At 53.2% G+C, this 57,671-nt stretch carries 44 protein-coding genes (2 of these 44 only partly in view); 22 read left to right on the plus strand and 22 right to left on the minus strand.

Annotated elements, in window-relative coordinates; genetic code table 11:
* On the minus strand, positions 1 to 625 hold the 5' portion of the coding sequence (locus tag HG66A1_RS16620) for a prolyl oligopeptidase family serine peptidase (RefSeq protein ID WP_197996625.1). Its footprint begins 182 nt before the window's first position; only the first 625 of its 807 coding nucleotides appear in the window; the start codon lies at positions 623 to 625; its stop codon lies off the left edge, out of view.
* 495 nt (positions 626 to 1,120) lie between these two features.
* Between HG66A1_RS16620 and HG66A1_RS16625 the strand changes: the two genes are divergently transcribed.
* From HG66A1_RS16625 to HG66A1_RS16635, 3 genes are all read left to right on the plus strand, one after another.
* Complete coding sequence (locus HG66A1_RS16625; protein ID WP_197996626.1) at positions 1,121 to 3,793, plus strand: HEAT repeat domain-containing protein; 2,673 nt, start codon at positions 1,121 to 1,123, stop codon at positions 3,791 to 3,793.
* A 124-nt stretch (positions 3,794 to 3,917) separates the two neighbouring features.
* On the plus strand, positions 3,918 to 4,283 hold the full coding sequence (locus HG66A1_RS16630) for an STAS domain-containing protein (protein ID WP_145041575.1): 366 nt from the start codon (positions 3,918 to 3,920) through the stop codon (positions 4,281 to 4,283).
* A gap of 52 nt (positions 4,284 to 4,335) precedes the next feature.
* On the plus strand, positions 4,336 to 5,406 hold the full coding sequence (locus HG66A1_RS16635) for an LOG family protein (RefSeq protein WP_145186243.1): 1,071 nt from the start codon (positions 4,336 to 4,338) through the stop codon (positions 5,404 to 5,406).
* On the opposite strand, the gene HG66A1_RS16640 is transcribed toward HG66A1_RS16635, so the two are convergent.
* A complete protein-coding gene (locus HG66A1_RS16640) occupies positions 5,407 to 6,033 on the minus strand; it encodes an RNA polymerase sigma factor (protein WP_145186246.1) in 627 nt (208 codons plus the stop codon).
* A 196-nt stretch (positions 6,034 to 6,229) separates the two neighbouring features.
* On the opposite strand from HG66A1_RS16640, the gene HG66A1_RS16645 reads away from it, so the two are divergent.
* Positions 6,230 to 8,491, plus strand: a complete 2,262-nt coding sequence (locus tag HG66A1_RS16645; protein ID WP_145186249.1) for a serine/threonine-protein kinase — start codon at positions 6,230 to 6,232, stop codon at positions 8,489 to 8,491.
* Positions 8,492 to 8,500: 9 nt separating this feature from the next.
* Here HG66A1_RS16645 and eno read toward each other — a convergent pair whose 3' ends face one another.
* Together eno and HG66A1_RS16655 are read right to left on the minus strand one after the other, a co-directional pair.
* Positions 8,501 to 9,868, minus strand: coding sequence for a phosphopyruvate hydratase (gene eno / locus HG66A1_RS16650; protein ID WP_145186252.1), 1,368 nt, complete (start codon positions 9,866 to 9,868; stop codon positions 8,501 to 8,503).
* 112 nt (positions 9,869 to 9,980) lie between these two features.
* On the minus strand, positions 9,981 to 11,024 hold the full coding sequence (locus tag HG66A1_RS16655; RefSeq protein WP_145186255.1) for a phosphotransferase family protein: 1,044 nt from the start codon (positions 11,022 to 11,024) through the stop codon (positions 9,981 to 9,983).
* 387 nt (positions 11,025 to 11,411) lie between these two features.
* Between HG66A1_RS16655 and HG66A1_RS32040 the strand changes: the two genes are divergently transcribed.
* The 4 genes from HG66A1_RS32040 (at position 11,412) to HG66A1_RS16675 (ending at position 18,321) form a co-directional block, all read left to right on the plus strand.
* Positions 11,412 to 12,305, plus strand: a complete 894-nt coding sequence (locus HG66A1_RS32040; RefSeq protein ID WP_197996627.1) for a hypothetical protein — start codon at positions 11,412 to 11,414, stop codon at positions 12,303 to 12,305.
* A 136-nt stretch (positions 12,306 to 12,441) separates the two neighbouring features.
* Positions 12,442 to 13,380 carry a PIG-L deacetylase family protein gene (locus HG66A1_RS16665; protein WP_232106593.1) on the plus strand — a complete coding sequence of 313 codons (939 nt, stop codon included), beginning with the start codon at positions 12,442 to 12,444 and terminating at the stop codon, positions 13,378 to 13,380.
* Positions 13,381 to 13,666: 286 nt separating this feature from the next.
* Positions 13,667 to 16,777 (plus strand): PSD1 and planctomycete cytochrome C domain-containing protein, encoded by a 3,111-nt coding sequence (locus HG66A1_RS16670; RefSeq protein WP_145186259.1) that lies wholly within the window; start codon positions 13,667 to 13,669, stop codon positions 16,775 to 16,777.
* A 56-nt stretch (positions 16,778 to 16,833) separates the two neighbouring features.
* On the plus strand, positions 16,834 to 18,321 hold the full coding sequence (locus HG66A1_RS16675) for a DUF1501 domain-containing protein (RefSeq protein WP_145186262.1): 1,488 nt from the start codon (positions 16,834 to 16,836) through the stop codon (positions 18,319 to 18,321).
* A 38-nt stretch (positions 18,322 to 18,359) separates the two neighbouring features.
* Here the strand turns inward: HG66A1_RS16675 and HG66A1_RS16680 are convergent, their stop codons facing one another.
* The 3 genes from HG66A1_RS16680 to HG66A1_RS16690 form a co-directional block, all read right to left on the minus strand.
* Positions 18,360 to 19,721 (minus strand): BBP7 family outer membrane beta-barrel protein, encoded by a 1,362-nt coding sequence (locus HG66A1_RS16680; protein ID WP_197996628.1) that lies wholly within the window; start codon positions 19,719 to 19,721, stop codon positions 18,360 to 18,362.
* Between the two features lie 305 nt (positions 19,722 to 20,026).
* Positions 20,027 to 20,581: a TMEM43 family protein gene (locus HG66A1_RS16685; protein WP_145186269.1), complete on the minus strand. Its 555-nt coding sequence runs from the start codon at positions 20,579 to 20,581 to the stop codon at positions 20,027 to 20,029.
* A gap of 48 nt (positions 20,582 to 20,629) precedes the next feature.
* Entirely contained in the window at positions 20,630 to 21,655 is a 1,026-nt protein-coding gene (locus tag HG66A1_RS16690; protein WP_145186272.1) for a nucleoside hydrolase, read from the minus strand.
* Between the two features lie 222 nt (positions 21,656 to 21,877).
* Here HG66A1_RS16690 and rhaB point away from each other — a divergent pair, with 222 nt between their 5' ends.
* The 4 genes from rhaB to HG66A1_RS16710 all read left to right on the plus strand — a co-directional run bounded on the left by rhaB (position 21,878) and on the right by HG66A1_RS16710 (position 28,149).
* Entirely contained in the window at positions 21,878 to 23,371 is a 1,494-nt protein-coding gene (gene rhaB / locus HG66A1_RS16695; RefSeq protein ID WP_145186275.1) for a rhamnulokinase, read from the plus strand.
* Positions 23,372 to 23,489: 118 nt separating this feature from the next.
* Positions 23,490 to 24,428 (plus strand): signal recognition particle-docking protein FtsY, encoded by a 939-nt coding sequence (gene ftsY / locus HG66A1_RS16700; RefSeq protein ID WP_145186278.1) that lies wholly within the window; start codon positions 23,490 to 23,492, stop codon positions 24,426 to 24,428.
* A 421-nt stretch (positions 24,429 to 24,849) separates the two neighbouring features.
* Positions 24,850 to 26,304 carry a porin gene (locus HG66A1_RS16705; RefSeq protein ID WP_145186281.1) on the plus strand — a complete coding sequence of 485 codons (1,455 nt, stop codon included), beginning with the start codon at positions 24,850 to 24,852 and terminating at the stop codon, positions 26,302 to 26,304.
* Positions 26,305 to 26,553: 249 nt separating this feature from the next.
* The gene (locus tag HG66A1_RS16710) at positions 26,554 to 28,149 is read left to right on the plus strand and encodes an arylsulfatase (RefSeq protein ID WP_145186285.1); all 1,596 of its coding nucleotides are present in this window, start codon (positions 26,554 to 26,556) and stop codon (positions 28,147 to 28,149) included.
* An 82-nt stretch (positions 28,150 to 28,231) separates the two neighbouring features.
* Here HG66A1_RS16710 and purH read toward each other — a convergent pair whose 3' ends face one another.
* Complete coding sequence (purH, locus tag HG66A1_RS16715; protein ID WP_145186289.1) at positions 28,232 to 29,815, minus strand: bifunctional phosphoribosylaminoimidazolecarboxamide formyltransferase/IMP cyclohydrolase; 1,584 nt, start codon at positions 29,813 to 29,815, stop codon at positions 28,232 to 28,234.
* Between the two features lie 206 nt (positions 29,816 to 30,021).
* Positions 30,022 to 31,299: a PQQ-binding-like beta-propeller repeat protein gene (locus HG66A1_RS16720; RefSeq protein WP_145186292.1), complete on the minus strand. Its 1,278-nt coding sequence runs from the start codon at positions 31,297 to 31,299 to the stop codon at positions 30,022 to 30,024.
* Between the two features lie 509 nt (positions 31,300 to 31,808).
* Here HG66A1_RS16720 and HG66A1_RS16725 point away from each other — a divergent pair.
* Entirely contained in the window at positions 31,809 to 33,134 is a 1,326-nt protein-coding gene (locus HG66A1_RS16725; protein WP_145186295.1) for a HEAT repeat domain-containing protein, read from the plus strand.
* A 26-nt stretch (positions 33,135 to 33,160) separates the two neighbouring features.
* Here HG66A1_RS16725 and HG66A1_RS16730 read toward each other — a convergent pair whose 3' ends face one another.
* The 3 genes from HG66A1_RS16730 to HG66A1_RS16740 all read right to left on the minus strand — a co-directional run bounded on the left by HG66A1_RS16730 (position 33,161) and on the right by HG66A1_RS16740 (position 37,830).
* Complete coding sequence (locus HG66A1_RS16730; RefSeq protein WP_145186298.1) at positions 33,161 to 34,507, minus strand: sulfotransferase family protein; 1,347 nt, start codon at positions 34,505 to 34,507, stop codon at positions 33,161 to 33,163.
* 60 nt (positions 34,508 to 34,567) lie between these two features.
* Positions 34,568 to 36,793, minus strand: coding sequence for a biotin/lipoyl-binding protein (locus HG66A1_RS16735; RefSeq protein ID WP_145186301.1), 2,226 nt, complete (start codon positions 36,791 to 36,793; stop codon positions 34,568 to 34,570).
* A 62-nt stretch (positions 36,794 to 36,855) separates the two neighbouring features.
* Positions 36,856 to 37,830, minus strand: coding sequence for an efflux RND transporter periplasmic adaptor subunit (locus HG66A1_RS16740; RefSeq protein WP_197996629.1), 975 nt, complete (start codon positions 37,828 to 37,830; stop codon positions 36,856 to 36,858).
* 688 nt (positions 37,831 to 38,518) lie between these two features.
* On the opposite strand from HG66A1_RS16740, the gene HG66A1_RS16745 reads away from it, so the two are divergent.
* Complete coding sequence (locus HG66A1_RS16745; protein ID WP_145186307.1) at positions 38,519 to 40,540, plus strand: efflux RND transporter periplasmic adaptor subunit; 2,022 nt, start codon at positions 38,519 to 38,521, stop codon at positions 40,538 to 40,540.
* Between the two features lie 82 nt (positions 40,541 to 40,622).
* Here the strand turns inward: HG66A1_RS16745 and HG66A1_RS16750 are convergent, their stop codons facing one another.
* The 6 genes from HG66A1_RS16750 to HG66A1_RS16775 all read right to left on the minus strand — a co-directional run bounded on the left by HG66A1_RS16750 (position 40,623) and on the right by HG66A1_RS16775 (position 46,116).
* Complete coding sequence (locus HG66A1_RS16750; RefSeq protein WP_145186310.1) at positions 40,623 to 41,255, minus strand: hypothetical protein; 633 nt, start codon at positions 41,253 to 41,255, stop codon at positions 40,623 to 40,625.
* 133 nt (positions 41,256 to 41,388) lie between these two features.
* Entirely contained in the window at positions 41,389 to 42,777 is a 1,389-nt protein-coding gene (locus HG66A1_RS16755) for a POT family MFS transporter (RefSeq protein ID WP_145186313.1), read from the minus strand.
* A 38-nt stretch (positions 42,778 to 42,815) separates the two neighbouring features.
* Positions 42,816 to 43,505 carry a DNA repair protein gene (locus HG66A1_RS16760; RefSeq protein WP_232106594.1) on the minus strand — a complete coding sequence of 230 codons (690 nt, stop codon included), beginning with the start codon at positions 43,503 to 43,505 and terminating at the stop codon, positions 42,816 to 42,818.
* Between the two features lie 35 nt (positions 43,506 to 43,540).
* The gene (locus tag HG66A1_RS16765; protein ID WP_197993514.1) at positions 43,541 to 43,846 is read right to left on the minus strand and encodes a hypothetical protein; all 306 of its coding nucleotides are present in this window, start codon (positions 43,844 to 43,846) and stop codon (positions 43,541 to 43,543) included.
* The gene (locus HG66A1_RS16770) at positions 43,836 to 44,783 is read right to left on the minus strand and encodes a metallophosphoesterase (RefSeq protein ID WP_145186322.1); all 948 of its coding nucleotides are present in this window, start codon (positions 44,781 to 44,783) and stop codon (positions 43,836 to 43,838) included. The genes HG66A1_RS16765 and HG66A1_RS16770 overlap by 11 nt, the downstream gene beginning before the upstream one ends.
* The gene (locus tag HG66A1_RS16775; RefSeq protein WP_145186325.1) at positions 44,773 to 46,116 is read right to left on the minus strand and encodes an ATP-binding protein; all 1,344 of its coding nucleotides are present in this window, start codon (positions 46,114 to 46,116) and stop codon (positions 44,773 to 44,775) included. The genes HG66A1_RS16770 and HG66A1_RS16775 overlap by 11 nt, the downstream gene beginning before the upstream one ends.
* A gap of 183 nt (positions 46,117 to 46,299) precedes the next feature.
* Here HG66A1_RS16775 and HG66A1_RS16780 point away from each other — a divergent pair, with 183 nt between their 5' ends.
* The 3 genes from HG66A1_RS16780 (at position 46,300) to HG66A1_RS16790 (ending at position 48,883) form a co-directional block, all read left to right on the plus strand.
* Positions 46,300 to 47,481 carry a lactonase family protein gene (locus tag HG66A1_RS16780; protein WP_145186328.1) on the plus strand — a complete coding sequence of 394 codons (1,182 nt, stop codon included), beginning with the start codon at positions 46,300 to 46,302 and terminating at the stop codon, positions 47,479 to 47,481.
* A 99-nt stretch (positions 47,482 to 47,580) separates the two neighbouring features.
* Positions 47,581 to 48,240, plus strand: a complete 660-nt coding sequence (locus tag HG66A1_RS16785) for a phosphoribosylanthranilate isomerase (protein ID WP_145186331.1) — start codon at positions 47,581 to 47,583, stop codon at positions 48,238 to 48,240.
* Between the two features lie 208 nt (positions 48,241 to 48,448).
* On the plus strand, positions 48,449 to 48,883 hold the full coding sequence (locus tag HG66A1_RS16790; RefSeq protein ID WP_145186334.1) for a response regulator transcription factor: 435 nt from the start codon (positions 48,449 to 48,451) through the stop codon (positions 48,881 to 48,883).
* A gap of 15 nt (positions 48,884 to 48,898) precedes the next feature.
* Here the strand turns inward: HG66A1_RS16790 and HG66A1_RS16795 are convergent, their stop codons facing one another.
* Positions 48,899 to 49,393 carry a DUF420 domain-containing protein gene (locus HG66A1_RS16795; protein ID WP_145186337.1) on the minus strand — a complete coding sequence of 165 codons (495 nt, stop codon included), beginning with the start codon at positions 49,391 to 49,393 and terminating at the stop codon, positions 48,899 to 48,901.
* A 229-nt stretch (positions 49,394 to 49,622) separates the two neighbouring features.
* Here HG66A1_RS16795 and kdsB point away from each other — a divergent pair, with 229 nt between their 5' ends.
* From kdsB to HG66A1_RS16815, 4 genes are all read left to right on the plus strand, one after another.
* Entirely contained in the window at positions 49,623 to 50,378 is a 756-nt protein-coding gene (gene kdsB, locus HG66A1_RS16800; RefSeq protein ID WP_145186340.1) for a 3-deoxy-manno-octulosonate cytidylyltransferase, read from the plus strand.
* Positions 50,379 to 50,566: 188 nt separating this feature from the next.
* Positions 50,567 to 52,231 (plus strand): CTP synthase, encoded by a 1,665-nt coding sequence (locus tag HG66A1_RS16805; RefSeq protein WP_315851609.1) that lies wholly within the window; start codon positions 50,567 to 50,569, stop codon positions 52,229 to 52,231.
* A 52-nt stretch (positions 52,232 to 52,283) separates the two neighbouring features.
* On the plus strand, positions 52,284 to 53,213 hold the full coding sequence (gene truB, locus HG66A1_RS16810; protein ID WP_145186343.1) for a tRNA pseudouridine(55) synthase TruB: 930 nt from the start codon (positions 52,284 to 52,286) through the stop codon (positions 53,211 to 53,213).
* 48 nt (positions 53,214 to 53,261) lie between these two features.
* On the plus strand, positions 53,262 to 53,837 hold the full coding sequence (locus HG66A1_RS16815; protein WP_145186346.1) for a Maf family protein: 576 nt from the start codon (positions 53,262 to 53,264) through the stop codon (positions 53,835 to 53,837).
* A gap of 77 nt (positions 53,838 to 53,914) precedes the next feature.
* Here HG66A1_RS16815 and HG66A1_RS16820 read toward each other — a convergent pair whose 3' ends face one another.
* The 3 genes from HG66A1_RS16820 to HG66A1_RS16830 form a co-directional block, all read right to left on the minus strand.
* A complete protein-coding gene (locus tag HG66A1_RS16820; protein ID WP_145041608.1) occupies positions 53,915 to 54,466 on the minus strand; it encodes an RNA polymerase sigma factor in 552 nt (183 codons plus the stop codon).
* Positions 54,467 to 54,735: 269 nt separating this feature from the next.
* Positions 54,736 to 55,029 (minus strand): hypothetical protein, encoded by a 294-nt coding sequence (locus HG66A1_RS16825; protein ID WP_145041609.1) that lies wholly within the window; start codon positions 55,027 to 55,029, stop codon positions 54,736 to 54,738.
* Between the two features lie 380 nt (positions 55,030 to 55,409).
* Positions 55,410 to 57,134: a hypothetical protein gene (locus HG66A1_RS16830; RefSeq protein WP_145186349.1), complete on the minus strand. Its 1,725-nt coding sequence runs from the start codon at positions 57,132 to 57,134 to the stop codon at positions 55,410 to 55,412.
* A gap of 503 nt (positions 57,135 to 57,637) precedes the next feature.
* Between HG66A1_RS16830 and HG66A1_RS16835 the strand changes: the two genes are divergently transcribed.
* Positions 57,638 to 57,671, plus strand: the beginning of a protein-coding gene (locus HG66A1_RS16835) for a hypothetical protein (protein WP_145186352.1). The gene runs 1,403 nt beyond the window's last position; 34 of the gene's 1,437 nt are visible here — the first part of the coding sequence; it begins with the start codon at positions 57,638 to 57,640; its stop codon lies beyond the right edge, outside the window.

A 57,671-nucleotide genomic window follows, 5' to 3' on the forward strand; every position in this document is an offset into this window, starting at 1 on the left:
CATCGGCCTTTTCTTTCTTGAGCACGTCGACCAGCGTCTGCGAACGATCCAGTGGCACAGCGCCGTCTTTCGCTCCGTGGAAAACCCAGATGGGAACGTGTTTGATTTTCTTGACCCAGAACTTTTCGCCACCGCCGCAAATCGGCACCAGGGCGGCGAAGCGGTAAGGCGTATACGCGGCCAGGGACCAGGTACCGAAGCCTCCCATACTCAAGCCGGTTACATAAATCCGGTCTTTGTCGACCTTGTAGTTCTTTTCAATGTCATTCAACAGAGCCGTCAGTTCCACCGGCTGCCAGAGTTGCTCTTTGGGACACTGGGGAGAAACCACGATGAAGGGGAACTGCTTTCCGTTCTTGATCAGCTTGGGAGGACCGTGGACTGTCACCAGATCCAGATTATCTCCCCGCTCTCCGGCACCGTGCAGAAACAGCATTAAGGGCCACTTTTCTTTCTCGTCGTAATTCTCGGGCAGATAGATCAGGTAATCCATGTTGACTGGAATCGTGGTTTTGAGCTCTGCAGCACCCTGCTTGCCCGACTGTGCTTTCTCTTCCGCCTGGATGGAAGCCCCGCTCATCAGCATGAGCAGTGCCAGAGTACCTGGTAACATTTTTCGCAACATAGGTCTTTTCTCTCCATATCCTGATTTGTGGTTCTGTGAAGTTAAGCAAGATAGATCCTGAGCATGACATACCCGCAGTCTCTCCGCAAGCGAAGCATGGACGCGAAATAGAGACTCCCCCGTCGTCAACCCAGGGAATATACACAGCTTTCACAAACAGCCACTCATCCCATTTTAACAATCTGAGCTCCACGAACAGCGACCTACGCAGCCATCAATGTATGGAGACTGCTCTTCACCTAAATTCAGTCATCTGTTATTGTTCGGTCCACAACTCCCGCTTCTGTTCCAGAAGTGAATCGTACTCACATCCCAACCTACCGATCTGTTTCGCGCATGAAATCTGCTTCCCCCTGCGGAATCAATTTAGCCCGAGTGTCAGAGGTTCGTCGAAGTCATCAAAAATGGCTGTCGTGGACTCTCCCTCTTCTGGTCTGCGCTGCACTCTCTGGATGTCAGAAAAGTCTGTTACAAAACGTCAGCGAAACGCCGGTCGTGACTGCCTTCAAAGAAGTAGAAACCTTCAAACCAGAGATCCCCGCCGAGCTGGAAGGTTTAAACGTTTATCTCTCCCAGGATCTGTGGGTCAAAAACCATCACTGGTCTCCGTATGACGAATGGAAAACACTTCGCGATTTGAAAACAACGGAGCTCTCTGCCCCACAAAACCATCGCTGGCTGTTTGGTGTCAAACAAGACAGCTCTCCCCTGCAACAGGTCACGCAATCTGTCAAAACGACTGACAAGTCAGCACAAGCAGAACAGGTCGCAGACGATACCACACCAGAGAAATCAACTGGGACTGAGAAACCGACTGCTCCTGACAACAAGTCAGCTACAGAGAGTTGGTCATTCAATGCCCTGCATGACTTCTTCCACCGGGAAGAAGATAGCGAACCAACGCATAAGTCACAGAAAATTGCCGCCCTGCAACAACTGGCCGCACATGATACCCTGGCCGGCTGGAACGCAACCATCCTCTGGGCCACCTTGGCCCCCCGGACTGCAGCCGACACCATTCCGACGCTGGAGAAGCTGGTCTGTGAAGCGGATAAGCGTTCGGACTCCGAATCAAAATCTGACAAGAAACAGAAAGCCAGCATTTCGCCAGGCATACGACTGGCTGCACTCAATGGTCTCTCACTGGTACTGGCACATGCAGATGCGCTGCCTATTGAGACTAAGCAACGCCTGACCCAACTGCTTTCGCGTCCTGATATTTCCTTCAAGCTGCGAGGGGAACTCTACCGCAGCCTGTCACGTTTCATGCCGCCAGCTCAAATCACATCCATGAACCAGTCGATGGATATCACTGACAGCAGCGCGTTGCCACCGAAGGAACTTCGCCGGGCGGCCCTGGAAGGCTGTATCATGCATGGCCTCTGGTTTTATGCGGAACCGGATCAGTTTTCCCATCGCACTGCAGCCTCACAACAACCGCGTCCTTACCAGTCTTCTGCCTGGCCTGAGAATATCATGCAGGTTCGCTGGGATCCGGATGCCATCATCCGTTGGAACTTCGGCTACTGGGCGGCCGTGGTTCGTCATCCCGACGCCGAAGCCATCCTGATCGCACAACTCAAAGACGCTGATCTGCTGGTGCAGAACAATGCAATCAGAAACCTGGGACTGCTGGGCAGCGATACCGCACTCCGCATGTTGAAACAGCAATCCACCCGCCCCCAGGAAACAGTACGTGTCGCCGCTGCGACGGGCCTGAGTTCATGGGGTCCTGTCTACCTGGCTGGCCTGGGAGATGACAGCTCCTCTGCCGTACGCCTGGCGGTCGCCGAAGGCCTGGGACAGTCTCCCACGCCTGATGCCGCTTTGCAACTGAAGTCCCTGATCAACGACCGCAGCACCGAAGTGCAACTCACCGTGATTGAATCGATCCGACACTGGCCAGACGAACTGGCAATCCCCCTCCTGCTGGAAGGGATTAAGGAAGGCGTCTTCAAAACACGCCGCGCCAGTGTGCTGCAGCTGACCGAACGGACGGGTGTCGGCGGGATCATCTCCATCGAAGCCTCACGTGAAGAACGGACAGCCGCCATCCAGTCACTGGTACAGTCGGGACAACTTCCCGGCGGATTCTGGACGCAGTTGATGCAGCAGGGAATCCATCAGGAATCCCGCGTGAATCAGGGACGTGTCGCGGAACTGCAGGCTTACTTCCAACAGTTGCTCAACCAGAGCCCTGACGCTCCCGGCTGGCAACACGCTTTCCAGGAGTTGTCCCAGTTGACTCCCGAAGAAGTCAATCAGCTGGAGAAGATGATTCTGGAGACATCGGTTGCCATCCCGGATGAGGTATACAGCGACCTGCTTCCCAAACTCGATACAAATTACGCCGCACTCCAGCAGTTGAACAGTTCGCATGTCACCGACCGGCGTCAGGCGGCCCAGCAACTGTTTATGAGCTCACAGAAATCTTCGCTCAATCCGGTGATCGTCAAACGTCTGCGTACCATGATGTCCCGGGAACAGGACCGGCTCGTCTGGCGGATTGTGATGGAATCGATCTCCCGAGACAGCTATGAAGAGGCCGCTCAGCTTGCCCTGCTGGCAATCAATCACAACTGGCCTGACATTCGGGTGCTGGGCTGCGAGTATTTTGGTGCTCACGGAATTCCCCAGTATGCCCCCTGGGTCTTACCCCTGTTGAATGACAGCAACCACTCCGTGCAACTGGCGGCAATCCGTACCCTGGGACAATGCCATAATCCCATCGCCATTAACGGTGTCCAGACGGACGAACAAAATCCGTCGCGACCGGCATCGCTACGGAACCTGCTAACCCATTCGAATCAACGTGTCCGCTTTGAAACTGTGGTCGCTTTGAGTCACCTGGGCGACTTCCAGGGTATGCAGGAACTGGTGCGTCTCTCCAACGACACCCGCAGTGCGGTCAGACGGGACGCCGTACGGGAAATGGGAGAATCGGGCCAGACGCGGTTCGTAGAACCACTGATCCAGATGGCCTGGACCGAACGTAACTCGTCCACCCTGGAAGAGATTCTGAGCAGCCTGGGCAGACTGGTTCCCCCATCCGATCGACCAGCGGAATTGAAGACGGTTTCCAGCCCCAGCGAGCAGGCGAAAATCTGGATGAACTGGTGGCAAACTCAGCACTCAGGGTCCAGTTCTCGGCTGTTTACAGGGAGTTAAGTGTGAAATCTCGTTTTTGGGCCTCTAGTAGCCTGTTCTCGCCTCGGTGTTCACAGTATTATGGGCTGTAATTGCACTCATTTTCAGTATCCAGAGAATCACATCTTCACCGCGGAACGACTTCATGACGAACTACCACGACGATTTTCAATTGGAATGGCATGGAAACACGGTTGTAATCATTCCGGCGAGCAACGTGGAATCCATGAGCTGGGACCTGATCGAACAGGCCGCTGATATCGTCATGGCACCACTGCAGGAAGTTGAAATTCCCATGGTTGTTTTTGACCTGAGTGATGTGAGTTACTTTGGCTCGGTCTTCCTGGCCCTGCTGCTGCGATGCCACAAACATGTCCGCAGTCGTGGAGGCGAACTGGTACTGTGCGGTGCCAGTAAAATGGCCAGCGAATTACTCCGCATTACGGCGTTAGACACTCTCTGGGCCATATACGAAACCAGGGACGAAGCCCTCGATGCCCTGATGGGTTAACAACTGTTACCAGCCTTCATCTCGACCAGCTACATTAAAGGATTAATTGATCATGTCGAGGAAATATCGAAAAACCCGCCCCCGCGTTTCAGAGTCTGACGTACTGCCAACGGAACACTGTACCGAGCTGTATCCGCACGAATCGATTATCGCCAGTATCAAAGACACAGCCGACAAACTCAAGCAGGACCAGGCAACGCGCGGCGACCTCAAGATTCTCGACCGAGCTCTCAAAGAACTGCGCTACGCCTTCAAGGTTTTCACACCTTACCGCAAGCAGCGAAAAGTGACCGTCTTCGGTTCAGCTCGAACTCTGCCCGACGATCCCGCTTACCAGCAGGCCCTGCACTTCGGTCGCAGAATGGCGGAAGAAAAATGGATGACTGTTACCGGCGCCGGCCCGGGGATCATGGAAGCCGCCCACGTCGGTGCCGGGACCGATATGTCGATGGGCGTCAACATCATGCTTCCGTTCGAGCAGGAGCCCAATTACGTCATCCATAAAGACGAAAAACTGGTCAACCTGAATTACTTCTTCACTCGCAAGCTGCTGTTTGTGAAAGAGGTCCACGCGATTGTCTGTTGTGCGGGTGGGTTCGGCACCCAGGACGAAGCCTTCGAAACCCTGACGCTGGTTCAGACCGGCAAACGGGATCCGATGCCCATCGTCTTGCTGGAAGCGCCGGGAGGCACGTACTGGAGTGACTGGAAAACCTACATTGAAAACAATCTGCTGAAGCATGAACTGATCTCTCCGGAAGACTTGTCACTGTTTCATATCACCGATGACATCGAAGATGCCGTCGACGAGATCATCGGATTTTACAGCGTCTATAACAGTATGCGGTACGTCAACGGACGCCTGGTTCTGCGTCTGCACGTCGAGCCCAGCAATGAATTCGTGGAACAGCTCAACATTGAATTCAAAGACATTCTGGAATCAGGCATCATTACCAAGGTCGATGCCCACGATCTGGAAATGGACGACGAACACCTCGTCGACCTGCCTCGCATTTCGCTGCTGTTCAACCGCAAAAACCTGGGACGTTTACGGCAGATGATTGACCGCATCAACTCGGAACTGGCTCCCGCTCCTGGCGAAGAGGAGGAGGAAGAAGAATAGTCAGCCTCCCAGCAGACTTTTAAATTCATCTTCCTGTTTAAGCTGCTCCTGCAGCTTCGCCATCGCACGGCTGACGAGCACCCGCACAGCGACATCTGATTTACCCAGTTGGTCAGCAATTTCACTCGAATTGAGCCCTTCGACATATTTGAGTCGAATAGCCTCGCGACTTTCCTCGGGAAGTGACTCCAGTGCGGTCAGAAGTTTCATTTCCCGGGCACCGCGAGAGAACGCCTGGCTGGGGCTGGTCATACTGGCTACCAGCAGATCCATAAAACCCTGCCCTGCTCCATCACCGCCAGCCGGCTGACGAATCTCCCGTCCAGCAGCCCGCTTCTGCACCTGGAAGTATTTGCGATGATTATCAATAATCCGGCGTTCTGCAAGATGACAGAGCCAGTTGAAGGGCGTTTTCTTTTCAAAATCAAATTCAGAAAATGTTGAGACGGCATTCAGCGAGACTTCCTGCAGAATGTCGTTCGCTTCCACTTTGGATTTCAGCGCATCACTCATGTTCTTGTTAATGAACGCCAGCAAAGGGGCGCGATGAATTTCGAGAAATTCCAGCAGCGCGGGTTCGCTGCCTTGCTGAATCCGTTGGATCAATTCTTCAATATCTGCCGCCATGCCGCTTCTTACTTCCTGCCTGAGTTCAACCATTTACGCACAGCATTCTGCTTTCATCGCCGTGCAGGATTGATTACCATGTGGACTGTATTACCGAAGACATTGACATTTTATAGCACGTCCAGCGCCTGTCAGCCACATAAACCTGCTCGATTCCAGGTCTGAATCCGCCAAACCATTACCCGGGAGTTCACTGTTGTCCGAAGCTACGCCAGGTCTTGAATCAACAGAGAGCCAGCTTGCGCTTGATGCATTGACTGAAGCCATGGAACAGTTTGTTTCCGACTGGGAGTCTGCAGAAGAACCGCCCGAGTTACGTGCTTATCTTTCACAAACGCAGCCGGCTCCGGTTTTTCTGTTGAGCGAGTTGATCAAAATCGACCTCGAATATCGCTGGCAGCGTTTTAACTTCCCTAAACGCCTGCAGGAATACCTGGAGGAATTCCCCGAACTGCAGACCGCGAGCCTGCCCTTTGACCTGCTCTATGAAGAATATCATCTCCGGCGGCAGAACGGTTTTGATGTCGATCCCGACGAATACCTGGGCTACCTCCCCACGGGTAGTCCACAACTGCAGCAACTCTTCGATCTGGATCATGCCTACCAGACCACCAGTCTATTCCACAAGACCCGACCTCAGACATGGCATCAGTTTCAGCCCGGACAGACGGTAGATGATTTTGATCTGCTGACCCTGCTCGGTCAGGGTGCATTTGCCCGTGTCTTCCAGGCACGCCAGAATTCGATGCAGCGTCTGGTCGCTTTGAAAATCTCGGAGGATTCCAGCGACGAACCACAGACCCTGGCTCAGTTCGACCACGAAAATATCGTGCGAGTGTTTGACCAGCGCATCCTTCCCGATGAAAAACTGCGTCTGTTGTATATGCAATATCTGCCGGGAGGCACTCTGCAGTCGGTGATTGAACTGATTCGCAAAACCGCGCCCGCAGAACGTTCGGGCAGCCTGCTGGTTTCCGCCCTGAATCAGTCACTGGAATTACGGGGAGAAAGCCGACCGACCGAATCGGTCACCTACCAGACCCTGAATTCACTCACCTGGCCCGAGACGATCTGCTGGATCGGCATCCGGCTGGCCAAAGCGCTGGACTATGCCCATCAGAAAGGGGTCCTGCACCGCGACATCAAGCCTGCGAATGTGCTGCTGACTGCGGAGGGGGTTCCCAAACTGGCCGACTTTAATATCAGCTTCAGCTCGCATGTGACAGGGACGACGCCCGCCGCCTATTTCGGGGGCAGCCTGGCTTACATGTCGCCCGAACAGCTGGAAGCCTATGATCCCACGCATACACGTCTGCCCGAAAGCCTGGATGAGCGCAGCGATCTCTTTTCGCTGGGGCTGATGCTGGCCGAGTTGCTGACCGGAAAACGCCCCTTTGATAATCCTGCGATGACCGACAGCTGGTCCAGCCTACTCAGTCAGATGATCGAACAACGTAAAGCCGGTCAGAGTCTGCAGGCAGCTCCTCAGCACCTGCCCCCCGATTGCCCCGAGCATCTGATTACCGTGCTTCAGAAATGCCTGGCTCCCGATCCTGCAGAGCGGTGGAGCTCGGGCCAGGAACTGGCCAGCCAGCTCGAATTATGCCTGAATCCACGTGCCCAGCAGATCCTGTTTCCTTCATCGAAAAGCTGGTTTACCCGTTGCACCGGTTGTGAAGTGCTGATCGTGATTTTGATTGTCGCGATACCGAATATCCTGGCGGGACTGTTTAACTTTTTCCACAACCAGAAGCACATCATCGAGCAACTCAAAAATTCGCAGGATGCCTTCTGGAATATCCAGACCGCGATCAATTTGATCGCCTACCCGACCGGCCTCGGTCTAATGGGCTGGCTTACCTGGACACTGGTCAGAGAACGCCCCCCGAAAGGAGCTCCTGCGCAGCCCGCTGTGCCACCAGATACGATGTTGCAGAAACGTTGCCTGCGGCTCGGGCACTATGCGGCCCTGATCTGTACGACGCTCTGGATCATTGCAGGGATCGCCTACCCGGTGAGCATGCATTACGCCATCGGTTCGCTGCCGGTCTCTGCGTATCTGCATTTCCTGGGATCGCTGCTGCTCTGCGGTTTGATTGCCGCCAGTTATCCGTTTTTTGGCGTCACGTATTTCAGCCTGCATACGATTTATCCGCAGCTGATCGAACGGGCTGATTTCAGTCAGCAATCTCCTGAGCCGCTGGAGCGACTCAAGAAATTGAGCTGGGTCTATCTGATCCTGGCGTTCCTGGTGCCGATGCTCAGTATCGCCGCCCTGGCGATATTAAACCTGGATGACAAACTCGCCATCGTGCTGATTACGGTCGCAGGCACACTGGGAGCGGTCAGTATCTTTCGCGTCTTCCAGTCGCTTCAGGCTGACCTGGATGCGCTCATCACGCTTTACTCCCGAAACCAGCGCGGTCCACAGTCGGCTTCGCTCTCCGGAATCAACTGAAAGACCTGCTTACCGCTGCAGACTGGAGAAGATTCCGCCTCCATGGTAGGGAGCCCGATCCGCCAGCAGTTCTTCGAGTCGCAGCAGCTGGTTGTATTTGGCCAGGCGTTCGCTACGTCCCACGGAGCCCACCTTCAGCTGACCGGCACCGGTCGCCACGACCAGGTCGGCGATAGTGGTATCTTCGGTTTCTCCACTGCGTGCTGAGACGACGGGCCAGTAACCGTGATCGATGGCCATCCGCAGGGTTTCCAGCGTTTCGGTCAGAGTGCCGATCTGGTTAAGTTTGACCAGCACACTGTTCGCAGTCTGACTGGAGATACCCTGCTGCAGCCGCTGCCGATTGGTCACGAACAGATCGTCGCCAATCAACTGCACGCGATGCCCCAGGCGTTCGGTGAGTTTCTTCCAGCCTTCCCAGTCATCTTCGGCCAGGCCGTCTTCGATACTGACGATTGGATAGGTGTCGACCCAGCGTTCCAGCATGTTAATCACATCGTCGGCTGAGAGTGCTTCCTCACCCGTCGCATTCAGGTGATAGGTGTTACTCTCCGCGTCATAGAAGTGCGTACTCGCGACATCCAGACCGATGGCGACATCATCGCCCGGTGTCAGGCCGGCGGCTTCAATGGCCCCGACCACGTACTTGACCGCTTCACTGTTGCAGGAGAGTTTGGGACCGTAGCCCCCCTCATCGCCGATGAGGGTGCCTTCGTGTCCGGTCTTGTTGAGGATCTGTCCCAATCGACGGTAGATGGTCACGATCCATTCAAAGGCCTGACGATACGAGGTCGCTCCGACCGGCAGAATCAGAAAGTCCTGAAAATCGAGATTGCGACCTGCGTGCAGTCCTCCCGAGATCATGTTGACCATCGGAAGCGGCAGGGACATCGACTTTGCGAGAAGGGAAGTCCGCGCCCGCTGTATCGGTTCGACACCGGTCTGCGACTCAAGATACTCCGACCAGATTTCCGCAAACCGTTCTACAGGGCTCTGCTGTTGTGCCTCGGCAGAAGCGTAGGCCGCAGCCAGAGAGGCTCCCAGAATTGCGTTTGCCCCCAGTCGTGATTTGTTTTCTGTTCCGTCCAGTTCGAGAAGCCGATCATCGATGGCCCGCTGGTCAGCCGCATCCTGACCGATCAGTGCATCCGCTATTTCGCGGCGGACATTCTCGACAGCGCGGGTCACTCCCAGTCCGTCAAAGCGATCGGGATCTTCATCTCGCAGTTCGACGGCTTCAAACTTTCCGGTACTGGCGCCACTGGGAACGATGGCCCGTCCCGGACGACAATTGGCACAACAGATTTCGACCTCCACCGTGGGATTACCCCGACTGTCAAATACTTCGCGTGCTTGAACATACTCGATTTGTGTCATGACAGAATACTCTCCCGTCTGCCTTTGTAGTTCCGAATTATTGTCTGAAGCTCTCAGACAGTTCCTTATTTAAACATAACAGGATTCTCGGGCCGCGTCACCCGAGCGTCCCTCAGGAGGTCAGCATCTCCCGTAGTCTTTGAAACGCCTGCGGCAGGGAAGCCGGTGCGTCCAGAATCAGCGATAGTGCGAAAGATCGAACCTGATCCTGCTGTGCGCTGGAGAGGTAATCGACAGTACTCTTACCATCGACGCGGGCCAGCATGCAGGCTGCCAGATGTTTGATGGTCCGCTGTCCGATCTGCGGTTCTTCCATTTTAGCAGTCTCTGGTCCCGACTTCAGAGGCGCGACGACCTCAGTGCTGAGGTAGGACTCCCAGAATGTTTCTGACAACTCAATACAGTGAGTTCCCTCTGTCTGAAAATGAATGGCCTTGAGCAGGAGATGACTCAGAAAGAATCCCAGGTCAAAAGCCGGATCACCAAAATGGGCTGTTTCAAAATCGACCAGATGGATCTGCTCGTCGGTGATCAGGATATTCTTGGGACTGAAGTCTGCCAGCACCAGACAGAGCCGATGCGCGGACATTTCCTCGATCAGTTCTGCAACCCACTCTTTGATTTCCGGATGTGAGCGAACAATGAACCGGTAAAAAGGATCGATGCGCAGCTGGTCAAAGATCTCCCAGTCCCCCCACCGCTGCTGATAGCCTTCCTGAAGGAACGACTTTCTGTGGATGGCGCTCAGATATTTCCCCAGTTCGCGGGCCACCGTTTGATTAACCCGGCCATCCAGCAGTTCTGCCTTCCAGACCCTGTGATCGGCGGCGATCGCTTCCATGGCGAACAGGTAGTTGTCCCGATCCTCGAACAGCACCCGCGGGACCACCCCCGCGGGTAACAGTTGCTCCAGTTCCTGCATCACTTCCAGTTCGCGCCAGATCCGCTCCAGCTGACTGAACCACTCGGCCTGGGTCCGCAGCTGCTTGCGGGACTGCTTGATCACAAAATCGGCGTCGGCTGCCCGATCTATACGAATGACGATATTGGAGACCCCCCAGGCCAATGCCTCGGCGTCAGCCTGCTCATCAGGTTCCAGCTGTCCCTGTTCCCTGAGATACTCAATCACGTTCTCCGCAGTGATCTCCCGCTCCATGTTTTCTTCCCATAAGTTGATAACTGGTAAGCGTTAATCCTATTTTGACCGCTTCATCATAATCTGAGATTCCTTCTCTTAACAGGCTTAGAATGCGCTTCCCCGGAGGAAATCAGCAGGCGGTGTGCTCTAGGCGCTTTCCTCACCAGCCGCATAACCTGCATAATCCGCTGCTACGCAGGAATTACCTGACCGGTTTGACTTTAACAGCCGGCAGGTTGAGTTGTGAAAAACTTGGTTTACCAGCAACTTTTTGTTGCCAGAACCAATTTGTATGCTGTAAGATGATAATGTTGGGTTAGTTGTAATAAATAGCTGATTCAGCGACTTTTCGTCTTACACCACATGAAAGTGGTATTTTCTCCGTGAACCACAGGAACGTTTTCTATGTTGTCCACAAAAACCGTGTCCCGATTTTTGACAATTCTGACCGCTGGCTGCCTGGCTCTGTGCCTGAGCACAAACGTGGAGGCCGGCAAAAAATCGATCCGTCCGCAAAAATATGATCCCTCTGCAGAAAAGGTAGACGATCTGTTTGACGCCATGGAATCCGGTCTGGTCGATGTCGAAATCATCGCGAAGAGTTCCAAAGGTGGCAACGTTCTGATTACGAACAATAACGATAAACCGTTGAACGTAAAATTGCCGGAAACATTCCTGGCAGTTCAGGTTCTTAAGCAGGGTGCCCTTGGCGGTGGTCTGGGTGGCGGCGGTCTGGGCGGTGGCTTAGGCGGCGGACTCGGTGGCGGCCAGGGTGGTCAGGCACAGACAGCCGGCGGTGGTGCCGGTGGTGGTCTGGGCGGCGGGCTCGGTGGTGGATTAGGGGGAGCCGGTGGCGGTGGTGCCGGCGGTGGTTTCTTCTCTGTTCCTCCTGAAAAAACAGTTTACGTCCCTTACACTTCGGTCTGTCTCGAACACGGTAAAAAAGAGCCATCCTCACGGATGGAATACCGGATGGTCAAAACCGAAGACATGGTCAAAGATCCTGCTCTGCAGGAACTGCTGAAGCTGGTCGCAACCGGCCGGGTGAACCAGCAGGCAGGTCAGGCAGCAGCCTGGCACCTCGCCAACAAGATGAGCTGGCAGGAACTCGCTTCAAAATCAATCAAACACGTTGGTGGCCTGCCACCTTCGCCTTACTTCAATCCTGCTGAACTGCAGTTCGCCGTTCAACTGGTTGGCATTTCTCATGAACGTGCCCGCAACCGGAAAGACATCGACAAAACTGAAGAAGCCCCTGCCCGGGCTCAGACAGAAACTGTTCGCAGCTTTTCCAAGTAAAGCAATGCAAGACATCACAAGGCTCGCTTCGGCGAGCCTTTTTTTATGCGCCACACTACCATCTGGTCAAGCTGTCCGGTATTTTGGATACATGTCTCAACATTGATCTGAATCCCCCCAACCGGAGCTCTCGACCATGATGCTGCTACTGCGAAACGTCATCTCCCCCCTGTTACTCCTGGCCTGCCCCCTGCTGATTCTCCCCTCCGCGCTCTCTGCTGCAGACAACGAACCGCTGCGCATCATCTGCTTTGGAGCGCATCCGGATGATGCGGAATATAAAAACGGAGGCACCGCAGCCTTGTGGGCCGAACAGGGACATAAAGTCAAACTGGTATCAGTCACGAATGGTGACATCGGTCACTTTGAAATGGCCGGCGGCACGCTGGCACAGCGTCGTAGCGCAGAAGTCAAAGCCGCGGGTAAGATCCTGGGAGTGGAAACAGAAGTTCTGGATATCCACGATGGCGAACTGCTGCCGACTTTAGAGAACCGAAAAAAGATCGTCAAACTGATCCGGGAATGGAAAGCGGATCTGGTCATTTCGCATCGTCCGTGGGACTACCATCCCGACCATCGTTATGTGGGTGTGCTTGTCCAGGACGCCGCGTTCATGGTGACGGTTCCCTACTTCTGCCCCGATGTACCGCGGCTGAAAAAGAACCCCGTCTTCATGTACTCGAGTGACGGTTTTCAGAAACCCTATCCATTCCGTCCAGATGTCGTTGTCGCTTTAGACAATGTGTTTGAAAAGAAACTGAAAGCAGTTGCCCAACTGGTATCTCAGTCTCTGGAAGGGGGCGCTGGTGGCAGCCCGGAACGCGCCGCCAAAGTTCCTCCCGCGAATCCCCCGGAACTGCGGGTTGAACATCTCCGCCCTTCCTGGACACGACGTCAGTCGAACGAAGCCAACAAGTACCGTACAGAGCTGATTAACATTTACGGTGAAGACGTTGGTAAGCAGGTCAAATACGCCGAATCGTTCGAACTCTGCGAATACGGTTCACGCCCCAACAAGCAGGCGTTACTCAAACTGTTTCCGATTGAAGCATCGATCCCCAAGACAGATGAATAACCTGCGGCCAATCATCTGCGATTCCGTTGCCTGAACAGCGGATAATCACCAATCAGACCTTGAGAGATGAGATTTGCTCTTCTCTCAAGGTTTTTCGCGTTATGGTCTGGTCAGAGGCACACGCGGTGAGAATAATTGACAATAGTAGTCTGATCCGATTACTATTATCTGTAACAGCGATCATCAAGGGGACTCACCTGTTCTCCCATGTTGCGATGGCGTAGCATTGACCTTCCAGAGACGCACCCGGATCGTTGCATTGCCTGATAACAATGAGGGCAAGTCTATGAAATTCGGTCTACTCACATTTACCGGTTCCCTGTTTCTGCTCTCCTCATCGCTGCTTCCGCCTGCGATGCTCTCTGCGAATGAAAAATCAGAGAAGGCAGCGGCTGTCGATTTCCAGAAACAGATCCGCCCACTCTTCCAGGCCAAATGCTTTTCCTGCCATGGAAGTGAAGTTCAGGAGGGGGGATTCCGCCTCGATCTGAAAAGCCGCGCCCTGGAAGGGGGCGACAGCGGCATCGCTATTAAACCGGGACACAGTCACGAGAGCGAGCTCTATCATCGCCTCGCCGGCACTGGGGATGGGGATAAAATGCCCCCCGAAGGTGAAGGCACCCCGCTGACGAAAGAGGAACTGGCTCTGGTTGAAACCTGGATCAAACAGGGTGCCGTCTGGCCTGAAGTCGCGGGGCAGAACAAGACGCCAGGATCTGACCACTGGTCATTCCAGCCCATCAAAGACGTACAGCCTCCCCAGGTCAAGCAGTCAGACTGGGTCAAAAATGGTATCGATGCCTTTATCCTGCGAAAGCTGGAACAGGAAAATGTAACGCCTGCACCCGAGGCAGATCGCAGCACACTCATTCGCCGCGCGTATCTGGATCTCACCGGTCTCCCCCCTTCCGTGGAAGAGTGGAAACGCTGGAGTTCCGAACCGAGTCCACAGTGGTATGAAAACATGGTCGATCAACTGCTGGAATCGCCGCATTACGGAGAACGCTGGGCCCGGCACTGGCTGGACCTGGCTCGGTATGCAGACAGTGACGGCTATGAAAAAGACAGCAAGCGTCCGCATGCGTGGCGCTGGCGTACGTGGGTCATCAACGCACTCAATGATGACATGCCTTTCGATCAGTTCTCCATTGAGCAGATTGCCGGCGATCTGCTGCCGAATCCGGACACGCGGCAACTGGTGGCAACCGGCTTTCATCGTAACACGCTGATTAACCGTGAAGGGGGTACTGACCCGGAAGAGGATCGCGTCAAACGCACCGTGGACCGAACCAACACCCTGGGCTCTGTCTGGCTGGGCGTGACCGTGGAATGTGCGCAGTGTCACACGCATAAATACGATCCGCTCACTCAACGGGAATATTATCGGCTATATGCGTTTTTTAATTCGCTGACCGAGCCGGATATCGGCGCACCACTTCCCGAAGAACAGGCGGCGTTTGAGAAAGCCAACCAGGTCTACCTCAAAGCACACGCGCCGCTGGTCAAAGCAGTTCAGGAATACGAACAGCATAAACTGGTCGGCTCGATGGAAAAATGGGAACAACAGAAACCGGACCAGAGTCCGGTCTGGAACATCCTGCAACCTGAGTCTCTCCAGGCAAAACAGAACACCACCCTCAGCGTGCTGCCGGACCGTTCTATTCTGGCATCCGGAGAAAACCCAGGACGGGCAGAAATTTATACGCTGACCTTTAAAACCAACCTGCAGAACATCAATGGTATTCGACTGGAAGCCCTGCCCGATCCGAGTTTGCCTCGCCAGGGACCGGGACGCAGTCCGACCGGCGATTTTGAACTGACAATGCTGACACTCAAGGCAGCACCGTTGAATGCGCCCGATAAAGCGACAGAAATCGATCTGGAGAAAGCTCAAGCCAGCTTCGAGATGGCGGGCTTTAAGGTCGACCGCGTGATTAACAACAGCCCGCACACAGGCTGGTCAATCAGTCCTCAACAGGGGAAAAAACAGATCGCCACCTTTGAAACCAAAGAGAGCTTTGGCAATGAAAAAGGGATGTTGCTCACCGTCACGCTGCAGCAGTCGACTACCCGTAAGCTGTATCACAATCTGGGCCGGTTTCGCCTGTCGCTGACCACCGGCAAAAAGCCGCTCCCCCTGACCGGGATGACGGACCTGATCGCCGAGACGCTCAATACGCCCGTTGATCAGCGAACCGAGGTCCAGAAACAGGAACTTCGCGAATACTATCGCATGATCGATCCCGAACTGAAGAAGCTGAAAGACCAGGAACTGGCCCACAGGAAAAAGGCGCCCCAGGATCCATCTGAGACCACGAAAGCTCAGGTCGTCGATCATCTGAAGACGCCACGCAAGACACGCCTGCTGGTCCGGGGTGACTTCCTGAATCCTGCGGATGAAGTTCAACCGAATACCCCCGCAGTGCTGCCTCCGTTGGAGTCAGAACAACCATCGCGTCTGGATCTGGCCCGCTGGTTGTTCAATCCACAGCATCCGCTGACGGCCCGAGTAACAGTCAACCGGATCTGGAGTCGCTATTTCGGACGAGGTCTGGTTCCCACGATCAACGACTTCGGCACACAGGGGGAGCCCCCCTCGCATCCCGAGTTGCTGGACTGGCTGGCGACCCGGTTTCGCGAACAGAACTGGAGCATGAAACAGCTGCACCGGCTGATTGTGACCTCCGCCACTTATCGCCAGTCTTCCGAAAAACGTCCGGAACTGGCGGAACGCGACCCTTACAATGCCTGGTTGTCACATCAGAACCGTTTGCGGGTCGAGGCGGAAATCATCCGCGATGAGGCCCTCTCGGTCAGTGGTCTGCTCAAGCATAAGGTCGGCGGCCGGAGTGTGAACCCGCCACAACCTGAGGGGATCGCCAGTCTGGGATATGCGAATTCCGTCAAATGGCCGACCAGTAAAGGTGACGACCGTTATCGGCGGGGGCTTTACACATTCTTCCAGCGAACCGTGCCCTACCCGATGCTGATGACTTTCGATTCGCCTGATTCCAACCTGAGCTGCACCCGTCGCGAGCGTTCCAATACGCCGCTGCAGGCGTTGACGATCTGGAACGATCCGGTCTTTTTTGAGTGTTCCCAGGCTCTCGGCCCGCGGATTGTGAGTGAGACTCAGGGAAAAGACAGCAGCCTGGAGCAGCGGATTCAGCATGCGTTTGAACTCTGCCTGACCCGGGAACCTGCGGAGTCAGAAGTCGAAATCATCAAACAGCTCTACCAGGAACAGACCCGACTGTTAAAGTCCGATCCCAAACTGGTAAGCGAATTGACCAGCAAACAGACGATTCCCGCGGGAAGTACTCCCCAGGAAGTCGCGGCCTGGATCATCATCGGCCGGGTGCTGCTGAACCTCGATGAGTTCGTCACCCGCAGCTAGTTTTCTTCTGACAGCAAACATTATTTGAAATCATTTATTGAGTCTGGATCATTGCCATGTTGAATCCTCCCACTGAATCGTTGAATCTGGCCCGACGTCGGTTTCTGATGAATTCATCCTGCAGTGTTGCCGGTTATGCCCTGGCTACCATGATGCAGAAAGAAGGACTGCTGGCCGGGGAAGACTCAGTCAGCCTGGCGAATCCCCTGGCTCCGAAAGATGCCCATTTTCCCGGGACCGCGAAGAACTGCATATTCATTTTCCTCGCCGGCGGTCCGAGCCAGATCGATCTGTATGACCCGAAACCCAAGCTGCAGGAATTGAACGGTCAGCCGCTGCCCAAGGAGCTGACAGAGAAAGTCCGGTTTGCGTTCATTAATAAAGAATCAGCGACGCTGAGCGGCAGTTCGCGCAAGTTCAAGAAGTACGGGGAATGTGGGACCGAGTTCTCGGATGTCCTGCCCCACATTGGCTCCTGTGCAGATGATATCGCGCTGGTTCGCTCCATGTATACGGAACAGTTCAACCATCATCCGGCGCAGCTGATGATGAATACCGGAGTAGGCCGGTTCGGGAGACCCAGTGTCGGGTCGTGGTTGACCTACGGACTGGGAAGTCAGTCCAACAACCTGCCCGGTTATGTCGTCTTGACGGCGGGGCGTGGTGCCAGCGGCGGGGCTTCGCTCTGGTCGAGTGGCTCGCTGCCTTCGACGTATGCGGGCGTACTGTTTCGTAATCAGGGCGAACCGGTATTGAATCTGAATAACCCACCGGGAATCAATTCGGCGATTCAGAAATCGGGTCTGGAAGCCATCAAGCAGTTGAACCAGGAACAACTGCAGCGTACGGGTGACGATGAAATTGCGAGTCGGATTGCGAGCTACGAACTTGCGTTCCAGATGCAGTCCTCGGCCCCCGAACTGATTGATCTCTCCAGTGAAACAAAAGAGACGCAGGAAGCCTACGGGGTGAATCGCAAGGGGAATACCAAGGAAGGCAAACGGGGAGGTGGTTCGGATACAGAAGCCGCCTTCGGACGTAACTGCCTGCTGGCACGTCGACTGGTCGAGCGTGGTGTTCGCTTTGTGAATCTGTATCACGCTTCCTGGGATCATCACAGTGGTCTGGACGCAGGAATCGAGCGGAACGCCGGAATCGTGGATCAACCCGTGGCTGCTCTATTGAAAGACCTTAAACAACGCGGTCTCCTGGATTCCACACTGGTCGTGATGGCCGGGGAATTTGGTAGAACGCCTCTCGGTGAAAACCGAACGGGTTCTAAAGCGGTTACCGGACGCGACCACCATCCCAGTGCCTTCAGTCTCTGGATGGCCGGCGGAGGCGTAAAAGGGGGACAGGTTATCGGGAAGACCACCGAACTGGGCTGGTCGGTGGAAGAGGATCCCGTACACATCAACGATTTTCACGCGACCCTGCTGCACCTGTTCGGTTTAAACCACCTTAAACTGGCACAGAAATTCGGTGGTCTGGATATCCGACTGACCAATGTGGGTGGTAAAGTCGTAGATAAACTGATCGCTTAATCTACAGTGCTGAACCACAACGGACTCAGCAGCTTCGCTTACGGCCAACGGATTTCGCCACCCAGCACAAGACCGTGCAGCTTGTAACTGTCCAGGCTGTCCTGTGCCTGCAGGGAGACGTTGCTGACTGTGCTGCTGTTGTAATAGACAATCGTGCCGGGACGGGCAATCTGATTGGCCCACAGGAAGTTATACCCCACGTTGAAGGTGAACCACTGGTTCAAATGGAACCGGGCATTTACGCCGAATTCAAAGGTGGGAGAGAAACGTGTCTGTGAGATCTGCGTGAGATGTGTGGGATCGGTCGGTCCTAGGAACTGATCGGTCAGCACACTCCCTTTGTAATGGTTCACACCGAAACCGACTTTAGGTTCAGCAGAGATCGTGAACCAGGGATGCACAAACTCCATGCGAATACCAGCCTGTGGAACATACAGTTTGTTATTGGTGGACGATTCAATTGTCGTTGTGAACAGTGGAACTGCAGGGGTTGTATTGAGTTCTTCAAAGTCCCCGGTAATGTTCATGTCTTCGGCAATTTTCAGATAGCGGAAACCAAACAGAGGACGCATCTGAAATCCACCAGCACCGTAGATTGTTTTGAAAAACAGTCTGTCAGTATTGACGACATAATTACTTTCCGCCCCCCATGCCTGTGAGCGATAATTGACGGCAAATTTCTCATTGAAGTTTCTACCGGCAATTCCAATCTGCCCATCGAGCAGGGTATTAATCGTAATCAAGTCCGTCTGACCAAAGTTCGGCCCCAGCAGATCTGCCTGACCGTAGGAGACAGAACTGACATCGGATTGAGTTCCGAAGAAGATCGCTTCGACAGTACCGCTTTCGAAGTCGATACCAAACGTTCCACGCAGACCGTTGGTTCCCTGGGTACCGATGGAACTCAGATCCACTTCCTTGGTCGATAAAGTACCAAAGCCATCGAAGTCGGCGGTTGTATAGGGCAGACGCGGGTCATTTCCCGATGGAATTGGAGCACCAATCAGCTGATTACCCGGAGGGGATTTCACCAGCATATATTCGACGCGCAACCAGCTGTTTTCAGCCAGATTCTTAAAGAAGCCATCCCAGGGATGATCGTAGGCCCAGCCCCGGTCTTCCGGAAGCACCTGCATCACAGTCCCTGAGTTACTCGTGCCGTAATAATCGGGTGCGTAATACTCTGAAGCATACTGATCGGGAGATGCATAATATTCTGGCGCCGGTTCATAAACCATGCCACCTTTGTGACCACCACCGTAGGACGCAGTCGCGTACGGATTCCCCTGTGCGCCGGGTTGCCCCATGGCAGGAGAATATTGAGCCTGTGCAGTACGGAAGCCCACTCCCGACAGGAGAACAATCATCCCAATCATTAAACGATAGGCCGGATTAACCATGTTGTACTTCAATCTCATTATAAAGAAGTCGACAAGCCGGATACTCTACGAAACCGCCCTGAAACACGGGACAGTTCAGTAAATCCCCCCCCTCTCGCGCAGGATTTCCTGCGTGATGGGTATTAGATATATCAAAGGTATCGGTTATGAGGGTTATTCGACTTGTAGGAATCCTGCGTTCTTGGGCAGAAAGTTCGGAAGCCGAATGCGAGAACGCACCACATTAGGAAATATAGGAAGAGATGGTAGCGCGTAATACGATCCGGTAAATCCGAGAGATCGGGGAGATCACTGCAGGGGGAGGCTCAGGCGTTTTTCCAGGCCTGTTTGAGTCTCGCTTTTCTTCCGGAGCGATACAAGGTGAAGAGGGGGACGATTCCGGCCAGCAGCATGAGTGCTCCAAAGACGGGGCGCGCGACCATCCAGACGGCTGAAATCAGGATCAGCGTCAGGCTTAATGAGCTGAGCAAAGCGAAGACCGTGATACCGCGTCCGACGAAATTGGCGATCAAGGGGATCTTTTCAACGAGTACGACCAGTGGTTTAAAGAGTGTCGCCAGCCCCAGAAACAGAATCACACAGCCCCCGAGGCGTAAGGCCCAGCGAAAGGGAGTGGTGACCTGAGTATCCTGGGGAGCAGACTTTGTTTCTGCCCCTGATTCTGCATCGGCGCTGGCTTCAGAGAGAACTGCCTCTGCTTGTGTGATACTCTGTTCCCGTTCCAGAATTCTGCTTTCGTTATGCCAGAGCAGAAACAACCCCGCAATCAGGAACACAATTCCGATCCCCAGGTTTTTCAACGCCGTTTTAAAACGAGTGCCAAATGTCGGATCTGTAGATTGTTCAGTCTGCTCACTCATGAAATTCTGCTAACTATTGAAAGAGGGGACCTGAGTCCTGATTCGGTATCAGTTCGACGGGGGTTGACTGGACAGACTTTCCAGCACTTCCTGAGTGCGCACTACCTGTTCTGGCTTGACGGTCAGGAAATAATGTTTGCCTGATTTTTCTGTATGGTGTTCCAGTTTTCCAGATTCATTGATCTTCAGCTGTCCTGGTGCCGACTTGCCAAAGTAGCCGCGATCGGGACGTACTGCATACAGCACACTGGTCAGGTCATAGGTAGGCCGGTCGTAAGGCATTTTGTGCCAGTATTCATAACCCAGCTTGACTGGATGATATTTCACATAGTTATAGTCATTGAGAATGCTGGTTGACCGGTTCTGAATTGCTCTGCCAATTTCCCAGCCGCTGGCTACCACGGGAACATTTTCCGGCCACAGTTCAAACAGGGTACGAGCCGCGGGTACGTCTTCCCTGACATTATATTCGTGGAAGGAGGCTGGCTTGCCGGGTTCGAAGCGTCCAATCATCTGTGAAAGCAGTTTTACTTTCTGGCTGACCAGTTCTTTTCCAGTCAGCGGACTGATGTCATCTGCAGGTGACTTGAGCAGGCGGGCGATGTTCGTGGAAAAACCGACTACGACCAGGGCCACCGAATGATCGGGTTGAGCGGCCAGGGTCTTGCGGAGCAGGCTGACGGCTTCCGGCAGTTGATCCGCGGAGTCATACTGCCGCGGAAACACAGGCTTTCCCTCGGGGGCGTATTCGACAACCTTCCTTACATAGGATCCGTCTTTGGGAGTTTTCCCCTGCTCCACGCGTCCCAGTGGGATTTCAGGGCGACCGTAAAACGTATTTACGACATCGCAGTAAAGCGTCGAATACGGATTGTCCTTACTGCTCGTGACGGCCAGCAGTTCGCACTCTCCCCGGCTCTGTAGTGCATGGATGACAGCCAGTGCCAGGGCGTCATCGATGTCGTTTCCGATATCGGTGTCGAAGATCAGTTTGACCGGTTCAGCTGCGAAGGCGTTATTCTGAGTGAGACCGCAGGCGGCGATAATGAGAAAAAGTAGCGATAGCGCTTTCATAGTCGTTGTCTCTCAGTCGTATCAGTCAATGTGAGTCCAGCCCGGGATGTCCCGGCATTCAGAATGTTTTCAGTTGTCAGGCTTATGATCGAGAATTCTTTCAGCAGGGACAACCGGTAGCCAATGAAATTCCCGCGAACTTTTTGTAATATGCAGTTTCAATCACGAAGCATTAAATTCTAGTTTATCAACACCGCTTTTTAGAATCAAAAGGGCTGATCCATGCCATCACAGTGTTTTTTGGGAGTCGATCTGGGGGCAGAAAGTGGACGTGTGCTGGCAGGCATTCTGGAGAACCAGCAGATTCGCCTCGAAGAGATTTACCGGTTCAGCAATGGGCCGGTTACGGTTGCCGGTACGAAACGCTGGAACGTCATCGGGCTGTGGTCTTCGATCCTCAAGGGCCTGTCACTGGCTGCACAGAAATACGGAGATCAGATCATCTCCGTCGGAGTGGATACGTGGGGCGTTGACTATGCCCTGCTCTCAGAGAAACAGGAACTCCTGGGACAGCCTTATCATTATCGAGATCCGCGCACAGAAGGCATGTTGAACCTGGCCATCTCCCGGGTGCCCCAGCAGGAGATTTTCGATGCCACCGGCGTGCAGTTCATGGAAATCAACACACTTTACCAGTTGCTGGCGATGCAGCAGAGCGATCCGGAACTGCTGAACCAGGCAAACGTGTTACTGCTCATGCCGGACTTTTTCCACTGGCTGCTCTCGGGAAGCCAGGTCGTTGAGTTTACCAATGCGACCACAACCCAGTGCCTCAACCCTGTGACAGGCGACTGGTCGTATGAACTGTTGCGTCAACTGGAGATCCCCACCGCAATGCTTCCCAAGCTGGTTCAACCTGGAACAAAGCTGGGGACCTTACGGGAAGAAGTGATGCGGCAGACCGGTCTCTCTAAAATTGAGGTAGTTGCCCCCGCGACCCACGATACGGCTTCCGCGGTCGCTGCGATTCCCACTGCCAATACAGGCAACCCCGACTGGGCGTATATCAGTTCAGGAACCTGGTCCCTGATGGGGGTCGAAGTCAATCAGGCGGTTCTCGGCAAAAGGGCCTTCGAATTGAATTTCACGAATGAAGGGGGCATTGATGGAACGTATCGTCTGCTGAAAAACATCATGGGACTCTGGCTCGTGCAGGAATGCAAGCGGTGCTATGAGCGGGAGGGAACCGAACTCGATTACACAGCACTGACCACGGCTGCCACAGAGGCAGAGCCATTCCGGTCCCTGGTGGATCCCGATGATCCCCGGTTCCTGAGCCCGGTAGACATGCGTGAAGAAATCAAAGGCTACTGTCAGGAGACCAACCAGCCGGTCCCCGAAACTCCGGGACAGTTTGTGCGTTGTGCACTGGAGAGCCTGGCTCTGAAATATCACAAGGTGCTCGACTGGCTGGAAGAACTGACGGGAACCCCCATTACCGTTCTACATATAGTCGGCGGTGGAACCAAGAATGAGCTGCTCAACCAGTTTACCGCGAATTCCTGTCAGATCCCGGTCATCACGGGACCTGTGGAGGCGACCGGGCTGGGTAATGTGTTGGTCCAGGCTCGTGCGGCAGGCGCTGTCAGTTCGCTGGCTGAAATTCGTGAGATCGTAAGAAATTCGACGGAAACGACAACATATGAACCTCAGGATCAGGCTGTCTGGTCAGAGGCGATGCAGCGGTTCAATCAGCTGCTGGATGCCGCTGGTTAGCAACCATTCCCCCCTTTAAAAGTGAGTAACTTGCCGTCTGTTCCGCTACACTATATTATCCCAGTCGGTAAACACATTTGATTCATAGCTAAGTATCATCCAGTAAGAAAGTATAACAATGGGTCTGTTTGACCGCTTGAAACGTGGTTTAGAGAAAACCAAAGATGTCCTGCGCACCGATGTACGCGACCTGTTCAAGGCGGGGGAGATTCTGGATGATCAGAAAATTGAAGAATTTGAAGCACGACTGATTAAGACGGATATGGGCGTTGTCTCTTCGGCAGCCATCTGTGATGAAATCCGCAAGAAACATGGTGGTCGTACCGTGATCCTGGATGAAATTCAGGAAACCGTGAAGGAAAAGATCCGGACGCTGCTGGAAGGAGAAGGTGATACCCGCTGGGACCTGAATGATCCCCTGTCCCCGCTGAAACACAATCCGGATGGTGTGACAGTCATTCTGGTCGCCGGTGTCAACGGGGTCGGGAAGACAACTTCGATCGCCAAACTGGCAAACCTGATTCTTAAACAGAAGAAAACGGTCCTGCTGGCTGCCGGTGATACATTCCGTGCGGCCGCTGTGGAACAGCTGACCATGTGGGCCAGCCGCCTGGGTTGTGAAATTGTGACCCGTCCTGACGGCACCGACCCGGCCAGTGTTGCTTACTCCGGTTGTGAACGAGCCCTGGAAACCGGCGTTGACTATTTAATTATTGATACTGCGGGCCGTCTGCAGACACATACCAACCTTATGGAAGAGCTGGAAAAGATCAAACGTGTCGTAGATAAGAAGATCCCGGGTGCACCACACGAGAACCTGCTGGTTCTGGATGCAACGACTGGGCAAAATGGTCTGAGTCAGGCAGAACATTTCTCGAACGCAATCGAGTGTTCTGGAATAATTTTAGCAAAATTAGATGGTACAGCCCGGGGTGGAGTGACCGTTGCAATCCGCCAGAAGATGGGGATACCGGTCAAATATATAGGCGTTGGAGAGCAGATTGACGACCTTGAACTCTTTAATCCACAAGGTTTTGTCGACGCTTTATTCGCCTGATGCCTGTTAATTAGTCTGCATACAAACTCTTATATTCCCATTACTTTATATGAGTATTGCGGGTTACTGCGCGCTCGTTGCATAATATTCGCGCAAGTTTAACATTCTTCAGCAACTGTTAAACTATTCCGGCTCCGCAATCTGGCGACAAAAGCCAGACCCTCCCGATCAGTCAGAATATTCTTGACGTATCTCTTTTGATCAAAAGCACTACTGAGAATTCCGATATTCCGAGTTAGAGCCATCGTTAAGTTAGCGCTCAATTTGTGGACCGTAACTGGTTCTCTTAATCTAACGATGGGAAATTGATTTGAACCGTCAGTATGGCTTCTACCAAACTATATTACCGGAAAGCATGCGCGCTTCCCTTCTGACGGTATGGAGACCAAGCACCCAAGAAGGTGTACTCAGGAGTTAAAATATGCGAAAACTGAAGGAATTGAAACGAAAAGCCAGACTGACTGGGCTCCTGCTGAGCGGGCTGGGTCTCATGGCTGTTTCGCCAGCATTTGGTGGTGATGCCGGATGTGCTCCCTCGTGCGTCCCCGCATCAAACCCTTGCTGCACGAAAGTGTTCGAGGATGCTGGTGACAAGCTGGCTGTAGAACTTGAGCGGTTAACCGCTGAATGTTGTGCCCCTAAAACCTGTGCCCCTACCTGCACGACAGATGGCTGCACCGATCCCAACACATGTTGTGGTGAAGAAGCCGGTGATGATGGAGACTGCTGCAGCGGACGCCTGACTCGTCTGTTTGACGACTGCGACGGCTGTGGCAACATCCTGGAAGATAACGGCTGGAAACTGAGTGGCTGGCTGGAATTCGGGATTACATTCAACGGAAACCGTCCTGCTGACAATCTTAACACACCAGGTGTTGGATTCAACCAGGCTGACAGCCAGTTCATGTTGAACCAGTTGTACTTCGTTCTGGAAAAAGACGCTGCCGCCAACGAAGACTGCTTCGGCTGGGGTGGTCGTGTTGACCTGCTCGTCGGTTCAGACGCTGCTGATACTGCCGTATTCGGTGGTCCTAACAACACCCCCAACTTCGATGGAACATGGTCTAACAACGACATCGCAACTGCCAACCAGATTGGTCTGGCTATGCCGCAGATGTACGCCTCTGTTTATGCCCCCATCGGAAACGGTGTTACCATCAATGTCGGTCACTTCTACACCGTTATCGGTTACGAAGTTGTACCTGCAACCGGTAACTTCTTCTACTCACACGCTTATACCATGCAGTACGATGAGCCGTTTACCCACACCGGGGTTCTGGCCAGTACTGACCTGAGCGACAACATCTCACTGACCGGTGGTATCACCACAGGTTGGGACGATTTTGAAAATCAGAACAACGAGTGGAGCTTCCTGGGTTCTGTAGGCTGGACCAGCGACAGTGAAGACACCTCCGTCACATTCGCCATCAGCTCTGGTGGTGAAAACGACGCTTTTGGTGGTACTTCCAACCTGACCATCTTCAGCCTTGTTGCTCAGCAGAAACTGTCTGAAAACCTGAGCTACGTATTCCAGCACGACCACATGTTCTACCCGAACGGTGACGCTAATGCTGCTGGCGTAACAGCTGAAGCTTACGGTATCAACCAGTACCTGTTCTACGATATCTGCGATTCAACCCGTGCTGGTATGCGTGTTGAATGGTGGCGTGACCACAACGGTACCCAGTTGGGTGCTCCTGGCACGAACTACTACGAAATTACAGCTGGTATCAACCACAAGCTCAACTCCTGCATTCAGGTTCGTCCTGAAATCCGCTGGGACTGGGCTGACGGTTCAGATCCCTGGCAAACCTCTAATGGTGGAACCAAGGACAGCCAGTTCACCGTTGGTACTGACGTAATCCTCGTCTTCTAAGACCAACGATCACGATTGAATCACCCGTCATTCCCAATCCCGAATGATGTGGTAGAAATCAAAGAGAGCCTTCCTGATTCGGGAAGGCTCTCTTCTTTTGCGCAGTGTGGTATGCGATTTTGCTCTGATCCGTTTCTGTTTATTCTATCGAAAATTGACGTCTCTGAAATCAGTCTGGTAAGATGAGAAACAGCGTCTTGAATGTGTTCTATTCCTGTTCTCGCCGTATCTCAGCCTGATTGACTCGCCATGAACCGAATGTTGCTCCGCTCCTGCCTGTTGTTACCGCTGCTTTTCAGCTGTTCTGTTTTGTGGGGATCTGATAATTCTGATCAGCGTCCCAACATCATACTTGTAATGGCGGATGACCTGGGCTGGTCTGATATTGGCTGCTACGGAGGTGAAATCGATACGCCGCACATTGACAGCCTGTCTCGTGACGGCATACGTTTCACTCAGTTTTATAACAATGCCATCTGTGGCCCCACGCGGGCCTCTCTGTTGACAGGGCTTTATTGCCAGCAGACAGGTCATCGTGGAGATCGCTGGAACGAACCCAAGAATTTCGACGTCTGCGTGACATTTGGTGAAGTCCTGCAACAGGCCGGGTATCGGACAATGATGGTCGGAAAGTGGCAGGGGAGAGACTCTGCCCTCGATCGGGGATTTCATCGTTTTTACGGGCCGATGTGCCAGGGTAAAATCAGCTACTTTCATGAAGTCGCCCAGAATCCGTATTACCTGGATCGCAAACGAATTGAACTGCCTGACGATTTTTACCTGACTGATGCCCTCAATGATCACGCATTGCAGTTTCTTCAGGAAGGACTGACTGGCAAACAGCCGTTTCTGCTGTATGTCGCCCACATCGCCCCGCACTGGCCCCTGCATGCCCGGGAACAGGAAATCGCCCGCTACCGTGAACAATACCTGACACAAGGTTGGGATCAGGTTCGTTCCCGTCGTTTTGCACATCAACGGTCAACCGGACTGATTCCACAGGAATGGGAGTTAGCACCTCGGTCAGCCAGCATTCGCGACTGGTCCGGGGAACCAAATCAACGCTGGCAGGCAGAACGGATGGCCGTGTATGCAGCCCAGGTGAAATCGATTGACCGTGGTCTGGGACAATTACTGCGAGCTCTGAAAAAGGCGGACGCAGCAGAAGATACGCTGGTCATTTTTCTGTCTGACAATGGTGCCGCCCCCGATGGCGGGCTGGCTCCCTCACAGAGTGGCATGGGATTCAGTGAGAAACGTCCCAACAAAAACTGGCGACGCGACCAGGTGCCAATCAAACCGGGCAGTGGTCCTGATCACATGCCTGGCCCCCATGATACCTTTGCCGCCTACGGTCTGGCCTGGGCGACGACCAGCAATACGCCTTTCCGGGGGACAAAACTGGAAGGTTACGAAGGTGGGATCCGCACGCCACTCATCGTTCGCTGGCCCAAAGTCATCCAGCAGGGAGGTTCTGTCACCAGACAGGCGGGACATGTGATGGACTTGATGCCCACATTTCTGGATATTGCCCGGACCGAGTATCCCCAGGAGTTTCAAGGTCGTCACCCTCTACCAGTCGAAGGTCAGAGCCTGTTGCCCGTATTTGAGGGGAAACAACGCAAGCCGTATTCGGAACTCTGCTGGGACCTGCCCCGCCAGCAGTCCATCATCAGTGGTGACTGGAAAGCGATCAGACCACGCCAGCAGCCGACAAAGTGGGAACTCTACAATCTGAAAGACGATGGCACCGAGACCACTAACCTGGCAGCCCAACATCCGGAGAAAGTCGAGTCTTTATCCCGGCGGTATGCTGCCTGGCACAAACGTGTGAATGCGAAATAAAAAATGCCGTGTGACAGGTTCAGACCCATCACACGGCGATATTCGTATTAAGCTTCTTGCGTCAGCAGTCAATCTCAGTGGCTTAGTGTTTGAAATGACGGCGACCGGTAAAGATCATCGCGATGTTGTGCTCATTGCAGGCAGCGATGACTTCTTCATCCCGCACGGAACCGCCGGGCTGAATAATGGCGGTCACGCCTGCTTTAGCAGCTTCATCCACACCGTCGCGGAAGGGGAAGAACGCGTCTGATGCGACGATTGAACCCTGGCTCCGATCACCGGCTTTGTAAGCGGCGATATAAGATGAATCGAGACGACTCATCTGCCCTGCTCCGGCTCCGAGCAGCATTTCATCTTTGGCAATGACGATCGCATTCGATTTCACGTGGCGGCAGACAACCCAGCCAAAGCTTAAACTGTTGAGTTCTTCTGGCGTAGGCTCGCGTTCTGTGACGACTTTCCAGTCGCTCTTATCGTCACGCAGTTCGTCTTTTTCCTGCACCAGCAGACCGCCGGATACACGACGATAATCCAGGCTCGGTTCAGCCGGCTCCTGCATCATCGGGCACTTCATCAGACGAACATTCTTTTTCCATTTAGGCTTTGTGGTCAGCAGTTCGAAAGCCGCGGGTTCATAATCCGGGGCGATGATGGCTTCAATGAACCGATTGGGTTCGCAGAGTTTTTCTGCCGTCGCCTGATCGACAGGACGGTTGAAACTTAAAATCGAACCGAAGGCACTGACCGGGTCACCGGCGTAAGCTTTTTCGAACGCTTCAGCGAGCGTCTCTGCAGTGGCACAGCCACAGGGATTGGTGTGTTTGATGACCACAGCGGCTGGCTGATCGAAGTCACTGGCAATCTGCAGGGCGGCATCCAGGTCCAGGTAATTATTGTAGGACAGTTCTTTACCGTTTAACTGCTCTGCCTGGGCGACGCTGGCTGCCGGTGGATTCTGTTCGGCGTAGAAAGCGGCTCCCTGGTGCGGGTTCTCGCCGTAACGCAATTGATCGCGCTTCACCAGATTGATGCTGACCGATTCGGGGAAACGGCTTTGTGAATCTGCTTCCGCAGGCAAAACCGAAGCCATGAAATTAGCGACGGCCCGATCATAGCGTGCAGTCATTTCAAACGCAGCGGCAGAGAGTTCCAGTCGAAATTCGGGAGTCAGCGGACCAGTCTTGAGTGCATCGAGCACACGATTATATTGTGACTGATTGGTCACGATGCCGACATAGGCATGATTCTTAGCAGCGGAACGAACCATGCTGGGGCCGCCGATATCAATCTGTTCGATTGCCTCGGGCAGGGTCACATCCGGCTTGGCAATCGTGGCTTCAAAGGGATACAGATTACAGACCACCAGTTCGAACGGTACGATTTCAAACTCTTTGATCGAAGCCGCATCGCTGGGGAGATCGGGACGTCCCAGAATGGCGCCGTGGACCTTGGGATGCAGAGTCTTGACGCGTCCATCCATGATCTCAGGGAAGCCCGTGTAAGTAGAGATGTCAATGACATTGACTCCCTGCTCTTCGAGGTAACGGCGTGTGCCCCCCGTGGAGATAAACTCAAAACCCAGTTCAGCCAGACCTTTGACAAAATCATCCAGACCCGATTTGTCACTGACACTGACCAACGCCCGACGCGGATAAGAATCGCTCATTTGTTTCTAAATCAATTTCCGAAGAATACAGAAATACAGTATTTCTGAGAGAGAAAAAGCGTACCTGAGTGCGCGGCGAAAGGGGGCCTGCCTGACACAGACCACAGAATCATTCTCTCGGGCACTCAACCAGAGGTCAGTTTAGCCACTCTCTGGTCAGAAAACAAACGAGGCATACCCTGCTTCAGCAGAAGAGGCGAACCTGTTTACTGAACAGGGTTTTCAGTCGCCGGAGCTTCGGTATTCGCATTATCCGCAGCAGGTTCGGGAGCCACTTCGGGCAGAATCGGGTATTTATCCTGGTGCTTGAAGCGAATCGGGAACGGTAAATCTTTCTGTTTCAGACAGAGAATGACGCCTGATTCAGAAGCACAGAAAATACGGTCGTTCAATTCGTTCATGAGCTTGACCTGATACTTTCGCAGAGGAACCGCAGAGAGCAGTGCTCCATCCTTACGGGACAGCACGAGCAGATTCCCCAGTTCATCCGTGGCATAAACCCGGGTGGGTGACATGGAAATAAAGGTCGAACCCAGTGGCTGCCACCATTCTTCCATACCGGTTTCACTGGAGAGCTGGAACAGGCCGCTCTTGCGTGAAGAGAGATAGACTTCGTTCTCTAGAACCATGACCGGAATACGAATCGGAAATGAGGTACGGATTCTCCAGCGGACAATACCATTGAGAATATTCAGGCAATACAGGTTCTGATCCTCGGATGCGAGGTATACACTATTTTTATTTTCTGCCAGATCGGTGGCAATCGGTGCGTCGGTTTCAAACTGATACGTCAGCTTTCGATCGGACAAGGTGACGGAATACAGCGATCCGTCCTGACTGGCAAATACGAGAGCGCGGGGAGTCACAAGCGAAGGAGTCGTAATGGCATCGCCTGTCTGGAAGGTCCAGCGAATGGCAAGATCACGCCAGGCGGGTAACTTGGATTCGCCGCTCAACTCTTTCAGTTTTCGCAGATTCCAGGCATAAACTCGACCATCCAGTGTGCCAACGTAAAGTGCGTCTTCGTCAACGGTCGGGCTGGTAGAAGCTGATGTGGGAAGCTGCAGTTCCCAGTCGATCTCACCATTCATCCGGTCGATGGAATAGATCTTCGTTCCGACGGTGATGAACACGTATTTTGAATTGGAAACCGGCGGATAACTGGCGTTATTCCCCCGCCCCATCTGTGTCGCCCAGAGCTTCTTTCCTGTTTCATTATTGAAAGCAGTGATGATCCCGGAAGTGGAAATCGCGTAGATATTAACTTCATCCAGCGTCAGATGGACGATGCGGTCCCGGTGAGGGTCCACTGTGGCCTGGCCCCACCAGACCCGTTCCAGATTATGTTTGACCAGCGAACGCTGGGTTGGAACCGTCAGTCCCACGGATGATTCGTTTAAGCGTTGCGCCTGCAGATTTTCAGAGCACAGCCCCATAACCAGTAGCGCCAGAATCAAATACTTGGGCATCTTCCAACCAGACATATTCAATCTTTTCCAGAATGATTTAGGAGAACGGGTGATTCAAATTCGCGGAGAATGCTCTCAGACATCAGAAATGATGCGAGGCCTCCCTCTCTCAAGTCTACATGATGGATTCATCAGACACCGAAAGAGTCTGTAAAAACAGGTAATATTCTGGCCTGCTCCTGACTCCAGAAATATCACACTCACCCTATTCTACCTACACAACCAAGCTGGAATCCAGCATTGTTCCGCCGAGATTCGAAGAATTTTCACCATCAAAACTGAACAGATTTATCAAATTGGTTGATGCAAACAGTCCTCGCACGTTATTCAGTAGCAGGCAGTTCCCAGCCAACTATTGATGCTGACGGATTTACTGATTAAGCGGTTCCTGTCGGATGCTGCGGTAATCCTGCGTTCCTGCGAAACAGGAACTACTCAGTCCGTCCTGGATGTGTTAAAATAACTGCAGTTTTCCTGTCTGCAAATCAAGCTTTGATCCTCTCACAGCCTGAAAGGGAACTGGCATGAAACTCCCCTGCTCCGCTTCGATGTTTCCAGGCGTTTTCAGACTGGCGGTGGTCCTGTGTTTGACACTGGGACTGAGCCATTCAGCGCAAGAGGTTCGCGCCGATCTGATCAAGCTGAAACAAGGGGGAGAAATTCGCGGTAAGCTGCTGAAAGAGAGCGCTGGCGGTGAGACTACACGCACCATCGAAACACTGAGTGGAGGTCGCATCAGCGTTGATGCTCAGCAGATCGAGTTCGTGACGAACCGTCCCCTGGTGATTGAAGAATACGAATCCAGGGCGCACCAGATAGAGAACACTGTCGAAGCCCATCTTGAGCTTTCGGAATGGTGTCGCGAGAATTTCCTGACGACGCCTCGTCTGCAGGAACTGGAAAAAGTGATCGAGCTTGATCCCGATCATGAGCAAGCACGGGCCGCCCTGGGATACACCTTACGTGATGGCGAATGGATGACCCGCGACCAGATCATGCGGAAAAACGGCTATGTGAAGTACAAAGGCCGCTATGTTTCATCTGCAGAACTGGAACTGCTGGAAAAAAATCAGGCGGACCTGGAAGCTGAACGTGCCTGGAGCAAAAAAATCAATCTGTGGGTCACCTGGCTCACCAGCCAGAATCCGCAATACCAGTCAGAAGGACTGCAGAACATTCAGAATATCAACGATCCTAACGCGGTCGCCGGTCTGGCCAGGAACCTGGGGAAACATGAGAATCTGAGCCTGCGGTCTCTGCTGGTGACGACGTTGCAGCAGATTCCCGGGCACCTTCCGTTGCGACCACTGGCGGAACTCGCACTGACAGATCCGCATCAGGCGATTCGCGATGCGGCACTGCAGGCGCTTTCCGCACGCGATGCGTCTCAGGCGATCGTCTTCTTCATTGAAGCGTTGAAGCACAAATCGAATCTGATCGTCCAGCGTGCCGGAGCGGGACTAGCGGCGATTGGAGATCGAGAGGTCGTCCCTGAACTGATCGACGCCCTGACGACCAGCCATACTTATCGGGTTCGCGTTCCGGATGCCACTTCGACGTACAGTTTCAACAGCAATGGATCGTTCGGCGGTTCAGGGGTGGTGTTGCCACCCGAGATAGAAGCGGGACTGCTGGCCGGGCGTTATCCCAACGGGGTGATCGTCCTCCCCTCACAGCAACCCAAAGTCCGCATGCGGACTGTCTCAGTCAAACATGTCCACCAGAACAGCGCGGTACTGGATGCCCTGCAGAAGTTGACCGAGCAGAATTTCGGTTATAACCAGCGACTGTGGCGACTCTGGTGGTCATCGGTTGAAAACCAGACGGGAATCATCCCTGCAATTCCGTGAGGTATCCGTAAATCGGCTCCCGGTTTTCAGTTTTCTTCACCGGCCAGCACCTGCCGTAAGCCGCCCAGATGCTGATCGTAATTCTTCCACCGCTCCAGGCCGGAACGGTTCATGGGACGCCTTACCTGCCAGTTACTTGCGGTCGTCACAGGACGCTGATTGGCATGAAAATCCAGGCACTGGTCATCCCAGTCGACGCCGATGAATTCAACCAGTTCCCGGGAGATGGCTTCCTGATTCTGAACCAGGTCGGCGTATGCCAGTTCGTAAGGCTTCTGGGGTAGAACCTGTTGCCAGTGCTCCATCAAGCGCTCGTACTCGAGGTAGTAACGCCCCAGATCTTTGAGATCATGTGAGTATTCGTGCCACTGGCGAAACCGCTGAAAATAGCAGGAGAGACAGGTATCGAGGGGATCGCGCCGGCAGTGAATGACTTTCGCCTGAGGAAACAGAATTGTAATGAGCCCCAGATGAAGAAAATTCCCCGGCATCTTATTGATGATGCGACTGGCATGTGAGTCGAACGTGCGCAGACGCTTCAGATAAGCCTGTCCAAATCCGGAGAACGCATTGGTGGGTAACTGATGGATGCACTCGGGATACGGTGTCTGCCCCGGAGTATGTCGCGGCAGGGTACTGGCGATACTGGAGATGTCACTCAGTTCGCCTGCACCGTGTACTTGCGGATGACTGGAAAGGATCTGCTCGACCAGGGTCGTCCCTGTACGAGGCATTCCAATGATGAAAACCGGCAGGTCCGTCTGCAAACCGTATTGAGACAGCTCCTGAATTGTATCTGCAGAGAAGACTTCGATTGTGCGGTCAATTCCCTTTCGAAACTCATCCACATCAAACTTCGCATTTCGACAGCGATTCCCCATTTCGTAATAGGTGAATGCCTTTTCGTAGTCTTTGATGTCATTAAAGATCTTGCCGCCGGCAAAACCGAGGAAGCAGCGATCTTCGTCACTCAGGTCATTTCGGGCTGCCTGCTGTTCAATCAGTTCGATCACCGGATCGTCGGCGGTAAATTTCCTGGTGGCGGAGTAATTGAAATAAGCCTCTGCATAATCGGGCTTCAGCCGCAGGGCAGTCAGGTAGTGAGCTTCAGACAGCTGGAACTCACCAATCAGTCTGTAGATGGCAGCCAGGTTGTGATGGTACTCGGCCACCTGCGGTTGCAGTTCGATGGCTTTGTTGAGTAGATCCACCCCCACACGGTGCTCACCTGACTGTGATTTCGCCAGGGCATAGAAATGCAGGAACCGGGGGTTATCCAGATTCGCATAATAGTAAGGGCTTAAGATTTCCGCTGCTTTTAGCGGCTGATTCTGCTGCAGTAACTGGACCGCTTCCGCGATGATGCTGTTCATACTGTTCCCGAAATCAGGTTCTGAAGAGTATTCCCTTTTACTAATTCTTCCCCGATCGGATCAGAGACGGAAGTGGAATGTTTTTCGGAAGTAGCGCCAGAGCCATTGGCCGGTCGTCAGTTGACTTACAAGGAATCGCGCTTTGCCCCGCATGTTAGTCCGGAACAGGAAGACATCCTCTTCCAGCGGTACGATCGCCTGGTACGCAGTACTGGTCAGTTTTTCGTTGCCGTCTTTGTCCGTTACCGTAGGCAGTTCACCTCCCATTTTATTCGAGAGCGTGGGAGGGACATAATCCCGATGCCCATGAGCGACCCGTTCGATTTTCGATGTGTAGATTTTCTCCGGCAGGTGTTCCATTTTGAGTTCCACCTGCTGGTCGATCTGAAAATCGTTGCGGTATTCCTGGTCGATATAGAGCACGGCCTGGAAACGTTCTTCCGGAGCAATGCTCAGCATATGCGTCCCTTTGTCGAGATAGCAGTCGGCATTGCGGGGATCGAGGGGAGTCCCGTACCAGCCGGAAAGCCGTTTGCGGGAGTCCGATAATTTCGGTTCCGGTTTCCGTGCCGGGGCGACCACTTTCCCACTGATGGGTGCGATGACCTCCATATGCTTGAGCTGTTCTTCGATCTCGGCAATCTGCTCATCAATGGTCGCCAGTTTTTCCTTGGCCACCTTGACGCCTGCCTGATCTCCCAGTGCGCGATATTTGTAGATCTCGTCTTCCTGAACTTTACGTTCGATTTCTTTCAGACGATAGAGCTTGTCTTCTTTCTCGATGTTGACGATCCGCGCGAGCAGTTGTCCCTGCTTGACCTGCTGTCCGGGTTCGACATAGACCTGTTCCAGTCTACCCGGCTCGGTGGTGTAGACATCTTTCACGCCGTAACCTTCGACAACGAAAGGTGCCTCAAAATGCATGGGAACTGGGATCAGGAGAATTCCCAGGATCAAAGCGACAGCCACAGTCACAGTCGCTGAGACTTTGAAGTAATTCATGGGTTCGGTCCTTGGAGCTGCAATAATTTTGTAAATGTTATAGATAATCCCACCAATGAATGAGACGACAGAGATCACCGCCAGAGTGATACCGATACTCTGCAGGTCATATGGTTTCAGGACGGTATACAGGAACAATGTGATCCCGAACATGATGAACCAGCGGTAGACCGCTGCAGAAACCGCATACACAATGAACCAGAATTTACCGGTTTCCGGCATAAAGGGATCCCGCTGCGATTCAATTCCCAGGCAGTACCAGGCGAAAGTATCGCGAAGATGCTTATCGGCTTTCTGCCTCAGGTTGGGAATCTCCAGCAGGTCACTCATCATGTAATAACCGTCAAACCGCATCAACGGGTTCGCGTTGAAGATCACGGTCGTCACGGTAGAGATAAAGAACAGGTTCAAAGCCAGGTGGTTCAGGAGTCCCGGTTTGGTAAACCACCAGATCCAGACCGCGATGGCGGACATGATGACTTCGATATACATCCCGGCCCCGCCGATGATGATTCGCTGCCATTTATTTCTCAGCATCCAGGAATCGGAGACATCACAATACAGGCAGGGGCTGAAGACGAGGAACATGATCCCCATCCCGTGGCACTCCCCGTTATAATGCTTGCAGGAGAGACCGTGCCCGAATTCGTGGACAACTTTCGCCGCTCCAAGCACGAACCACATGTAAATCAGGTTGGGCCAGCCAAAAAACTGCTGGAATTCCGGGAGTCGACTGCGAAACGCTTCGAACTGCACGCCGATCAGAATCCATGAAGACAGGATCAGCAGAGCGAACATGGTGGTCGCCCAGGGTTTCCACATCCATTTCACATAGGGATACATTTTCTGGAGCGTTGTTTCCGGGTCCCAGCCGGGCAGCCTGAGATAGAGCAGGTTTTTCACGGTGGAGAAGAATTTCTTCTTCGTCTCTTCGCGATACTGCTTGATCAGGGTGACTCCCTGTCCCGGACGTCCGCTGGTCAGCAGCCCTTTACGATACAGGTCCGAAATCAACTGCTGAATTTCAGAGATGGAAAGTAGCAGAGTGGGATACTGTCGGTGAACTTCATCACGGATTTCTTCCGGACTGCGTTCTCCATTGAGCAGATTCAGAATGTAGTATTGCTCGGGATGCAGCCGCGTGTATTTCAGGGAGACCGGGTCTTTGATGACCCAGTAACCCAGTCCTTTGTAATGAATCCATTTGCTGATTAAATCATCGCGCACGCTCAGCGGAATCGGTCGTTCCGTTGAGGATGTCATGGATTCGCTAAGAGTACTCATATGTGGTCAGGATTCCTGGCAGATTAAGAAATGTCGCTTCTTCTTCAGTCTACGAGAACAGCTTAGTCCTCAATTGTTTTTGCCGGGCTTCCCTGCGCCACTTTGGGTTCTGATTTATCCGGCAGTATTTTCATTGTGGCCATGTAGCCTGCTTTGAGAATGTTTTCCGGATTTTCGACTTCGGCCCAGACCCGAATTGATTTACCGTGGATGGGTTCGACTTCGACATCGATAAAGGTAATTTTGCCGTTGAAGATTTCGTTCTCAACCGGTAGACGGATACCATGAATGTCCAGCTGGACTTCGACGGGCGTTCCCACATGAAACTTCCAGGTATCCTGGATATTCACATAACCTTCCACTTTGACCCGGTTGGTGCTGACCAGTTCCAGAACTTCATCTCCGTGACGGACGACTTCGCCAGTTGAACGGAATTTTTTGGTGACGATGCCGTCAAAGGGAGCGATGACTTTCATTTCTTCGAGCTGGGCGTCGATTTCATTGAGTTGCAGCTTATTCATATCGAATTCCAACTCTGCCTGTTCGATCTGCAGATCGCTTTTTTCTGCGTTCAGGGTCAGGCGTTTGATATCGAGTACGGAAATCGTGTTGGGAACCCGTCGATTGATATCCTTGTTCATTTCCAGTTCAACGTAGGCGGTGTCGCGGGCCTTCTTGGAATAGCGAATTTCAATATCGTTGGTGGCCTTCTTCTCTGCTGTCCGGCGGGCTGCCTTCAGGGCATCACTTTTTAAGCCTGCGATCACCTGGCCCTTTGTGACTCGCTCCCCTTCGTTGGGTTCGACAAACTCGAGCACGCCGGGACGATCGCTGCCGAGGATGACGCGGTCGATCAGTTTAATCCGGCACTCACCAACAGAGATGGCAGCTTCGGGGTTTGCAGTCGGTTTCTTTTCGGTAGCTTTCTTTTCAGCGGCTTTCTTTTCGGTGGCTTTGTCTTCGGCCAGCAGGGTCGTTCCTGCATATCCGAGACTGCATCCTGCGGTCAGCAGCATTGTGTACAACACGTGTTTCATTTTGAAATTCATATCCTGATCCTAATACTGAATCTTAAGGTTCCCGAAGCAAAAAGCCTGCATTTCAACGCTGGTCGAGACTGGAGAGTCTGACATATATAAATATAGACACTTCAGTGCCTCATATCTAACGCCCGGTTCACACTACTCACAAGCAATTTCTGAAGTGGAACAAACGTTTTTCACGGGCTAGTTCAGAACATAACGACATGTTGAACTCCCGCAGCAGGTCATCACAACCGGAATACTTTACCCAGCTTATCCTGTTTTCGATTTTCGAGACGATTCCCAAGCTCCCTGCCAGACAATGCCTGACCGTAAGTCATGTTCTATTTTCCAATTATGGCCTGTTCTGATTCTACGCATGTTATACTTCAAATATTTGACCGTCTCTTATAACAGGGTATGTTTTTATGGCTCCGGGCTACTGGACCGATTACTCACTTTGTCCGTTTCTTTTCCGCAACATGCGAAAAAAAAGAGATTTACGACAAATTGTCTTTTTGCATTCGCCCTTCCCCCCGAATAAAATCAGGGTATGTAAGATTGTCCACACAGTGAAAATCGCGTGTGGAACCAGCAAAAAACCATAGTTTACGTCAAACATACCGTATAATTTCTGAAAGAGTCTCGTTTCAGAAATGGAAAACGGAAATCCATCGATCGATCAAACAGGTAAGTTAACTCTATGACCAGCACTCAATCGCCCACTCAGACCCGTGAACGTGTCATTCGTATTGCGCGGGAAATCGAAGAGTTTGCTCATTCCAACGTCGCCCCCGAGACATTCTTCCGTGAATTTCTCAGACGCGTGGTAGCTGGACTGGGAGCAACGGCAGGTGCTGCCTGGTTAATCGATGAAAGCGGTCGGTTGACCATCAAAAGTGAAGTCAACCTGGCAGACACCGGTTTCTACGAAGAACCAGAGGCGATTCTGAAGAACCAGCGACTGCTCTCCGATGTCATTTCCACGGCTGAAGCACGCATCTTTACCGCCGATGGTGAGAGCGATGTCCACCTCCCCACCGATAACCTGATCGTGGTGGCGGCACTGACGATTCGCAAAAAACCGGTCGGTGTCATCGAAATCTTCCAGCGGTCGAATGCTCCTAAACAGGCTCACTCAGGTTACCTGCAGTTTGTCGAGCAGATGTCCGGCTATGCCTCGCATTATCTGACAGAGCGCGACAAAGCCAATCAGTCGGATGCATCCCTCGAAGTCTGGGAAGAAGTCGACCAGTTCGTTCAGCAGCTGCACCGCAGCCTGGATTTGTCTGAAGTCGCGGCTACCGTCGTGAATGATGGTCGTCAGCTCCTGAATGCCGACCGTGTCAGTCTGGCGATGCAGTACGGCAGAAAAACAGTCATCGAAGCAATCAACGGACAGGACAAAGTCAACAAGCGGGCCAACACGGTCCGACTGCTCTCCAAGCTCTCCAACAAAGTTCTGGCGATGCGTGAGACCTTCATCTACTCAGGGTCGGTCGATGCCATTCCCCCGCAGATAGAAGAACCCCTGGCCGATTACCTGCAGGAAAGCGGAACCCGCATGATCATGATCGTGCCGCTTTTCGAACCGGAAAAAATTGTCAAAAATGATGACGAAGCCCTGGGACGTACCAGCGATAAACCTCGCAAACTGATTGGCGGTCTGATCGTCGAACAGATCACCGACAGCCAGCCGCGACCTCATCTGGAAAGCCGCGCCGATCTGCTGTCGGGGCACATCGCCAGCGGGATTGCCAATTCCCGCAACTACGAAAGCATTTTCCTGATGCCGCTCTGGCGGATGGTCGGACGCATCTTTGCTTCGCTGCGTGGTAAAACTCTCGTTAAAACCCTGGTCGTGATCGCTCTGCTTGTCGCTGCCGGCGTGACACTGGCGATGGTTCCCTATGATTATCGAGTCAACTGTGACGGTCGACTGATGCCGACCATTCAGCGGGAAGTCTTTACTAACTGGGAAGGCGAAGTCGTCAAGATTCACGTGGAGAGTGGTCAGCAGGTGAAAAAAGGTGACCTGCTGGTGGAAATCCGCAACGAAGACCTGAAAGCCCAGGCCGTAGATGCGGAAAACAAACTCAACGAACTCCGCCTGTCGATGCTGGCAGTGAATGCCCAGCTTCAATCGGACTCCAACAATAAACGCCCGGTGGAAGATATCATCAATCTCCGTGGTAAATTATTTGAAACACGCACGCAGATCGCAGGTACCGAACGGCATCTGGAGATTCTGAACGAGCGACTGGATAAACTGAATGTGCGGGCTCCCATCGATGGCGTCGTCACGACATTCCAGGTTGAACAGCTGCTGATTAACCGTCCGGTGCAGCGGGGTGAACTGCTGATGGAGATCATGGATCCCAACGGTCCCTGGCAGCTGGAACTGGACGTGGAAGAAAAACGGATGGGGCACATCCTCCGAGCTGCTGAGAAAAAGGGCGATATCGAGTTGCCCGTCGAATTCATTCTGGCAACGTCCAACGAACTGACCTACGAAGGGGAAGTCACCGAAATCTCAACACGGGCCAATCACGCCGAAGAGGTAGGATCGATTGTGGAAACCTATGCCACATTCGATGAAGAAGCACTGCCGATGCTGCGAATTGGTGCGGAAGTGAGTGCCAAGATCGACTGCGGTGAACGCAGCCTGTTCTATGTGCTGTTCGGTGATGTGGTGGAAACCGCCCGTCGTTACTTCTGGTTCTAACAGCCGACAGACGATACTGAAAATAAAAAACGCCCCGGGATTAAATTCCAGGGGCGTTTTTTTATCGATTCAAAGACTGCGACTATTCTTTGTCAGCAGGTTTGTCTTCGGTCTTTTTGGGTTCTTCTTTTTTGGCTTCCTCTTTCTTCGGCTCTTTTTCATGTGCATGATCGTGATCATGATCGCCATGCTCATGGTCATGACCATCGTGCTTCAGGTCAACATGAAAATGATTTTCGCCGATATCCAGGTGGAAGTGCCCATTCAGATCGGATTCTTGTTTGATCGATTCCGGAATGGCTTTGCCTTCGGCTACGAAACGGGAGGACTTGCCGTCCTTTTCCCCTTCCAGAGGCTTGGCAGCCAGCGGAATTTCGTGTTCTTTGTCGCCAACTTCCATATCAAAGTCGATGGACTCGGCAGCGATCGGAACAGCAGCTTTGGCATCAGGACCGAGAATGAAGGCGGTCAGCGTGCGTTTATCGCCGTCAAAGACGACTTCCACGTGGTACTGTTCTTCACCCACTTCCAGCAGATGACCGCCGTTGGGGCCATGGGCGTGTTCGTGATCGTGTCCATGGTCATGTTCTGCTTCCGCGGAAGCCTGGGAGTCTTTTTCATCGAATGTACGGGTTTCATCCTGACCGGCACAACCGGTAAACAGGGCGAGTGCCCCGCTGCAACAGACGACAGCCAATAAATTATTAATCCGCATTTTCATTCCTTCCCGAATTATATGAAACAAAGTGTTTTGATAGCGATTTTAATTCGCCCTGTCGATTACATATGCAAATCATATGCAGAATGACCCATAAAGAAAAGCGATCTGCTGAAGTTTCGAACAGAGATCAATGAATCCCCTCTTCTTCCGCCTGCGCCTCATCGATGGCATCATCCTGAATATAAGTTTTTCCTTTATAGCGTTGCGCGACAAATACGAACAGTACCGCGGCCACAAGCATCAGTCCGGAAAAGAACCAGAAGTAGTCGGCGCCTTCCAGACGGGAACTCTTTTCGTCAATCATGATGACCTTATTAACCCCCGCGGTCAGCAGGTTCCCGACGGTAACAGCCAGCCAGAACAGGGACATGATGAACGATTTCATTGATTTGGGTGCCTGCGTATACGAGAACTCCAGGCAGGTGATCGAGACCATGACTTCCGCAGACGTTAATACCAGGTAGGGAAGGGTCTGCCACAAAATGTGCGGCGGGCTCTCAGGGGAATGAGTAATCCACGACTCAAGCACGGCACTGATGGCGAACGAAGCTGACGCCAAGAAGAAGCCGATAGAGATTTTCCGCAAGGGGGTTAAAGGGAAGACCTTTTCGATCAAAGGATAAATCACATAAGTGAAAATTGGTACCAGCAGTAAAATAAACAGCGGGTTGAGTGCCTGCATTTGAGCCGGATTCAAAACATGATCACCGACTTTTAAATTCATTCTTTGCCCCTGAAGTACCCAGGAGGACCCTGTCTGATCGAAGAGTGACCAGAAGACGGGCAGAAAGACATAGAACAATACACAGAGATTGAGCAGTGCCTGCATGCCTTCCTTACTGAAGGTTTCATCACGGAACTTCTCCCAGCCGGAAGCGGGTATGTGAACGAATTCATTGCGTCCCAGCCAGAACAGAATGGTGGCAATCAGCATCAGTACCCCGGGCAGACCAAATGCATAGTGGGGGCCATACTCTTCCAAAATGACCGGAATCAGCAGGGAGGAAATAAACGCTCCCATGTTGATAGACAGGTAAAACCAGCCGAAGACCCGACTGAGCAGATTCTGGTTTTTGCTGCCAAACTGATCGCCGACATGTGCGGAGACACAGGGTTTAATCCCCCCGGCTCCAATAGCAATTAAGGTTAAGCCGAGCAGCAGTCCCGTGCGCGTTTCATCGATGGCCAGGGCAAGATGGCCAAAGCAGTAAACGACCGAGAGGACGAGAATCGTGCGATATTTTCCCCAGAAGATATCAGAAATGAGAGAGCCCAGCAGCGGAAAGAAATAACAGGCGGCCACGAACAGATGGAAATACGTACTCGCCTGCTGGTCGCTCATGTGATCTTCCATGCCTTGTGAATTCAGCATGTACTGCGTCATGAAAACCACGAGAATGCCCCGCATGCCGTAATAACTGAAGCGTTCGGCTGCTTCGTTACCGACGATGTAGGGAATCCCGGTCGGCATTTTGGTGGAAGGGACAGGAGCAGTCTTATATGTTGGCGATGTCATCAGTGGGTCTGGTCCTTCAATGGTGTCTCGACTTCGGTTCAGTTCGATTCTTGCTGCTGCCGATCCGTTTCCACGCGTTCTACCTTTACACCTTCAGGAGAGGGAGTGAACTGGAAAATGGTGTCAGCGTAACGTTCAAACATTACCGGATCGTGGTGACTGATCATGATAATCTGGAAGCCGAGTGCCTGCCCCGCCTCATGAATAATTTTCACTAAACGTGGTACCAGATCGGGACGGAGCCAGCAATCCTGTTCGTCCAGAACGAGTACCCGCCGGTGTTCTGTTTCATCCAGCGTCATGAGCGCAAACATCCGCAGGCCGACCGAGAGGATGTTGGCCACCGAGCCCCCCTGCCCCCGCATAATGTCTTCCGTATTGCCTTCCCGTTCGATCTGAAATTCGACCGTGGCGGCGTTACGTTTCCATTCAGCGACCGCCTTGAGTTTGAGTGGCTGTTCCAGAACTTCCTGGAGGGCGATCGTCAGTTTCTCCTGAATCATCTGCAGTTCCTGCTCGAACAGCTGACCGCTTAAGGTCTCCAAAGCTTCGGTGACCTGCTCGGAGATGCCCAGGTACTGTTCCGTTTCCTGCAAAAGCTGTTTGAGCTGAGCCTGGTCTTTCTCTTTCTGTTCGCGCACCGCGGAGAGCTTCCAACAGCGGCGCTGCAGGCTCATGGGAGACCGCAGTTCCCCGGGCTCGGTCTCGGAATCAGATTGAGAAGTCATGTCGCTCTGCATGGCTCACTTTCCATTCGGCCGATTCAGGAAGCGTCTGCTGACTGATGTGCGGTTTCAATTTTGGAGAGTTCGGTTTCGATCTTCGCGAGACTCTGATGATACTCGGCCCGCTTACGGGCATTCTCATCCTTGATCTGCTGCAGCTTAGCTTTCAGCTCTTCCAGTTGATCGGTGCCATATTCTTCCTGGGCCTGTTGCTTGAGCTCGTTCAGATTCTGCTCGGCATTCACCAGGTCGCGTTCGGATTCAATTTTGCGTTTATTCAGTTTCTGAAACTGTTCCGTCAAAGCTTCGATATCGGGAACTGCTCCCTGCTGGTCATTCGTCATCGCGGGAAACCTCATCTGCTAATTTCTGTATTTCTGCTGCCACGGTTGTTTCAAACTGGGGCAGATTTTTTTCCAGGAAAAGTTTCAGCCCTGCTCCCGTATCCGTTCTCCGAGACTGTAATTCGGCCAGCCCCGAAATAAAAGCGGACGGCACGCCTTCCTCGGTTTCGTCTTCCATTTCCGGATGAAAGACTTCATCAAAGGCGGCGTGGGGAATTTCCACCTGCGAACGTCGCCAGCCGTCTGCGGTCGCTTCGAGTTTCAGGACAGAAGGAATATGCGCCCGAGTCGCATCGCTGCGCGAACGCCGGATGATATTCCCCGGAGTCACCCAGGTCGTCTGCCCTTTCTGCACGTCTTCGAGCCGACGATGAATGTGGCCGTTAACGACATATTCCACGCCTGTAATTTCATAGGGACGCAGGTGCCCCTGTTCTTCGTAGCCGGGAACGAGCAGATCGTGGTGGGTCACCCAGACGATCAGCGGTGAATCGGTTTCGTGCTCAAAGGCGTCTGCCTTGGGAAGTTTGTGTCCCCAGGAAGTGCCTCCCACAATGACCGGGCGACCTGCCATGGTGCCTCGCCAGGGATTTTCGGTTGAGAGCAGACGATAGCGGCCCGCCTGAATCAGAATGCTGAGCGTGTCATGTTCGTTCAACTGGTTTTCGCGGCAGTCATGATTGCCATAGATGCCATACACGGGAGTTTCGAATAAAGTCAGCAGCTCACACAACAGCCAGTTCTGATTGTCGCGGGGAACATGAAACAGGTCACCCAGGATCACGGGAAGTAAGCTTTGTTCCTGCGCCGTCTGCAGACACCACTTGATTTTCTCCAGCACGACGCGGGGATAATCGTCCCTGCGAAAGCCGGGGACCCGCCCCTCCACATGGGGATCACCGATCAGCAGCACACCTTGATATGCTTCAGGCGTCATGTGTGTGCCCCTTCAATCCGGTCTCGGCTGACTGAATGAAGCGATCCGGTTCCAGTTCTCCACCACACGTGGGACAGGTGGGATTCTCTTCCACCCAGTGCAGCAGTTCGACGCGGGCCTGTTCGTATTCGGCTTCGACTTCAGCGTGTCTCTGCTTCCGTTCCAGAAACTGTGTCTCTGCGGCAGTCCACTGCTGACAGAACTGCGCGAGTTTCGCACCATCGACCAGTTCCGGTGGGGAAACGCATTCTGCGAGGATTTCGGCTTCTCTCCGATCCCGCTGCGTGCGGGCTTCCGCGGATGTCAGTCTGGCGATCAGCTTCTCCAGACTTTCCGGATCGGTCAGCTGAGGAGGATCTTCCAGCGGTTCCAGGCAATTCTGTGTCGCCTGCGACTGCTGACAGATGCGATCCTGCAGTTGAAAATCCCTGATCAGAGCAGCGAGCGCCGTTTCATTTTTGAGAGTGGGAGGAACGCTTAATGTCTCCAATGCAGAGACTGTCGTCTGTGAGCGCTGCAGCCCGCTTTGAACCGTCTGCCAGCGTTGAACCAGTGCCGCGAGGGGGCGTTCCGGTTCCTGCTCCAGCGGTCCAGGTAGTACCTGAAGACAGTTCACCCGGCGGGAACAGAGGGCGACACGGGTATCCGCTTTCGTGAGTTCCGAAATCAGCGTTTCCAGCTGCTGAATCCGCTGCGTTTCGGACTGGAGTGCCTGATATTGTGTTTCGAGGGTCTCAAGTTCGGATTCCAGATCGGGAACGGGCTCCAGCAGTTTCAGTGTAGCCTCGTTCTGTTTCTGCTCTGTCTGTTGTCGCTGATAGTCCTGCTGAGCGACTTTGACTTTGCTGCGGTGCCGCTTCTGCATCTCGATCAGCACGGAGGCATCCGAGGAGGAGGCAAAGAAGCGGGCGGCTCGACTGCCCCGATCGCCCAGCAGAAAGATGGGCGATTTCTGCTCGCCGAAATGGACATCGAATTCATCGCTGTCCCCCGACTTGACCTTCGCCAGTCTTAATACTTCCGGGAGGATATCGGGGACATTGTTTCTGAGACGATGGAAATCCTGCCCGTCAATCGTATAACTGACGACTTTCTTTTTGCGTTTCCATTCGATGACATGGCCGTCGTCGGTTTCCACGATCACGCGGCACTCTTTGGCGCCGTGCCTGACCATGTAATCGCCCGAGGTATTTTCCGCCAGCACCTGCAGGGCCGAGACGAACGCCGACTTACCGCAGTTATTGGGCCCCGTCAGCACGGTGAGTCCGGGCGACAGCTCAATCTCGGTAAACGCGTGGCTCATAAAGTTATGTAGTGTAATCCGTTTCAACATGCCTCAAAGTATAATCATTTCGGTTCGCGAATCACAGGATTGTCGCCCCCGGTATTTCAGATCCCCGCCGAAACAGAGGCTTGCGTTCCGCCATTGATTCGAGTCAAATAACTTCAAAGCCCGGTGAGGGATGGACTGCCCGTCTCCTGCCCTGTTCTCCTGATATTTCAGATAGGATTGCCCATGCTCGCGCCGACCCAATATTTCCTGTGCTTCGCTCTCTTTTCCGGAGCTGTCTGCTCCACCTTACTGACGCAAACCGCTTCGGGGGCTGAGCAATATCGGGTCTATGTGGGCACCTATACCCGCGGCAGCGACAGCAAGGGGATCTACCAGTTGCTGCTTGACGGCAAGACTGGCAAGCTGACGCACGTGGATGTCACTGAAAACAGTGTGAATCCCTCGTTTTTGGCGATTTCTTCCGATCAGAAATATCTGTACGCCGTTAATGAAATCAATGATTTCGAAGGCCAGAAAGCAGGTGCTGTCAGCGCGTATTCGATTGCTGCAGACAGTGGCAAGCTGACGTTTCTCAACCAGCATTCTTCCCGGGGTGGCTCTCCCTGTCACCTGGTGGTGGATGCGACTGGCAAGTTCGTGCTCGTGGCCAACTATTCCGGCGGCAATATCTGCACGCTGCCGATTCAGAAAGATGGTTCCCTCGGGCCCAGTTCTGCTTTTGTGCAACACACCGGTTCCAGTGTGAATCCGGCCCGTCAGAAAGCACCGCACGCGCATTCGATTAATCTGGATCCCAAGAACCGTCATGCGGTTGTCGCCGATCTGGGCATTGACGAACTGCGCGTCTATGATTTTTCTGCAGCCGACGGCAGCCTGACTCCGAACGCGGTACCGGGAATCAAAATGGCTCCGGGGGCCGGCCCGCGGCACTTTACCTTTCATCCGAGCGGAAAATGGGGTTATGTGATTAACGAGCTGAACCTGACCGTGACCGCCATGGACTACAATCAAAAGACGGGGGTCTTTGAGATTCTGCAGAACATCTCCACCGTTCCTGAAGGAACGAAGCGGAAAGGGAATTCGACGGCTCAGGTTCTGGTACACCCCTCCGGGAAATTCCTGTATGGTTCTAACCGGGGGCCGAACACGATCGCCATGTATGGAATTGATCAGAAAACGGGCGAACTGACGTCCCTGGGTTATCAGCCGACCGGCGGTGCGATTCCGCGGAATTTCAACATTGATCCCAGTGGGAAATTCCTGCTGGCCGCGAACCAGGATTCGAATAATGTCGTCGTATTCAAGATCAATCAGAAAACGGGGGTACTGGAACCGACGGGACATGAAATCGACGTTCCCAAGCCGGTCTGTATTCAGTTTCTACCGATCGGCGGTACTCCCTGAGTTGCCTGACGTCTATAATTCAGACACCTTTCCGCGGAGGAAACCCTGCCGCGGTCGCATTGCTTTTGAGAACCTCCAGTCAGAACAAGATCGACACATATGTGGACGAAAATCTGTGGCATTCGTGATGCCGAAACCGCCCGCATGGTGGCGGACCTGGGTGCCTCTGCACTCGGTTTAAATTTTTACGCCCCTTCGCCGCGGTGCATATCTGTTGAAACCGCCGGGGAAATCGCTGAGGCTGTCTCGAAGAATGATGTCGCGCTGGTCGGATTGTTCGTGAATCACAGCCTGGAGGATATTGAAACAATCTGCCAGGACATTTCACTCGATCTACTGCAGCTGCACGGCGATGAATCACCGGAATTTCTGGCGAAACTGGCGGAGCGACTGCCAAACCTGCCTTTGATCCGAGCATTTCGTGTGCGGGAAGCGAATCTCGAATCAATCGCCGCCTATCTGTCTGACTGTGATCGCTGTGGCAAACGCCCGGATTACCTGTTGATCGACGCTTATTCACCAGATGCCTTTGGGGGGACCGGCAAAGTGGCTCCCTGGGCGGTGATTCAGGAATATTATCAGTTTACCGAGTGGCCGCCCCTGATTCTGGCGGGAGGACTGACCCCCGAGAATGTCGCGGAAGCGATCGCCGCGGTGCAGCCCTTTGGCGTGGATACCGCCAGCGGAGTGGAATCGGCACCGGGGATTAAAAGTGAGGAACTGGTGGCATCCTTTCTCAAACGCACAAAAAAAGCGTGAAATTTCGATCGTCTAACTGGTATAATACGACACAGCTCACGAATGAAAGATGAAGAATCAGAACAGTTTTTTGCAACTGCCTTGAGAATCCCGAGTTCGAGCTCTACCATATATCTCAGACCGGAGTGTCTGAGTATGTGGCGCTGAGTCACTTTGAAAAACAGGAGTTGCGGGAAACGCATCGTTTCTCCAGGGAATGAAAACGACCATGTCAACTGATTACAAAATTTTACTGATCGAGGATGACCGCGAGATTTCCAGCACGTTGAGTGGTGTGATTAAATCTGCGGGCTATAACATCATCGTGGCCCCCAACGGACTGGAAGGGCAGAAGCTCGCCCAGACCGAGAATCCCGATCTCGTCATCACCGATATGATGATGCCTAAAATGGGAGGTTTCCCCGTACTGGAAACTCTCAAGTCGCTGCCTTCTCCCCCCAAGGTGATCATGATCACCGCCAACGAAGGTGGCCGGCACAAAGCATATGCCGAGATGCTCGGAGTCGATGACTATCTGCGGAAGCCTTTCGCGATGGACGTCTTCCTGGATGCGATCGCCCGCGTTTTGGCAAAAGGCTCTGACGACGGAGATGATAGCAAACCCGCTAAAGGACCTCTGTCACGCGCACGTAAAAAATCGTAAGCGACCTGCCTGCCCTTACCCCCCGGCAACCAGCGCGACGTAGTACCAGTACAACCCGGTCAACGACGTCAGCGTGATATCGATCGTAGAAATCCAGCCCAGCTTTTTGTGCAGGCTGCTGTGCGCACAAGGTACGGGCGGATTGGGAATGCGTTTCAGAGCCAGAATCAGCGTCGTCGCCCAGAAGAAGGGTGTGCTGACGGCAAACAGCAGGTGCACGTAGAGGACATTCCGGACATAGTCGAACTGTTCGGGTGTCAGGGGGACTTCGCGTTGCTTCACGATATTCTGCCAGCCGCCGTGCATGATCTGGACGTCCACTTCGAAGGCGGCCACAGCCACCAGCAGGACGGCCCCGAGCAGAATCTGCAGCTTTTTGTGCAGCGCAAAGTTATGTTTGATTTTAACAGCGTAAAGGCTGAACAAGAGAAGTGGCACAATCAGCAACAGTGCCGAGACCACAAAATCCAACATGAATGTTGAGCGATAGCCTAAAAATCCATGCTCCATCTGAGTATCCTGTTTTGGCGTATGGGGGGAACGAGATCTGTTCGCGAGGAACCATATCAGAACTTCAATTCTGATCCAAGCCCAGCCTGATTTTGCTCTCGATCAGTTTCCTTGGTGGAATGGCGCGAATTTCCCCGGCTCCCACTTGCAGAGTCAGACAGGCTTGATACATTGGGCCAATTAAGGATTTTTTCAGCCAGCCGTTCTCTCAGACACAGGAGGTGTGCACGTGCCAGTGTGCGGCGTGATTCCCGCCCGACTCGAGTCATCGCGACTCCCCGGAAAACTGTTACTCAGTGAAACCGGACAGACGCTGATTCAGCATACCTGGGAGGCAGCAGCCCGCTCCGAGCGGCTGGATCGCCTGATCGTGGCGACCGACAGCCTGGAGATTCTGGAAGCCGTACATGGCTTTGGTGGCAAGGCGTTTCTGACGGGAGAGCATCCCAGCGGTACCGACCGGATTGCCGAAGTTGCGGAAAAAGAACTCCTGGATGCGGATATCCTGGTGAATATCCAGGGAGACGAACCCGAAATCGCGCCTGAATTCATCGATCAGCTGATCGACCTGTTGGAGTGCTCCCCGGAAGCCGAAATGGCGACGCTGGCGACCCCCATCCGCAGCCTGGAACAGTTACAGGATTCCTCGTGCACCAAAGTCGTCTGCAGACAGGATGGTTCGGCGCTGTACTTCAGTCGCCTGCCGATTCCCTTCACGCGTGATGTCGCTCCCGAAACACTGCTACCCGAACAGAGCCCCTGGTTATTGCACCTGGGCCTGTATGCCTACCGTCGACCGTTTTTACTTGAGCTCACCCAAGTCTCTCCGACTCCACTGGAACAGCTGGAGAAACTGGAGCAGCTCAGAGCCCTGGAAACGGGTGCAAAGATTCAGGTCGGCACCGTCGCTCATCCCACCGTTGGCATTGATACCCCGGACGATTATGCCCGGTTCGTCAGCCGCTATCAGCAGGGAACGAATTAGATTGCAGTAAGTCGCTTATTGATCAACAGTTAACGATCAACCCCCGTTTCGGTTACAGGCATTTCCCTGCAGACCTGACGTGTTAGAATATTCATGAGTGGCGACTGAGATCCGGCAGTCCTGCTCGCTTTTCCTCCGATTAAAGCGTGCAATTTCGCATTGCTTTCCATATCATGCAGCAAAGATTAATGACAGCTCAAACAACAGACAGCGAAATGACCAAACACACCACAAAACACATTTTTGTCACCGGCGGCGTCGTCAGTTCTTTAGGGAAAGGTCTGACCTCGGCCTCCATCGGTCTGCTGCTCGAACAGCGCGGCCTGCGGGTCCGGATGCAAAAACTCGATCCGTACATCAACATCGATCCCGGCACCATGAACCCTTACGAACATGGTGAAGTTTACGTACTCGACGACGGTTCAGAGACCGACCTCGACCTGGGTCACTATGAGCGATTCACCAACAGCCCGCTCTCCCGCAAATCCAACTACACCACGGGGCAGATTTACCAGCGCGTGATTGAAAAAGAACGCCGGGGTGAATACCTGGGAGCGACCGTGCAGGTCATTCCGCATATCACTGACGAGATCAAAGAATCGGTTTATAACCTGGCCAGTTCCGACGTCGATGTCGTCATCACCGAACTCGGGGGGACCGTGGGCGACATCGAAGGTCTGCCCTTCCTCGAAGCCATCCGGCAGATTCCGCTGGATATCGGTAAAGAAAACTGCCTGTTTATCCACCTGACGCTCCTGCCTTACATCAAGGCGGCGGGAGAAATGAAGACCAAGCCGACTCAGCACAGTGTAGGCCTGCTGCGGCAGATCGGGATTCAGCCCGACGTTCTCATCGTGCGTACGGAACGTCCGATGGACAAGGATCACGCGGACAAGATCGCGTTGTTCTGTAACGTCGAAAAAGGGGCGGTCATCGAAGAGGTCGATACGGAATATTCGATTTACGAAGTGCCCCAGGGGCTGGCCGATGATGGGCTGGATAAGCTCATCATCCGCAAACTGCAGATCGACGCCGAACCTCTGGATCTGACGAACTGGCGGACCCTGTTGAACCGCGTCAAAAACCCGGAACACGAAGTCACCATCGCCGTGGTTGGAAAATACATCGATCACAAAGATGCCTACAAGTCGATTTACGAATCACTGTTCCACGCCGGTTTCCATCACAACACCCGGATTCTGCTGAAGCGGATCGAAGCGGAAGAAGTCGAACGCCAGGGGGCCGAGAAACTGCTCTCCAACGTTGACGGAATTCTGGTTCCCGGTGGATTCGGGAAACGCGGCATCGAAGGCAAAATCGCGTCCGTGAAATTTGCCCGCGAAAACAAGATTCCCTACTTCGGAATCTGTCTGGGCATGCAGTGTGCGGTCATCGAATTCGCCCGGAATGTACTGGGACTCCCCGGTGCCCATAGCACGGAATTCGACAGCGAAACCAGTGCCCCGGTCATCTGTCTGCTCGAAGAACAGAAAGAGATCACCGAAAAGGGGGGCACGATGCGACTGGGGGCCCAGGACTGCATCATTACCAAAGAGTCCAAGGCACACACCTGCTACGGGGCAGACTCCATCAGCGAGCGGCACCGTCACCGGTACGAGTTCAATCCTGAATACCGTACGAAGATGGTCGAAGGTGGGATGATTCCGACCGGTACCAGCCCCAACGGGAACCTGGTTGAAATCGTCGAAATTCCAGATCATCCCTGGTTTCTCGCAGTTCAGTTTCATCCGGAATTCAAGTCCAAGCCGGTCAGCCCGCATCCGCTGTTTGCCGGGTTCGTCGGTGCGGCTTTGAATTATCATCAGCAGAAAGTGCGTGTCTCTGTTTCCTGACAGAGACGCGTGTCTGATTCCGGAATGTATCAGAACAGGGAGACATTCCCCGATGAGCGGTTCTTCTTCTAAAGCAGACCTGCAACTCTCAGGATTGTTGAACGTTAATAAACCCGAAGACGTCACCTCTCGCCAGGTGGTCAACCAGTTTCAAAAGCTGGTCCGCCCGGCCCGAGTCGGTCATGCAGGGACACTCGACCCCCTGGCGACGGGAGTGCTGGTCCTGTGCGTCGGTTCCTCGACCCGGTTGATCCGCTTTGTGCAGGATCAGCCCAAGGAATACATCGGCGAATTCATACTGGGAAAACGGAGCGACACCGACGATATCACAGGCGAAGTCGTCGAGACACCGGACTGTCCGGTGATTGAACGAGAACAACTGGAACGCTTACTCCCCACCTATCGTGGTTCCATCGAACAGACTCCGCCGAAGTTTTCAGCAGTGCATGTGAATGGCAGACGTGCTTATGACCTCGCCCGCCAGGGTAAGACCGTTGAAATCAAGCCCCGCACGGTCGAGGTGTATGAACTGGAAATCGTGAAATTTGAGTTCCCCCGTTTTCAGCTGCGGATAGTCTGCGGTTCGGGAACTTACATTCGTTCGATCGGACGCGACCTGGGAGAAGACCTGGGCGTGGGCGCCACGATGACCTCACTGGTACGTTCGCGGATTGGGGATTTCAAGCTGGAGTCAGCATTGAGCCTTGAAGAACCGCCGACTCTGGAAGCGATCACTGCCCATCTGCAACCGCCAATCAAAGCCGTTCCTCATTTACCACATTACCGGTGCGATGCACGGGAACTGAGAGCCATCAGTCTGGGACAGAAACTGACCGGCCCTCCGGAAAGGCTGCCTGAGACGGACGAAATCACTGAAGTCGCGATCGTCAGTCCCGCGGGTGAACTGGCAGCGATTGCGGAATGGGATCGTCCTCATCAGTGTCTCTCCCCTCGACAGGTTTATGCGCAGCGCCCGAACTAAGCGATCTACCAGAGAAAAAGAAATCACCCGAATCAAGAAATGCGTACTATGCAACTCATCCTGGCCAGTACTTCAACTTATCGCGCGGAACAGTTAAAGCGTCTGGGAATTCCTTTTGCACAAGAGGATCCGCAGGTCGATGAAGACATTCTGAAGCAGGCTGGACTGCCTCCCGCAGAACTGGCCAAACGGCTGGCGCTGGAGAAAGCGCTCCAGGTGCAGCAGCGTTTCCCGACGGCCCTGATTATCGGCGGTGATCAACTGGTTTCCTTCGAAGGAGATGTGCTGGGGAAACCGGGTTCCAACGAACGGGCGGTTCAGCAATTAATGCGACTGCAGGGGACCAGTCATGAACTGATCACGGCGATCGCGGTGCTGGGTCCGGCGTTTGAGGAAGTTCACTGCAATCACACGCGGCTCACGATGCGTGCCCTGGATGAAGCAGCGCTGCGGCGGTATGTCGAATATGACGAACCCTGGAACTGTGCCGGGGCGTACAAGATTGAAAGCCGGGGCATTGCCCTGTTTGAATCGATCGAATCAACCGACCACTCGGCGATTACCGGAATTCCGTTAATGGAGCTGACGTCCCTGTTGAGACGCGCGGGCCTGGAACTCCCTTAAGCCAGGAGTCGCGCAAAAAAAACGCCTGCAGAGGCGGGCCTCCACAGGCGTGGTTCGATTCCTTTCATGAACGTCACTCATACGGACTGGACGTCCAACAGTGCTTCCCGCAGACGATTACGTGCGGTGTGCAGTCGACGCTTGATCGTTCCGATGGGTCGATCGAACTCGTCACTCATTTCCTTCAGGGACTGGCCCTTGAAGTAGAATGAGATCAGGGTCTGACGGTCGACTTCACCCAGCGATTCCAGTCCGCCACGCAGTTCAGTAGCCCGCTCGCTTTCCAGCAGTTTGTCCAGCGGGTTTTCCGGTTCATCGTCCAGGACGATGAAGGTATCCGGGCTCTGAATGCATTCGTTAGGCCGACGAACGGCTCGATTGATCGACATCCGGACGGCGATCTGCCGCAACCAGCCACCGAATCGCTCCGGTGCATTCAGCTGTGACAGTTTCCGCATGGCCTGGATGAAGACATCCTGAGTGACTTCACTGGCTTCAGCGTGGTTACGCAGACGCTTCATTACGATCGCGAAGACCGTAGATTCAAATTGAACAACAAGTGAACCGAAGGCGTCCCGATCTCCATTCTGAGCAGCCGTAACTAACTCGATTAAGTTCTGATCTTCCATTGTAGTATCTCTTCTCTGTCCCTGAATCAGGACTCTGAATTCATTGAAGTTCAAAGTGGTTCGTTAAGCACATGCAAACCAGAAACGGAACAGCGTTTGAATCAGCCGCGAGACCAGAGAAAAAGCGGGTGCGCTTTCACAGGTCACCAGGGGCCCAACGTGCTACGTTTGCCAGTGAATGTGGCAGGGTCAGCTAAAAGGCTGTCGCGTTTTAACCAACCACTTTGAGTAAACGATTTTCTGCTAAAAAGCAGGGAACAGGAATCTGCTTACGAAGCAGTTCCGGTCACGGTGGTCAGGGGGGTTCCCGTTATCTGCATATATCTTTGATAGAGCAGATGCATTGTGGGTTGATGTTGACAACAACTATGCCAACCCATCGGGGAGGACCCCGGCATACCACCGGATTCCGACAATCGTTCTCCACTTAGAGGGCGTAACGCATCTGTACGGAGGGCGGCACGGACGACATCAATCGCTTTCACGACAGCTGCTGCTTTGACAAACACGCTGTTGTTAATTGCTTTGACGACGAAACGACGATTCTGTTTAGAAAAAATCATCAGTGCACCTCCTGCGTTAAACCGCAGAGAAAGAGACTATAAAAAGAGAGGCTCGTGCCTCAAAAGAAAAAACGGACACAAGCCGTTCACAGGTAATTCAGCGGATAGACCTGTTATGATGAGTAACAGGAGTATCCCTCTGCCAGTAAGACAACAATGCCCTGACAAAGGTTCGCTCATTTTTGACAGTTTTCGGAAAAATGTCGATTCTTTCAATAGTAGTTTTACGGATTCCCCAGTGAAACGGAACATTCCGGATCTGTGCCGCCCCACCAGGAGATCTGTAATCTATTTACTCATAATAACTTACAAACAGAGCCCCCCACTCAAAAGCAGGGCGACATTTTTTCAGTATTTTTCCACAAAAGCGAGTGCCAGTCTTATTTCTGACGGGAAATCAGCGAATACACTTTGAACCCGTTCTGTAGATTCTCAACCGGAATATAGGTTTTCGTGCTGAGTGACTGTTTTCCGGTAGTCAGGCTGAAGGTCAGATAGGAGTCCTGGATGCCCAGTTCGCGGATCTGTTTTTCGGCAAAGGGCCCTGTCTGCTGACGGCTCTCGGCAAAGATATTCAGAATCCGCATTACGGTACCTGAGACATCGACCAGGGCGACCAGATTCGCTTTTTCCGCGCCTTGGGCACGGGCTTTTTGAAAGGCGGGCTGGTTTTGCGCGGTCAGGGATGATTTATCCGGCGCGTTGAGGGCTTCCATGAATTTCTGCATCGAGGCCGATCCCCCCATGACCTGCAGGACCTTACCTTCCGGATACGCCATCCGGTTAGTGATCCCGGACGGGCCATAGAGAATTTCGAGCATCCGTTTCTGGATCTGTAGCGGATCGGACGCTGGATCAAGTTCCTGCTTGATGACAGTCAGGTCAACGGGGATGCCGCCTGCCTGTTCTGCGTCGGGCTTAAAGGTGATTTCCTGTTTGATACCCGGCAGAGAGATGTTCTGCATGATCTGCATCATCTGATGCGTGAGCGTCCGCAGCTTGTCCGAAGGGGTGACTTCGGAAACCGTGTAAGCGTGCATCACGCCGTCTGCGAGTTTGCCGAGTTCGAAGGAAAAGTAGTAACTGCCGAACTTGAGACTGCGGATTTCTTTGACGATCTCCGTGAACTTCTCTTTGGCTTCGGCGTTCTGCTGTGTTTCATCAAACATCTGGGCGGTCATGTTCATGCCCCAGGTAATCAACGCATCCGCATTGCCGGCACCGGCGATGTAAGCCAGTTGATGTGCGGGAAAATGTCCCAGCTGATTTAACGGCTGAGGCGGATTGGACTGAAACAGTTGATCGGTTTCGGAATCGGGTTTGACTTCAAACAGGCTTTCCAAGCCGACCCCCTGCTCCGAAAACTGAAAGGCGGTGGTATAAGCGTGCGAATCTTTGACGGCTTGCAGAGAACCTTTCGCCAGCGTCGAATAGAGACTGAGAATCGGTTTTGCATTGACGCCGGGAGCCGCGTTCATGGTTTTGGCGAGCTCTGTCAGTCTGCGATCGACCTGGCCCTCGGCGCGTTTCAGTTGGGCCTGATAGATCTGGACCATCTTCTGCAGATTGAGATAGACCGAGAGATCACCGGAATCGAACAGCTCTTTCGCGGCCGGGCTGAGTTGAGATTCGAACGACTGATCTGTCTGTTTGAGACTGGCCTGTGCCTGCTCGACGAGTTTCTTATCTTCGCTGTAGATCAGCCATTTCTCCTGGAGAGCTGAGTGATATTTCTCACCCAGGGCGGCTTTGCAGGCAGCGGCATCTTTCACGGGGACAATGAAGAGCAAGCCCGGGTCCTGTTCTGCATGCAGAAAGACGCCAACGCTGATCGTCCGTGCCGGGTCGACACCTTCCCAGGTCGGATTTGAGAGCGAACGCCCCACGACGGTTCGCACGTTGGCAGCCAGCAGCCCACTGATGGCTTCGTCGACCTGACTCGTGAGCTGGGTCATTTTCTGTAATGTCGCCTGCGGCTGTTTCAGTCGAATCACGATCCCCGCCTCAGCAGAGATCGCGGCGGTGGGAACTTCAGCAGCGGACACGGTAGACAGTGATATCAGTAACAGGCAGAACAGCAGACCTGATTTCCAGTTGAACAGCATTTGCATTCACTCCGTTTATTAAAAATCGCAAAGTTGGTGAGGCGGATGCCTCATTATATCTGTTGAGGAAAGGACTGAGGACTAAACAGCACCGAGAAACTCGGACAAATTTTAAACCATTTCCATATCAGTATTTACCCTGATTCAGCTCTCTTCTGCTCCATGAGACCGGTGAAAATCTCATCCTGAAACAACTGCGGTAAAATGGGGGTTTCGGGAAGAAGTTTCGCATCAGGAAATGGCTGGCGATAAAAGCGAACTCACGGCATATGCTTTCAGTATCACCTGCAACAGTCGGTGTTTTGTAAATCTGAACTCGTGCTGGAATTTCGTGAATACCGATGAAAATGGAGTCACCATCGATGCGGTTATGCGGGGATCTGGCGATCAAAGGATTGATTACTGCCTCTGCCGACCGTTGTCACTCTCTATGACTCATCGTTCTAAATAACACTGTACTTATAGACGACAAAGATCTCGTTGAAGGATCACAAAGAGCATCAATGTCTACTGGATTTGCCGGCTCTCGTTCCATGG

It is taken from the genome of Gimesia chilikensis, from assembly GCF_007744075.1.
Lineage (GTDB): Bacteria > Planctomycetota > Planctomycetia > Planctomycetales > Planctomycetaceae > Gimesia > Gimesia chilikensis_A.

Excerpts from the sequence above, each read along its gene's own strand:
- HG66A1_RS16630 (WP_145041575.1), top strand. The coding sequence starts at position 3,918 with ATGACGAACTACCACGACGATTTTCAATTGGAATGGCATGGAAACACG.
- HG66A1_RS16635 (WP_145186243.1), top strand. The coding sequence starts at position 4,336 with ATGTCGAGGAAATATCGAAAAACCCGCCCCCGCGTTTCAGAGTCTGAC.
- HG66A1_RS16640 (WP_145186246.1), bottom strand. The coding sequence starts at position 6,033 with ATGGCGGCAGATATTGAAGAATTGATCCAACGGATTCAGCAAGGCAGC.
- eno (WP_145186252.1), bottom strand. The coding sequence starts at position 9,868 with ATGACACAAATCGAGTATGTTCAAGCACGCGAAGTATTTGACAGTCGG.
- HG66A1_RS16655 (WP_145186255.1), bottom strand. The coding sequence starts at position 11,024 with ATGGAGCGGGAGATCACTGCGGAGAACGTGATTGAGTATCTCAGGGAA.
- HG66A1_RS32040 (WP_197996627.1), top strand. The coding sequence starts at position 11,412 with ATGTTGTCCACAAAAACCGTGTCCCGATTTTTGACAATTCTGACCGCT.
- HG66A1_RS16665 (WP_232106593.1), top strand. The coding sequence starts at position 12,442 with ATGATGCTGCTACTGCGAAACGTCATCTCCCCCCTGTTACTCCTGGCC.
- HG66A1_RS16670 (WP_145186259.1), top strand. The coding sequence starts at position 13,667 with ATGAAATTCGGTCTACTCACATTTACCGGTTCCCTGTTTCTGCTCTCC.
- HG66A1_RS16675 (WP_145186262.1), top strand. The coding sequence starts at position 16,834 with ATGTTGAATCCTCCCACTGAATCGTTGAATCTGGCCCGACGTCGGTTT.
- HG66A1_RS16680 (WP_197996628.1), bottom strand. The coding sequence starts at position 19,721 with ATGGTTAATCCGGCCTATCGTTTAATGATTGGGATGATTGTTCTCCTG.
- HG66A1_RS16685 (WP_145186269.1), bottom strand. The coding sequence starts at position 20,581 with ATGAGTGAGCAGACTGAACAATCTACAGATCCGACATTTGGCACTCGT.
- HG66A1_RS16690 (WP_145186272.1), bottom strand. The coding sequence starts at position 21,655 with ATGAAAGCGCTATCGCTACTTTTTCTCATTATCGCCGCCTGCGGTCTC.
- rhaB (WP_145186275.1), top strand. The coding sequence starts at position 21,878 with ATGCCATCACAGTGTTTTTTGGGAGTCGATCTGGGGGCAGAAAGTGGA.
- ftsY (WP_145186278.1), top strand. The coding sequence starts at position 23,490 with ATGGGTCTGTTTGACCGCTTGAAACGTGGTTTAGAGAAAACCAAAGAT.
- HG66A1_RS16705 (WP_145186281.1), top strand. The coding sequence starts at position 24,850 with ATGCGAAAACTGAAGGAATTGAAACGAAAAGCCAGACTGACTGGGCTC.
- HG66A1_RS16710 (WP_145186285.1), top strand. The coding sequence starts at position 26,554 with ATGAACCGAATGTTGCTCCGCTCCTGCCTGTTGTTACCGCTGCTTTTC.
- purH (WP_145186289.1), bottom strand. The coding sequence starts at position 29,815 with ATGAGCGATTCTTATCCGCGTCGGGCGTTGGTCAGTGTCAGTGACAAA.
- HG66A1_RS16720 (WP_145186292.1), bottom strand. The coding sequence starts at position 31,299 with ATGTCTGGTTGGAAGATGCCCAAGTATTTGATTCTGGCGCTACTGGTT.
- HG66A1_RS16725 (WP_145186295.1), top strand. The coding sequence starts at position 31,809 with ATGAAACTCCCCTGCTCCGCTTCGATGTTTCCAGGCGTTTTCAGACTG.
- HG66A1_RS16730 (WP_145186298.1), bottom strand. The coding sequence starts at position 34,507 with ATGAACAGCATCATCGCGGAAGCGGTCCAGTTACTGCAGCAGAATCAG.
- HG66A1_RS16735 (WP_145186301.1), bottom strand. The coding sequence starts at position 36,793 with ATGAGTACTCTTAGCGAATCCATGACATCCTCAACGGAACGACCGATT.
- HG66A1_RS16740 (WP_197996629.1), bottom strand. The coding sequence starts at position 37,830 with ATGAAACACGTGTTGTACACAATGCTGCTGACCGCAGGATGCAGTCTC.
- HG66A1_RS16745 (WP_145186307.1), top strand. The coding sequence starts at position 38,519 with ATGACCAGCACTCAATCGCCCACTCAGACCCGTGAACGTGTCATTCGT.
- HG66A1_RS16750 (WP_145186310.1), bottom strand. The coding sequence starts at position 41,255 with ATGCGGATTAATAATTTATTGGCTGTCGTCTGTTGCAGCGGGGCACTC.
- HG66A1_RS16755 (WP_145186313.1), bottom strand. The coding sequence starts at position 42,777 with ATGACATCGCCAACATATAAGACTGCTCCTGTCCCTTCCACCAAAATG.
- HG66A1_RS16760 (WP_232106594.1), bottom strand. The coding sequence starts at position 43,505 with ATGACTTCTCAATCTGATTCCGAGACCGAGCCCGGGGAACTGCGGTCT.
- HG66A1_RS16765 (WP_197993514.1), bottom strand. The coding sequence starts at position 43,846 with ATGACGAATGACCAGCAGGGAGCAGTTCCCGATATCGAAGCTTTGACG.
- HG66A1_RS16770 (WP_145186322.1), bottom strand. The coding sequence starts at position 44,783 with ATGACGCCTGAAGCATATCAAGGTGTGCTGCTGATCGGTGATCCCCAT.
- HG66A1_RS16775 (WP_145186325.1), bottom strand. The coding sequence starts at position 46,116 with ATGTTGAAACGGATTACACTACATAACTTTATGAGCCACGCGTTTACC.
- HG66A1_RS16780 (WP_145186328.1), top strand. The coding sequence starts at position 46,300 with ATGCTCGCGCCGACCCAATATTTCCTGTGCTTCGCTCTCTTTTCCGGA.
- HG66A1_RS16785 (WP_145186331.1), top strand. The coding sequence starts at position 47,581 with ATGTGGACGAAAATCTGTGGCATTCGTGATGCCGAAACCGCCCGCATG.
- HG66A1_RS16790 (WP_145186334.1), top strand. The coding sequence starts at position 48,449 with ATGTCAACTGATTACAAAATTTTACTGATCGAGGATGACCGCGAGATT.
- HG66A1_RS16795 (WP_145186337.1), bottom strand. The coding sequence starts at position 49,393 with ATGGAGCATGGATTTTTAGGCTATCGCTCAACATTCATGTTGGATTTT.
- HG66A1_RS16805 (WP_315851609.1), top strand. The coding sequence starts at position 50,567 with ATGACAGCTCAAACAACAGACAGCGAAATGACCAAACACACCACAAAA.
- truB (WP_145186343.1), top strand. The coding sequence starts at position 52,284 with ATGAGCGGTTCTTCTTCTAAAGCAGACCTGCAACTCTCAGGATTGTTG.
- HG66A1_RS16815 (WP_145186346.1), top strand. The coding sequence starts at position 53,262 with ATGCAACTCATCCTGGCCAGTACTTCAACTTATCGCGCGGAACAGTTA.
- HG66A1_RS16820 (WP_145041608.1), bottom strand. The coding sequence starts at position 54,466 with ATGGAAGATCAGAACTTAATCGAGTTAGTTACGGCTGCTCAGAATGGA.
- HG66A1_RS16825 (WP_145041609.1), bottom strand. The coding sequence starts at position 55,029 with ATGATTTTTTCTAAACAGAATCGTCGTTTCGTCGTCAAAGCAATTAAC.
- HG66A1_RS16830 (WP_145186349.1), bottom strand. The coding sequence starts at position 57,134 with ATGCTGTTCAACTGGAAATCAGGTCTGCTGTTCTGCCTGTTACTGATA.